This window comes from Streptomyces inusitatus (genome assembly GCF_014651115.1).
Taxonomy (GTDB): Bacteria; Actinomycetota; Actinomycetes; order Streptomycetales; family Streptomycetaceae; genus Streptomyces; species Streptomyces amakusaensis.
On sequence record NZ_BMWG01000001.1, the window covers coordinates 170,895 to 228,565 of the forward strand.

General features: G+C 71.2%; 47 protein-coding genes, 1 tRNA gene, 1 pseudogene and 1 riboswitch (2 of these 50 cut by a window edge). Of the genes and pseudogenes, 25 read left to right on the top strand and 24 right to left on the bottom strand.

Going from position 1 to position 57,671, the window contains the following annotated elements:
* Window positions 1–413, top strand: the 3' end of a protein-coding gene (locus IE247_RS00775) for an ATP-binding protein (protein WP_190120856.1). Its footprint begins 583 nt before the window's first position; 413 of the gene's 996 nt are visible here — the last part of the coding sequence; its start codon lies off the left edge, out of view; its stop codon occupies window positions 411–413.
* Here the strand turns inward: IE247_RS00775 and IE247_RS00780 are convergent.
* Window positions 391–1,761, bottom strand: a complete 1,371-nt coding sequence (locus tag IE247_RS00780) for a polysaccharide deacetylase family protein (RefSeq protein ID WP_229868376.1) — start codon at window positions 1,759–1,761, stop codon at window positions 391–393. The two genes, IE247_RS00775 and IE247_RS00780, sit on opposite strands and share 23 nt — an antisense overlap.
* A gap of 282 nt (window positions 1,762–2,043) precedes the next feature.
* On the opposite strand from IE247_RS00780, the gene IE247_RS00785 reads away from it, so the two are divergent.
* The 6 genes from IE247_RS00785 (at window position 2,044) to IE247_RS34060 (ending at window position 10,400) form a co-directional block, all read left to right on the top strand.
* Complete coding sequence (locus IE247_RS00785) at window positions 2,044–4,383, top strand: bifunctional SulP family inorganic anion transporter/carbonic anhydrase (RefSeq protein WP_190120857.1); 2,340 nt, start codon at window positions 2,044–2,046, stop codon at window positions 4,381–4,383.
* Window positions 4,384–4,799: 416 nt separating this feature from the next.
* A complete protein-coding gene (gene acs / locus IE247_RS00790; RefSeq protein ID WP_190120858.1) occupies window positions 4,800–6,755 on the top strand; it encodes an acetate--CoA ligase in 1,956 nt (651 codons plus the stop codon).
* Window positions 6,756–7,103: 348 nt separating this feature from the next.
* Complete coding sequence (gene nhaA / locus IE247_RS00795) at window positions 7,104–8,498, top strand: Na+/H+ antiporter NhaA (protein ID WP_190120859.1); 1,395 nt, start codon at window positions 7,104–7,106, stop codon at window positions 8,496–8,498.
* An 80-nt stretch (window positions 8,499–8,578) separates the two neighbouring features.
* A complete protein-coding gene (locus tag IE247_RS00800; protein ID WP_190120860.1) occupies window positions 8,579–9,034 on the top strand; it encodes a phage holin family protein in 456 nt (151 codons plus the stop codon).
* Window positions 9,035–9,157: 123 nt separating this feature from the next.
* Window positions 9,158–10,090, top strand: a complete 933-nt coding sequence (locus IE247_RS00805) for an alpha/beta fold hydrolase (RefSeq protein ID WP_190120861.1) — start codon at window positions 9,158–9,160, stop codon at window positions 10,088–10,090.
* 121 nt (window positions 10,091–10,211) lie between these two features.
* Window positions 10,212–10,400 (top strand): hypothetical protein, encoded by a 189-nt coding sequence (locus IE247_RS34060; protein ID WP_229868378.1) that lies wholly within the window; start codon window positions 10,212–10,214, stop codon window positions 10,398–10,400.
* A gap of 48 nt (window positions 10,401–10,448) precedes the next feature.
* On the opposite strand, the gene IE247_RS00810 is transcribed toward IE247_RS34060, so the two are convergent.
* From IE247_RS00810 to nth, 3 genes are all read right to left on the bottom strand, one after another.
* Window positions 10,449–11,648: a MarP family serine protease gene (locus IE247_RS00810; protein WP_190121368.1), complete on the bottom strand. Its 1,200-nt coding sequence runs from the start codon at window positions 11,646–11,648 to the stop codon at window positions 10,449–10,451.
* A 122-nt stretch (window positions 11,649–11,770) separates the two neighbouring features.
* Entirely contained in the window at window positions 11,771–12,577 is an 807-nt protein-coding gene (locus IE247_RS00815; protein WP_190120862.1) for an NUDIX hydrolase, read from the bottom strand.
* 46 nt (window positions 12,578–12,623) lie between these two features.
* Complete coding sequence (gene nth / locus IE247_RS00820) at window positions 12,624–13,559, bottom strand: endonuclease III (protein WP_373305482.1); 936 nt, start codon at window positions 13,557–13,559, stop codon at window positions 12,624–12,626.
* 246 nt (window positions 13,560–13,805) lie between these two features.
* On the opposite strand from nth, the gene IE247_RS00825 reads away from it, so the two are divergent.
* Window positions 13,806–14,480: a Crp/Fnr family transcriptional regulator gene (locus tag IE247_RS00825; RefSeq protein WP_190120864.1), complete on the top strand. Its 675-nt coding sequence runs from the start codon at window positions 13,806–13,808 to the stop codon at window positions 14,478–14,480.
* 103 nt (window positions 14,481–14,583) lie between these two features.
* On the opposite strand, the gene IE247_RS00830 is transcribed toward IE247_RS00825, so the two are convergent.
* The 5 genes from IE247_RS00830 to sp36 all read right to left on the bottom strand — a co-directional run bounded on the left by IE247_RS00830 (window position 14,584) and on the right by sp36 (window position 18,240).
* Entirely contained in the window at window positions 14,584–15,468 is an 885-nt protein-coding gene (locus tag IE247_RS00830) for an SPFH domain-containing protein (RefSeq protein WP_190120865.1), read from the bottom strand.
* A 165-nt stretch (window positions 15,469–15,633) separates the two neighbouring features.
* Window positions 15,634–16,464, bottom strand: a complete 831-nt coding sequence (locus IE247_RS00835; protein WP_190120866.1) for an MBL fold metallo-hydrolase — start codon at window positions 16,462–16,464, stop codon at window positions 15,634–15,636.
* A complete protein-coding gene (locus IE247_RS00840; RefSeq protein WP_190120867.1) occupies window positions 16,461–17,324 on the bottom strand; it encodes an NUDIX hydrolase in 864 nt (287 codons plus the stop codon). Before IE247_RS00840 ends, IE247_RS00835 begins: the two co-directional genes overlap by 4 nt.
* Before the next feature lie 266 nt (window positions 17,325–17,590).
* Complete coding sequence (locus IE247_RS00845) at window positions 17,591–18,079, bottom strand: RidA family protein (protein WP_190120868.1); 489 nt, start codon at window positions 18,077–18,079, stop codon at window positions 17,591–17,593.
* Window positions 18,076–18,240 (bottom strand): Sp36 family protein, encoded by a 165-nt coding sequence (gene sp36, locus IE247_RS00850; RefSeq protein WP_190120869.1) that lies wholly within the window; start codon window positions 18,238–18,240, stop codon window positions 18,076–18,078. The genes IE247_RS00845 and sp36 overlap by 4 nt, the downstream gene beginning before the upstream one ends.
* Window positions 18,241–18,425: 185 nt before the next feature.
* Here sp36 and bagA point away from each other — a divergent pair, with 185 nt between their 5' ends.
* Window positions 18,426–19,388, top strand: a complete 963-nt coding sequence (gene bagA / locus IE247_RS00855; protein WP_190120870.1) for an ATPase BagA — start codon at window positions 18,426–18,428, stop codon at window positions 19,386–19,388.
* The gene (bagB, locus tag IE247_RS00860; RefSeq protein WP_190120871.1) at window positions 19,385–20,857 is read left to right on the top strand and encodes an ATPase BagB; all 1,473 of its coding nucleotides are present in this window, start codon (window positions 19,385–19,387) and stop codon (window positions 20,855–20,857) included. Before bagA ends, bagB begins: the two co-directional genes overlap by 4 nt.
* 93 nt (window positions 20,858–20,950) lie before the next feature.
* On the opposite strand, the gene IE247_RS00865 is transcribed toward bagB, so the two are convergent.
* On the bottom strand, window positions 20,951–21,295 hold the full coding sequence (locus IE247_RS00865) for a WhiB family transcriptional regulator (protein ID WP_177149633.1): 345 nt from the start codon (window positions 21,293–21,295) through the stop codon (window positions 20,951–20,953).
* A 493-nt stretch (window positions 21,296–21,788) separates the two neighbouring features.
* Between IE247_RS00865 and IE247_RS00870 the strand changes: the two genes are divergently transcribed.
* Complete coding sequence (locus IE247_RS00870; protein ID WP_190120872.1) at window positions 21,789–24,164, top strand: transglycosylase domain-containing protein; 2,376 nt, start codon at window positions 21,789–21,791, stop codon at window positions 24,162–24,164.
* A gap of 132 nt (window positions 24,165–24,296) precedes the next feature.
* Here IE247_RS00870 and IE247_RS00875 read toward each other — a convergent pair whose 3' ends face one another.
* A complete protein-coding gene (locus tag IE247_RS00875; RefSeq protein ID WP_190120873.1) occupies window positions 24,297–24,761 on the bottom strand; it encodes a GatB/YqeY domain-containing protein in 465 nt (154 codons plus the stop codon).
* A 142-nt stretch (window positions 24,762–24,903) separates the two neighbouring features.
* On the opposite strand from IE247_RS00875, the gene IE247_RS00880 reads away from it, so the two are divergent.
* The 8 genes and pseudogenes from IE247_RS00880 to IE247_RS00910 all read left to right on the top strand — a co-directional run bounded on the left by IE247_RS00880 (window position 24,904) and on the right by IE247_RS00910 (window position 32,291).
* Complete coding sequence (locus tag IE247_RS00880) at window positions 24,904–25,830, top strand: metallophosphoesterase (protein WP_190120874.1); 927 nt, start codon at window positions 24,904–24,906, stop codon at window positions 25,828–25,830.
* Between the two features lie 109 nt (window positions 25,831–25,939).
* A tRNA-Pro gene (locus IE247_RS00885) sits at window positions 25,940–26,013 on the top strand.
* Between the two features lie 640 nt (window positions 26,014–26,653).
* Window positions 26,654–27,937, top strand: coding sequence for a DNA sulfur modification protein DndB (locus tag IE247_RS00890; RefSeq protein WP_190120875.1), 1,284 nt, complete (start codon window positions 26,654–26,656; stop codon window positions 27,935–27,937).
* A gap of 207 nt (window positions 27,938–28,144) precedes the next feature.
* Window positions 28,145–28,375: pseudogene (locus IE247_RS00895) on the top strand (transcriptional regulator); the annotation flags it as partial.
* 61 nt (window positions 28,376–28,436) lie between these two features.
* Window positions 28,437–29,609, top strand: a complete 1,173-nt coding sequence (locus IE247_RS00900; RefSeq protein ID WP_190120876.1) for a serine hydrolase domain-containing protein — start codon at window positions 28,437–28,439, stop codon at window positions 29,607–29,609.
* An 87-nt stretch (window positions 29,610–29,696) separates the two neighbouring features.
* Entirely contained in the window at window positions 29,697–29,819 is a 123-nt protein-coding gene (locus IE247_RS34700) for a hypothetical protein (protein WP_268247163.1), read from the top strand.
* Window positions 29,820–29,977: 158 nt separating this feature from the next.
* A complete protein-coding gene (locus tag IE247_RS00905) occupies window positions 29,978–30,526 on the top strand; it encodes a hypothetical protein (protein ID WP_190120877.1) in 549 nt (182 codons plus the stop codon).
* 502 nt (window positions 30,527–31,028) lie between these two features.
* Window positions 31,029–32,291: a cell envelope integrity TolA family protein gene (locus IE247_RS00910; RefSeq protein WP_229868382.1), complete on the top strand. Its 1,263-nt coding sequence runs from the start codon at window positions 31,029–31,031 to the stop codon at window positions 32,289–32,291.
* A 301-nt stretch (window positions 32,292–32,592) separates the two neighbouring features.
* On the opposite strand, the gene IE247_RS00915 is transcribed toward IE247_RS00910, so the two are convergent.
* From IE247_RS00915 to IE247_RS00950, 8 genes are all read right to left on the bottom strand, one after another.
* Window positions 32,593–33,435 (bottom strand): PE-PGRS family protein, encoded by an 843-nt coding sequence (locus IE247_RS00915; protein ID WP_190120878.1) that lies wholly within the window; start codon window positions 33,433–33,435, stop codon window positions 32,593–32,595.
* A gap of 105 nt (window positions 33,436–33,540) precedes the next feature.
* On the bottom strand, window positions 33,541–34,761 hold the full coding sequence (locus IE247_RS00920; RefSeq protein ID WP_190120879.1) for a damage-control phosphatase ARMT1 family protein: 1,221 nt from the start codon (window positions 34,759–34,761) through the stop codon (window positions 33,541–33,543).
* A 55-nt stretch (window positions 34,762–34,816) separates the two neighbouring features.
* Window positions 34,817–35,539, bottom strand: coding sequence for a type I-E CRISPR-associated protein Cas6/Cse3/CasE (locus IE247_RS00925; protein ID WP_229868384.1), 723 nt, complete (start codon window positions 35,537–35,539; stop codon window positions 34,817–34,819).
* On the bottom strand, window positions 35,536–36,399 hold the full coding sequence (gene cas5e, locus IE247_RS00930) for a type I-E CRISPR-associated protein Cas5/CasD (protein WP_190120881.1): 864 nt from the start codon (window positions 36,397–36,399) through the stop codon (window positions 35,536–35,538). The genes IE247_RS00925 and cas5e overlap by 4 nt, the downstream gene beginning before the upstream one ends.
* Window positions 36,396–37,748: a type I-E CRISPR-associated protein Cas7/Cse4/CasC gene (locus IE247_RS00935; RefSeq protein WP_190120882.1), complete on the bottom strand. Its 1,353-nt coding sequence runs from the start codon at window positions 37,746–37,748 to the stop codon at window positions 36,396–36,398. Before IE247_RS00935 ends, cas5e begins: the two co-directional genes overlap by 4 nt.
* The gene (casB, locus tag IE247_RS00940) at window positions 37,745–38,359 is read right to left on the bottom strand and encodes a type I-E CRISPR-associated protein Cse2/CasB (protein ID WP_190120883.1); all 615 of its coding nucleotides are present in this window, start codon (window positions 38,357–38,359) and stop codon (window positions 37,745–37,747) included. The genes IE247_RS00935 and casB overlap by 4 nt, the downstream gene beginning before the upstream one ends.
* Window positions 38,352–39,953: a type I-E CRISPR-associated protein Cse1/CasA gene (locus tag IE247_RS00945; protein ID WP_229868389.1), complete on the bottom strand. Its 1,602-nt coding sequence runs from the start codon at window positions 39,951–39,953 to the stop codon at window positions 38,352–38,354. The genes casB and IE247_RS00945 overlap by 8 nt, the downstream gene beginning before the upstream one ends.
* 116 nt (window positions 39,954–40,069) lie before the next feature.
* Complete coding sequence (locus IE247_RS00950) at window positions 40,070–40,264, bottom strand: hypothetical protein (RefSeq protein WP_190120885.1); 195 nt, start codon at window positions 40,262–40,264, stop codon at window positions 40,070–40,072.
* 157 nt (window positions 40,265–40,421) lie between these two features.
* Between IE247_RS00950 and IE247_RS00955 the strand changes: the two genes are divergently transcribed.
* The gene (locus tag IE247_RS00955; protein WP_190120886.1) at window positions 40,422–44,333 is read left to right on the top strand and encodes a hypothetical protein; all 3,912 of its coding nucleotides are present in this window, start codon (window positions 40,422–40,424) and stop codon (window positions 44,331–44,333) included.
* Here IE247_RS00955 and IE247_RS00960 read toward each other — a convergent pair.
* Both IE247_RS00960 and cobN read right to left on the bottom strand, forming a co-directional pair.
* On the bottom strand, window positions 44,297–45,292 hold the full coding sequence (locus tag IE247_RS00960; protein ID WP_190120887.1) for a hypothetical protein: 996 nt from the start codon (window positions 45,290–45,292) through the stop codon (window positions 44,297–44,299). The genes IE247_RS00955 and IE247_RS00960 overlap by 37 nt on opposite strands.
* Window positions 45,293–45,359: 67 nt before the next feature.
* On the bottom strand, window positions 45,360–48,998 hold the full coding sequence (cobN, locus tag IE247_RS00965) for a cobaltochelatase subunit CobN (protein ID WP_190120888.1): 3,639 nt from the start codon (window positions 48,996–48,998) through the stop codon (window positions 45,360–45,362).
* Between the two features lie 54 nt (window positions 48,999–49,052).
* A riboswitch (cobalamin riboswitch) is annotated at window positions 49,053–49,149 on the bottom strand.
* Window positions 49,150–49,242: 93 nt separating this feature from the next.
* Here cobN and cobG point away from each other — a divergent pair.
* The 3 genes from cobG to IE247_RS00980 all read left to right on the top strand — a co-directional run bounded on the left by cobG (window position 49,243) and on the right by IE247_RS00980 (window position 53,104).
* A complete protein-coding gene (cobG, locus tag IE247_RS00970; protein ID WP_229868391.1) occupies window positions 49,243–50,715 on the top strand; it encodes a precorrin-3B synthase in 1,473 nt (490 codons plus the stop codon).
* A 266-nt stretch (window positions 50,716–50,981) separates the two neighbouring features.
* Window positions 50,982–51,608, top strand: coding sequence for a precorrin-8X methylmutase (locus IE247_RS00975; protein WP_190121370.1), 627 nt, complete (start codon window positions 50,982–50,984; stop codon window positions 51,606–51,608).
* Window positions 51,605–53,104: a precorrin-2 C(20)-methyltransferase gene (locus IE247_RS00980; RefSeq protein ID WP_190120889.1), complete on the top strand. Its 1,500-nt coding sequence runs from the start codon at window positions 51,605–51,607 to the stop codon at window positions 53,102–53,104. The genes IE247_RS00975 and IE247_RS00980 overlap by 4 nt, the downstream gene beginning before the upstream one ends.
* Window positions 53,105–53,269: 165 nt before the next feature.
* Here IE247_RS00980 and IE247_RS00985 read toward each other — a convergent pair whose 3' ends face one another.
* Window positions 53,270–54,028 (bottom strand): cobalt-precorrin-6A reductase, encoded by a 759-nt coding sequence (locus tag IE247_RS00985; protein WP_190121371.1) that lies wholly within the window; start codon window positions 54,026–54,028, stop codon window positions 53,270–53,272.
* A gap of 23 nt (window positions 54,029–54,051) precedes the next feature.
* Between IE247_RS00985 and IE247_RS00990 the strand changes: the two genes are divergently transcribed.
* Window positions 54,052–55,176, top strand: a complete 1,125-nt coding sequence (locus IE247_RS00990; protein WP_190120890.1) for a cobalt-precorrin-5B (C(1))-methyltransferase — start codon at window positions 54,052–54,054, stop codon at window positions 55,174–55,176.
* Window positions 55,177–55,210: 34 nt separating this feature from the next.
* Here the strand turns inward: IE247_RS00990 and cobM are convergent, their stop codons facing one another.
* The gene (gene cobM / locus IE247_RS00995; protein ID WP_190120891.1) at window positions 55,211–55,960 is read right to left on the bottom strand and encodes a precorrin-4 C(11)-methyltransferase; all 750 of its coding nucleotides are present in this window, start codon (window positions 55,958–55,960) and stop codon (window positions 55,211–55,213) included.
* Between the two features lie 61 nt (window positions 55,961–56,021).
* Window positions 56,022–57,257, bottom strand: a complete 1,236-nt coding sequence (gene cbiE, locus IE247_RS01000) for a precorrin-6y C5,15-methyltransferase (decarboxylating) subunit CbiE (RefSeq protein ID WP_190120892.1) — start codon at window positions 57,255–57,257, stop codon at window positions 56,022–56,024.
* Window positions 57,258–57,487: 230 nt separating this feature from the next.
* On the opposite strand from cbiE, the gene IE247_RS01005 reads away from it, so the two are divergent.
* Window positions 57,488–57,671, top strand: partial view of a TerD family protein gene (locus IE247_RS01005; RefSeq protein WP_190120893.1) — the 5' portion only. 392 nt of this gene lie beyond the right edge of the window; 184 of the gene's 576 nt are visible here — the first part of the coding sequence; the start codon lies at window positions 57,488–57,490; its stop codon lies beyond the right edge, outside the window.

Here is a 57,671-nt window from a genome sequence, read left to right on the forward strand (position 1 = left end):
ACCGCCAGTACAAGGAGTACGCACGGGATTTCGGCGTCGCGCTGAAGGTCGTCGGGAACAAGGTGCAGGGCCAGGACGACATGGACTTCCTCCGCGACGAGGTGGGCGACGATCTGCTTGTCACCGTCGGGCACTCCGACTGGGTGCGGGCGATGGAGAAGGGCCGGCCGCAGCGATTCGAACTGCTGGAGGCCGAGAATCGGATGACGCTCCAGACCTTGCAGAACACTGCGGAGGACTCCTACGCCCTGCGCGACTGGGAGCGGTACACCCGCCAGATGGTCCATTTCCATCTGAAGAACGCCGAGAGCTGGGGAAACGCGAAGACAGGGGCAGATCTGGCGGCCCAGATCGACCCCGCCTTCATCCTTGGGGAGCAGTCGGCGGGCGTCAGCGCCCCGCAGCCGGCCTGACCAGAACCGGCCCGGCCTGGCGCAGGGCGGCCGTGCGCCGGTTCCCGGGGTCGGCCGCCGCACCCGGGCTCGCGGGCTCGGCGGCCGAGACCCGCTTCTCGGGTTTGGCGGGCTGACCCGCCGGGGCCACGGGCTGGGCGGCGAGGAAAGCCGTCCAGCCGCCCTTCGGGGCCTCGCCGACCTCCAGGGTGCGCAGTTTCTGAAGGACCTTCGGGTCCTGGGCGTCGAGCCAGTCGGCGAGCTGCTTGAAGGACACGCACCGCACGTCCTTCTTCACGCACACCGTGGCGATCGACTCCTCGATGGCGCGCATATAGGTGCCGCCGTTCCAGGATTCGAAGTGGTTGCCGATGATCAGCGGGGCCCGGTTGCCCTGATACGCACGGTCGAACGCCTGGACGAGACCATCGCGCATCTGGTCGCCCCAGTACTCGTGCGACGCCGGATCGCCCTTGACGGTCCCCGACTGATTGATCATGAAGTTGTAGTCCATCGACAGGGTCTCGAAGCCGCGCCCCGGGAACGGAACAAGCTGGAGCGAGAGATCCCAGAGGCCTCGGTCCTTCTCGGGCCAGATCTGGTCGTTGACACCGCTGGTGTCGTAGCGGAAGCCCAGCTCGCCCGCCGCGCGGACAAAGTTGTCCCGGCCCTCCAGACAGGGGGTACGGGCCCCGACCAGTTCCTTGTCGTAGTCGAAGGGCAGAGGCTGTTCACCGGTCAGGCCGGAATTGGTCTTCCAGTTCTTCACAAAGGACTTGGCCTGGGTGATCTCGCTCTTCCACTCGTCGACCGACCAGGTGCCCACCCCGCCCTCCGCCCCGCAGAAGTGACCGTTGAAGTGGGTGCCCACCTCATTGCCCTCCTGCCAGGCCGCGCGCAGCTCGCGCACGGTGGCCCTGATGCCCTCGGTGTCGTTGAAACCGATGTCGGAGCGTCCGGCGGAATGCTGCGGCGGCAGATAGAGGTCCGCCTTCTCCTCGGGCAGGAGATACACCCCGCTGAGGAAGTAGGTCATGGTGGCGTCGTACTTCTTGCCCACCTCGCGGAAGTGGGAGAAGAGCTTCTGGCTGTCCTCCCCCGCGCCGTCCCAGGAGTACACGACGAACTGCGGGGGCGTCTGACCCGGCTTCAGCCTCTGGGGCCGGAGCTGGCGGGGCTGGACCCCGGTGAAGGCGGTGGAGCCGTCACCGATCATGCGCGGCGCGGCCTTGGGGGCGGCGGCGGCCTTCCTGGCTCCGGGCGTGCCCTCCTTGTCGGCGTCCGAACCGGATCCGCCGCAGCCCGCTAGTCCCGCGATCACAGCCGTGGCGGCCACGCCCACGGCGACCCTCTTTGTGGCGGCCTTCATCCGCCCACCCTCTTTCATATGACTTTGTGCTTTTCGGACTGGCGTCGCCGCCAGCAAAAGTCACACCGGAGGGGTCCAAGAGGGTGCGCGACGAGCCGCATTAAGCGCACTAATCACTGAATCGAGTGAAACACTGCCCCATTTGCCCAGAAAATAAAGCCTGGGTCTTTACTCTGCATTACGATCAATTTACTGAAAGTTGAGGATCCCGCCGCTGCATGCCGTGCCCCACGGCCGCGCCCCCCATTCCGCGACCGCGCCGCTCCGGAGGAGACGGGAAACATGTCCACCTGCGTCCCCACCCGCACCGAAGACCCCTCGCACAAGCCCCGGAAAGCCGGCCGGGGCGGCCCCCACAGCCCCTCGCCACCGGGCGGAGGCCCCCGCCGCTTCCGCATCCGGGGCTCCGACTTCTCCGCCTCCATCGCCGTCTTCCTGATCGCGCTGCCGCTCTCACTGGGCATCGCGCTCGCCACCGGCGCGCCGCTCCAGGCCGGGCTGGTGGCCGCCGCCGTCGGCGGAATCGTCGTCGGCCGGTTCGGCGGGGCACCGCTTCAGGTCAGCGGGCCCGCCGCCGGCCTGACCGTCGTCACCGCCGATCTGATCCAGCAGTACGGCTGGCGTGTCACCTGCGCCATCACCGTCCTCGCGGGCTTCGCCCAACTGGGCCTCGCCGCACTGCGGGTGGCCAGATCGGCCCTCGCCGTCAGCCCGGCGATCGTCCACGGCATGCTCGCCGGCATCGGCGTCACCATCGCCCTCGCCCAACTCCACATCGTGCTCGGCGGCACCCCGCAGAGCTCCGCCGTCGAGAACGTCCGGGCGCTCCCGGCCCAGTTGGCCGCCCTGCACCCCGCCGCGATCTCGGTCAGCGCCCTGACCGTCGCCGTACTGCTGATCTGGCCCCGGATCCCGGGGCGCACCGGCCGGATCGTACGGAAGATCCCGGCCGCGCTCGCGGCGGTGGCGGGAGCGACCACCGCCGCCGCGCTGGCCTCACTGCACCTGCCACGCGTCGACCTCCCCTCGTGGAGCAGCCACGCCCTGCCCGGAATGCCCCAGGGGCCCGTGCTCGGGCTGGTGGCGGCCGTCCTGACCATCACCCTCGTGGGCAGTGTGGAATCGCTGTTGTCGGCGGTGGCCGTCGACAAGCTGGCGGCCGCCCGCAAGGTGCCCGACGTCCGCGTCCCGCGCGCCGATCTCGACCGGGAGCTGGCCGGTCAGGGCGCGGCCAATGTGGTCTCCGGAGCGCTGGGCGGACTGCCCATCACCGGTGTGGCCGTGCGGAGTTCGGCGAATGTCTCGGCCGGGGCCGTGAGCCGCCACTCCACCATGCTCCACGGGCTGTGGGTGGTGCTCGCCGCGCTGCTGCTGGTGCCCGTCCTCGATCTGATCCCCCTCGCCGCGCTCGCCGCGCTGGTGATGGTCGTGGGCGTCCAAATGGTCAACATCACCCACCTGCGCAGCGTGCGGCGGAACCGCGAAATGCTGGTGTACGCGGTGACGCTGGCCTCCGTCGTCGCCACCGGGGTGCTGGAGGGGGTGGTGATCGGGATCGCCGTGGCGGTCGCGGTCGCGCTGCACCGGCTGACCCGCACCCGGATCGCCGAGGACGAGCAGGACGGGATCCACCGGGTGCGGGTGCGGGGCCAGTTGACCTTCCTCGCCGTGCCCCGGCTGAGCAGGGCGCTGAGCCATGTGCCGGCCGGGTCCGAGTGCGTGGTCGAGCTGGACGGGTCCTTCATGGACCATGCCGCGTTCGAGGCGCTGCACGACTGGCAGACCTCCCATGTGGCGCAGGGCGGTTCGGTCGAGTTCACCGGCCGGTCCGGGTCCAGGATCAGCGAGCCCGCCTCGGAGACCCATGGCTGCTGCCGGCCCTGGACCCCCTGGCGGAACCACCACTGCGACGGCCGTCCCGAGCGCGCCACCGCCCACCCTCTGGCGGACGGCGTCAGCTCCTTCCAGAGGGACACCGCCCCGCTCGTGCGGGACGAGCTGGCCCGGCTGGAGCGCGAGGGCCAGCGCCCCTCGCAGCTCTTCCTCACCTGTGCCGACTCCCGTGTGGTCACCAGCATGATCACGGCCAGTGGGCCCGGAGATCTGTTCACCGTGCGCAACATGGGCAATCTGGTTCCGCTGCCCGGCGTCGAGGGCGGCGACGACTCGGTGGCGGCGGCGATCGAGTACGCGGTGGATGTGCTCCAGGTGGACTCGATCACCGTCTGCGGACACTCCGGCTGCGGTGCGATGCAGGCCCTGCTCTCCGCTCCCCCGGTGGGTGCTCACACCCCGCTGCGGCGCTGGCTGCGGCACGGGCTGCCGAGTCTGGAGACGATGAGAAGCCGGCACCGCTCCTGGGCGCGGATCTCCGGGCGGCTGCCCGCCGACGCGGTCGAGCAGCTCTGTCTGACCAATGTGGTGCAGCAGCTGGAGCATCTGCGGGCCCATGACTCGGTCGCCCGGCGGCTCGCCGAGGGCACTCTGCGGCTGCACGGGATGTACTTCCATGTGGGCGAGGCCCAGGCCTATCTGCTCGCGAGCAGCGACGAGCATGTCTATGACGCGGTCTTCGACCGGGTCGCCCCCGCTTCCTCGTCCCTGGCGAAGGCCCGCGTCTGAAGCGCCCGAACCGCCCCGGTCCGGGCCGTTACACCGACCGCTCACACCGCCTGCCCGCACCGACTGCCCGGGCCGGCTCGGGAAGGACCGTTCGGAATCAGCCATCCGGGATCGGCTGTCCGGGGGAAGATCCGGAAGAAAATCCGGACCGGATCTGAACCGAACCCCCGGGCCGTCCGTGAGTACGGGTGGCCCCTCCTTCCCGCCGCCCGGGAAGGAGGGGCCACCTCTCGCCCCGTCAGTACCACCCGTCGGCACCGCCCGTCACCGACGCCTCTCCGAGGGCTCGGCCGCCATCCTGAAACCCAATAGGTCTAAACCAATTATCGGAAGGCTCTTGTCACCCGGCCCTCCGGCTGGTGAGCTATGGCGTCGGACACATACGCACAGAGGACGCCCTGGGAAAGGGAGATGTCGTGAGCAACGAAAGCCTGGCCAACCTGCTGAAGGAAGAGCGGCGATTCGCGCCGCCGACCGAGCTGGCCGCCAACGCCAATGTGACAGCGGAGGCGTACGAGCAGGCAAAGGCGGACAGGCTTGGCTTCTGGGCCGAGCAGGCGCGGAGGCTCACGTGGGCCACCGAGCCGACCGAGACCCTCGACTGGAGCAACCCGCCCTTCGCGAAGTGGTTCGCGGACGGCGAGCTGAACGTCGCGTACAACTGCGTGGACCGCCATGTCGAGGCCGGAAACGGCGACCGGGTCGCGATCCACTTCGAGGGTGAGCCCGGAGACAGCCGGGCCGTCACCTACGCCGAACTCAAGGACGAGGTCTCCCGCGCCGCGAACGCCCTGACCGAGCTGGGCGTCCGCAAGGGCGACCGGGTGGCGGTCTATCTGCCGATGATCCCCGAGGCCGCCGTCGCGATGCTGGCCTGCGCCCGCATCGGCGCCGCCCACTCGGTGGTCTTCGGCGGCTTCTCCGCCGACGCCGTCGCTTCCCGCATCCAGGACGCCGACGCCAAGCTGGTCATCACCGCCGACGGCGGCTACCGCCGGGGCAAGCCGAGCGCGCTCAAGCCCGCGATCGACGAGGCCGTCGCCAAGTGTCCGCAGGTCGAGCACGTACTGGTGGTCCGGCGTACGGGCGAGGACACCGCCTTCACCGAGGGCCGTGACGTCTGGTGGCACGACATCGTGACCCGGCAGTCCGCCGAGCACACCCCCGAGGCCTTCGACGCGGAGAACCCGCTCTTCATCCTCTACACCTCCGGCACCACGGGTAAGCCCAAGGGCATCCTGCACACCTCCGGCGGCTATCTGACCCAGGCCGCCTACACCCACCACGCCGTCTTCGACCTCAAGCCGGAGTCGGACGTCTACTGGTGCACCGCCGACATCGGCTGGGTGACGGGCCACTCGTACATCGTGTACGGCCCGCTGGCCAACGGCGCGACCCAGGTGATGTACGAGGGCACCCCCGACACCCCGCACCAGGGCCGGTTCTGGGAGATCGTGCAGAAGTACGGCGTCACGATCCTCTACACGGCGCCCACCGCGATCCGGACGTTCATGAAGTGGGGAGACGACATCCCCGCCAAGTTCGACCTGTCCAGCCTGCGGGTGCTCGGCTCGGTCGGTGAGCCGATCAACCCCGAGGCCTGGATCTGGTACCGGGAGCACATCGGCGCGGGCACCGCCCCCATCGTGGACACCTGGTGGCAGACCGAGACCGGCGCGATGATGATCTCGCCGCTGCCGGGTGTCACCGAGACCAAGCCCGGCTCCGCCCAGCGGGCGCTGCCCGGCATCGCGGCGACGGTCGTGGACGACGAGGCCAACGAGGTGCCGAACGGCGGTGGCGGCTATCTGGTCCTCACCGAGCCGTGGCCGTCGATGCTGCGCACCATCTGGGGCGACGACCAGCGGTTCATCGACACCTACTGGTCGCGTTTCGAGGGCAAGTACTTCGCCGGCGACGGCGCGAAGAAGGACGACGACGGAGACATCTGGCTGCTCGGCCGGGTCGACGACGTGATGCTCGTCTCCGGCCACAACATCTCGACCACCGAGGTCGAGTCCGCGCTGGTCTCGCACCCCAAGGTCGCCGAGGCGGCGGTCGTGGGCGCGGTCGACGAGACCACCGGACAGGCGATCGTGGCGTTCGTCATCCTGCGCGGCACGGCCTCGGAGGACGAGGGCCTGGTCGCGGAGTTGCGCAACCACGTGGGCACCACCCTCGGCCCGATCGCCAAGCCCAAGCGGATCCTCCCGGTGGCGGAGCTGCCCAAGACCCGCTCGGGCAAGATCATGCGCCGTCTGCTGCGCGATGTCGCGGAGAACAGGCAGCTGGGCGATGTCACCACGCTCACCGACTCCTCCGTGATGGACCTGATCCAGACCCGGCTGCCGGGCGCTTCCTCGGAGGACTGACCCGGCGCTCCGCGTCACACCGCGAACACCCCGCACGGGCACCCGGCGTCACAGCGCGCCGGGTGCCCGTGCGCGTTCTCCGCCGACCGCGCCCCTCGCCCCCCGGCGGACGCCCGGCGGACAAGTCCGCACCCCCAAACGCGCCAATAGCCCGCTTTGCCCCTAAAGTAAAAGCAAGCGAAGAAGATCACCGGATACGCCCCCGCGCCCCGCGATCGCCGCCCCTGAGGGCTTGCGCCCTTGGGTAAGGTAATGACCGCGTCAATAAAGCGACAAGAAAACTAGGTGCGCCGGGAAGTCTGGTCGGCATGTGCTTTGCCCTGCCCGACCGACCGGAGGTTCCCCCGTATGACCGCCGCACCCAGCCCCCGTAAATTCCTCGGCCGTCTCTCGCTGCCCGAGCGCACCTTCGTGACCGATGCGCTGCGCACCGAGACCGTGGGCGGCGTTCTTCTCCTCATCGCCGCCATCGCCGCGCTGATCTGGGCGAACACCCCCCTCAGCGGCAGCTACGACACCTTGCGCGACTTCCACATAGGCCCGGCGGCCCTGGGCCTGGATCTGTCCATCCAGCACTGGGCCGCCGACGGACTCCTCGCGATCTTCTTCTTCGTCGCGGGCATCGAACTCAAGCGGGAACTGGTCGCCGGTGAGCTGAGCGACCCCAAGGCCGCCGCGCTCCCCGTCATCGCCGCGATCTGCGGCATGGCCGTCCCGGCGCTCGTCTACACCCTGGTCAACACCGTCGGCGGCGGCTCCACCGACGGCTGGGCCGTCCCCACCGCCACCGACATCGCCTTCGCCCTCGCCGTTCTCGCGGTCCTCGGCGCCTCGCTGCCGTCCGCGCTCCGGGCGTTCCTGCTGACGCTCGCCGTCGTAGACGACCTCTTCGCCATACTGATCATCGCCGTCTTCTTCACCAGCGAGCTGAACTTCGCGGCCCTCGGCGGCGCGGTCATCGGCCTCGCCGTCTTCTGGGTGCTGCTCCGCAAGGGCGTACGGGGCTGGTACATCTACATCCCGCTGGCCCTGGTCATCTGGGGGCTGATGTACAACAGCGGCGTCCACGCCACCATCGCGGGCGTCGCCATGGGCCTGATGCTGCGCTGCACCCGCCGCGAGGGCGAGGAGCACTCCCCCGGTGAGCACATCGAGCATCTGGTGCGCCCCCTCTCGGCGGGCCTGGCCGTACCGCTGTTCGCACTGTTCTCCGCCGGCGTCGCCGTCTCCGGCAGCGCCCTCGGCGATGTCTTCACCCAGCCGGAGACCCTGGGTGTCGTCCTCGGCCTGGTGGTCGGCAAGGCCGTCGGCATCTTCGGCGGCACCTGGCTCGCGGCGCGCTTCACCCGGGCGGAGCTGAACGAGGAGCTGGCCTGGCCGGATGTCTTCGCCGTCGCCACCCTCGCCGGAATCGGCTTCACGGTCTCCCTGCTCATCGGCGAACTCGCCTTCGCCGGGGACTCCGCGCTCACCGATGAGATCAAGGCGTCGGTGCTGGTCGGATCGCTGATCGCCGCCGTGCTCGCGGGCATTCTGCTCAAGCTCCGGGTCCGCACCTACCGGGCTCTCGTCGACGCCGAGGAGCGCGACGAGGACCAGGACGGCATCCCCGACGTCTATGAGCAGGACAATCCGCAGTACCACGTGCGGATGGCGGAGATCTACGAGAAGAAGGCCGCCGAACACCGTCGGCTCGCGGAAGTCGCGGGGGCGTCGCGCGGCGACGACGGCGGTCCGGCATGATCTGATGTCGGACCCGGGAAGTTTTCCGGGACGTGATGAGGAACAGAAGAGTCTCGGACCCCAGGAGAGAGGGAGCAGCGATGAGCGACCCCGGCAGCAGTGCCGAGCGCAGTATCGGGCAGCTGGTCGCCTCGGCGACCGCCGAGATGTCCGCCCTTGTGCACGATGAGATCGCACTGGCCAAGGCGGAGCTGAGACAGGACGTCAAACGCGGCGCGATCGGCTCGCTGGCCATAGTCGTCGCGGGGGTGCTCGCACTCTTCTCGCTGCCGGTGTTCAGCTTCGCGGCGGCGTACGGCATCCATAATCTGGGACTCGGTCTCGCCTGGTCGTTCCTGATCGTGGGCGGGGCGTTCGTGGTGCTGGCGGTGGTGCTGGCGCTGCTGTCGATCTCCAAGTTCAAGAAGGTCAAGCCGCCGGAGCGGTCCATCGCCTCGGCGAAGGAGACGGCGGCCGTCCTCCAGAACGCCAAGCCGCACCCCCGGGGCACGACGCTCCGTCCGGAGCCCCTCCCGCAGGAGCGGATCCCGGCCTGACCCACGGTCTGACCCCCGGCTCGGTCCCCAGCGCGATCCCCGTGCCGCGCCGCGAGACGGCCCCGTCCCCCGCCCGGGCGGACGGGAGAACACGAAATGCTCGGGTATGGCACGCTCGTCAGCATGACGGCCCCTGAAACCGGTAATGGCAGCCCCGTGCGCATCGATGGGCCCTGGACCCACCGCGACGTGGCGGCCAATGGCGCGCGCTTCCACATCGCCGAGATGGGCGACGGGCCGCTGGTGCTCCTCCTCCACGGTTTCCCGCAGTTCTGGTGGACCTGGCGGCATCAGTTGCCCGCGCTCGCCGACGCCGGTTACCGGGCGGTGGCGATGGATCTTCGCGGAGTGGGCGGCAGCGACCGTACGCCGAGGGGGTACGACCCCGCCAACCTCGCGCTCGACATCACCGGTGTGGTGCGCTCGCTCGGCGAGCCGGACGCGGCGCTGGTCGGCCATGATCTGGGCGGCTATCTGGCGTGGACGGCTGCGGTGATGCGGCCGAAGCTGGTGCGCAGACTGGCGGTGTCCTCGATGCCGCATCCGCGCCGCTGGCGCTCGGCGATGATCTCGGACTTCTCGCAGAGCCGGGCCGGATCGTACATCTGGGGCTTCCAGCGGCCGTGGCTGCCGGAGCGGCAGCTGGTCGCCGACGACGGCGCGCTGGTGGGAGAGCTGATCCAGGAGTGGTCGGGCCCCACACCGCCGGAGGAGTCCGCGCTGGAGGCCTACCGGCGGGCCATGTGCATTCCGTCGACAGCCCACTGCTCGATCGAGCCGTACCGGTGGATGGTGCGGTCGATGGCCAGGCCGGACGGGATTCAGTTCAACCGCCGGATGAAGCGCCCGGTACGGGTGCCGACACTGCATCTGCACGGCTCGCTGGATCCGGCGATGCGCACCCGCAGCGCGGCGGGCTCGGGCGAGTATGTGGAAGCGCCGTACCGCTGGCGGCTCTTCGACGGTCTCGGGCACTTCCCGCACGAGGAGGATCCGGTGGCGTTCTCCTCGGAGCTGATCAACTGGCTCAAGGACCCGGAGCCCGACCGCCGCTAGCGGCGATGGCGGCCACCGGCGACGAACGCTTGTCCTACGAACAGCCAATTGCCCGGCGCATAGGCCAATTGGGCACTCCTGGCACGATTACCGACCTTGGGGCACGGGCACACGTCCCGGTATGGGCTTGACGTACGACTACGGTGACGCGGCACGCAACCGTCGCTCGGCCAATGGGTCGAGCACTCATGACAGCGATGGCCCGCGAGGCCAGAGCCATGATGACGCCGGGCAGGGGATAGGGATTCCCCGCATTCTCAGGCGTCGCGCCCGCTGGGTGTCCGCACGTCTGCGGCACACCCTCCACTGACGGCCCCGGGCTCCGCTGACGGCCCCGGGGCCCTCGGGCCCCGGGCGGCTACAGCGCGCAGCCCTGGCTGTCCACCTCTTGATTGGCCGACAGGCCCGCCGAGATGTCTTCGGCGATCTCGTTCACCGTCAGGGCGTAGCCGGTGTCCGGGTCGTCGAGCGACCGGGCGAAGATGACTCCGTAGACCTTGCCCTCCGGGGTGAGCAGCGGTCCGCCGGAGTTGCCCTGGCGGACGGTGGTGAACAGGGAGTAGACGTCGCGGCCGACGGTGCCCCGGTGGTAGATGTCGGGGCCGTCGGCATTGATCCGGCCGCGTACCCGGGCGGAGCGGACGTCGTACGCGCCGTTCTCCGGGAAGCCGGCGACGATGGCGCCGTCGCCGCTGCGGGCGTCGGCGTTCGCGAACTCCAGCGGCTTGGCCTTGAGGTCGGGGACGTCGAGTACGGCGATGTCGCGCTGCCAGTCGTAGAGGACGACCTTGGCGTCGTACAGCCGTCCCTCTCCGCCGATCTGCACGGTCGGCTCGTCGACCCCGCCCACGACATGGGCGTTGGTCATGACCCGGCGCTCGCCGAAGACGAACCCGGTGCCTTCGAGGACCTTGTTGCAGCTCTGCGCCGTGCCGACGACCTTGACGATGGACTTCTGGGCGCGGGCGGCGACGGGGCTGCCGACGAGCGCCGGGTCCGGGGGCTTGACCTCGGTGATCGGCTCGTTGGCGAAGCGGCTGAAGACCTGCGGCAGGCCGTTCTGCGCGAGAACGGAGGAGAAGTCGGTGAACCAGGTGGATGCCTGATCCGGCATCACCCGGGAGACGCCCAGCAGCACCTTGGAGCTGCGGACCTCCTTGCCGAGCGTGGGCAGCGTCGTCCCGGCGAGCGCGGAGCCGATCAGCCAGGCGACCAGCAGCATGGCGACCACATTGACCAGCGCGCCGCCGGTGGCGTCCAGGACGCGCCCCGGTGACCAGGTGATGTACCGGCGCAGTTTGTTGCCGAGGTGGGTGGTGAAGGCCTGGCCCACCGAGGCGCAGACGATCACGACGACGACGGCTATCACGGCGGCGGTCGTGGACACCTCGGAGTCGTTCGTCAGTTTGTCCCAGATCACGGGCAGCAGATAGACCGCGATCAGCCCGCCGCCGAGGAATCCGATCACCGACAGAATGCCGACGACGAAGCCCTGGCGATAGCCGACGATCGCGAACCACACGGCGGCGACCAGCAACAGGATGTCCAGCACGTTCACCGTCATTTGCCTCGCAGATTCTTCGCCTTCGTCACCGGACGGTGGGTCCGGTGCGCCCCCGGGGGTCCGTTCCCGAACCGGGGGCGGTGCCGGCACCGCCCCCGGTTCGGGAGATCAGCCTGTCATGCGTGCCAGTCCAGCGGGAGCTCCCGATCCCGGTCCCAGGGGCGCTCCCAGCCGGCGTGGTGCAGAATCCGGTCGATCAGACCGGCCGTGAAACCCCAGACCAGGGCCCCTTCGACGGTGAAGGCCGGGCCGAGGTGGCCTCGGGGGTGCACGGCGTTGGCGCGGTTCGCCGGATCCGTGAGATCCGCCACGGGGACGGTGAAGACCCGCGCCGTCTCGGCGAGGTCGACCGCTCCCACCGGGCTGGGGGTGTGCCACCAGCCCAGCACGGGGGTGACGATGAACTGGCTCACCGGGATGTAGAGCCTGGGGAGCACTCCGAAGAGCTGGACCCCGGACGGGTCGAGCCCGGTCTCCTCCTCCGCCTCGCGCAGCGCGGCCCGCAGCGGCCCGGTGGTGGCCGGGTCGCCGTCCTCAGGGTCGAGCGAGCCGCCGGGGAAGGCGGGCTGGCCCGCGTGCGAGCGCAGGGTGCCCGAGCGCTCCATCAGCAGCAGCTCGGGGCCGGAGGCGCCCTCGCCGAAGAGGATCAGCACGGCGGACTGCCGGCCCCGGCCGCTCTCGGGCGGCAGGAAGCTGCTGAGCTGCTGGGGCTCAAGGGTGTCGGCGGCGCGGGCGACGGGGCTCAGCCACGGGGGCAGACCCTCGGCGGTGACGGTGGGCTCCGCGTCGGACCGGGTCCGGTACGCGGAGGGCCCGGGCACGGCCGCGCCCTCCGGCCCGGGGCCGTGGGCGGACGGACCGCCGCCGCCGTGCGGGCCGGACCCGCCGGCCGGGCCGTTGTACGTCTCTTCCCCTGTACGCATGGGCACCCCTTCGTTCACAACGCCCCGGGGCGCTCGGATCGTTCCGTCACCCGGTCTCCCCCGGGGCGGCTGCCGGCCGCGCCGGTGCGCCCGGGTAGTCCGGGGGCGGGCTCAGCCGCTGGCCCGGCTGGCCGCCCATCTCGTACTTCAGAAGCTTCTGGGCCTTCTCGGGGTCCGTCTCGCCCTCGCCGTACGAGGGGCAGAGATGGGCGATCGGGCAGGCTCCGCAGGCGGGCTTGCGGGAGTGGCAGATCCGGCGGCCGTGGAAGATCACCCGATGGGAGAGCATCGTCCACTCGGATTTCGGGAAGATCTCCGCGATCTCCGCCTCGACCTTCACCGGGTCCTCCTGCGTGGTCCACTTCCAGCGGCGCACCAGCCGGCCGAAGTGGGTGTCCACGGTGATCCCGGGGACCCCGAAGGCATTGCCGAGGACCACGAAGGCCGTCTTCCGGCCGACACCGGGCAGGGTGACCAGATCCTCCAGCCGGCCGGGGACCGTGCCCCCGTAGGAATCCCGCAGGGCTGCGGAGAGGCCCAGCAGCGACTTGGCCTTGGCCCGGAAGAAACCGGTGGGACGGATGATCCCCTCCAGCTCCTCGGGGTCGGCCGCGGCCAGATCCTCGGGCGTGGGGTACTTCGCGAAGAGCGCCGGCGTCGTCTGGTTCACCCTCAGGTCGGTGGTCTGGGCGGAGAGGACCGTGGCGACGAGCAGCTCGAAGGGGTTGCGGAAGTCCAGCTCCGGATGGGCGTACGGATAGACCTCGGCGAGTTCGCGGTTGATCCGGCGCGCTCGGCGGACCATGGCCAGCCGGGACTCGGGCTTGGACCCGGACCCCCGTGACACCGAGCGTGCTGGCGTTTTAGACTGATGTGCGGCTTTTTGGGCGCTGGTCGATCCCTGTTCGCCCACAGCGGAATCATCTGGGGCGGAGACTCCTCCAGCCCCCTTGGCCTGCGCTCTCACCGGTGAGTTGGACACCCGGCAAGCCTACGGTCCACCACTGACATCCGCCCCGGTCACCGGTAATCCGGACCCAATCGGGCCCCTGCCGCACGAACAGACTCTCCCGTGCGTCAGACTTGTTGTGATTGATCGCACGAATATTTACTTTGCCAGGGGCCCGCAGTGGACAGACTGTCCTACGCGGTGTCCCCCTGACCGGCACTGTACGGTCCGGCATCATGGGGGCCACGGTCCCTGAGCAGGTCGACAAGGAGAGAACTCGTGGACGACGTTCTGCGGCGCGCCCCGCTCTTCGCGGCGCTCGATGACGAGCAGGCATCGGAGCTCCGCGGCTCGATGAGTGAGGTGACGCTCGCCCGTGGCGACGCGCTCTTCCACGAGGGCGACCCCGGTGACCGCCTCTATGTGGTCACCGAGGGCAAGGTGAAGCTCCACCGCACGTCCCCCGACGGCCGCGAGAACATGCTCGCCGTCCTCGGCCCGGGCGAGCTGATCGGCGAGCTGTCCCTCTTCGACCCGGGTCCGCGTACGGCCACCGCCACCGCGCTGACCGAGGTCAAGCTGCTCGGTCTGGGCCACGGTGACCTCCAGCCCTGGCTGAACGCCCGGCCCGAGGTGGCCACCGCGCTGCTGCGCGCGGTCGCCCGCCGGCTGCGCAAGACCAACGACCAGATGTCCGACCTGGTCTTCTCCGATGTGCCGGGCCGGGTCGCCCGCGCCCTCCTGGATCTGTCGCGCCGCTTCGGCGTGCAGTCGGAGGAGGGCATCCACGTCGTGCACGACCTGACCCAGGAAGAGCTGGCCCAGCTCGTCGGCGCCTCCCGCGAGACCGTGAACAAGGCGCTCGCCGACTTCGCGCAGCGCGGCTGGCTGCGACTGGAGGCCCGCGCGGTGATCCTGCTGGACGTGGAGCGCCTCGCCAAGCGTTCCCGCTGACCAGGAGCGCGTACACACGCCATACGGCGAAGGGCCGCCCGGAAACCTCCGGGCGGCCCTTCGCCGTATCGTCTCCGGGGCCGTGAGCGCCCCGCAGGGCGGCTCAGCCGCGCTTGCCGTCCACGATCACCGGGGTGTCGCCGCCGTCGCCGCAGGGCACCGCGTAGACCGGGTTCTTGGCCGCCGCCTCCTTGAAGGCGTCGATGCACTGGTTCATCAGGACCTTGTCGCTGAGCGAGTCGTTGAGGATCTTGTTCGCCCGGGCGATGCCCTCGGCCTCGATCCGCCGGCGCTCCGCCTCGGCCTCCGCCGTGCGCGCCGCCTCGGTCGCCCGCTCGGTCGACTGCTGCTGCTGGATCTTGCGGTCGATCTGACCCTGGAGCTGGTCGGACGGCTTCACATTGCGGAGATTGACCGTGGTCACATCGATGCCGCGCGGGGCCAGCCGCTCCTTGATCAGATCGCCGATCTCGGTGTTGATCTTCTCTCGGGCCGAGGAATAGCCCTGCTCGCTGGTGTGGCGGGCGAAGACATTACGGATGATCTCCCGGCTGTCCGGGAAGACCAGCCGCTGCTGGATGGCCCCTTCGCTGCCCGCGAGCTTGTACAGCTCGACCGCCTTGGCGGGCGTCACCGCCCACTTCACGGTGACCTCCACGTACATCACACCGCCCTGCTTGGAGCGGACCTCGACCACGTCCTTGTCGGAGAGGTTGAGGTCGACAGGGCGGGTGGAGAAGGTGGTGACGTTGGTGAACGGCGAGGTGATGTTCATGCCCGAGGTCATGGGCGAGCCGACCTTGCCGAAGGTGACCGGCACGCCGACCTCGTAGGCGCTGATCACATGCACACAGCTGGCGACACCGGAGAAGAGGCCGGCTATCAGCGCGCCCAGAGCGCCGAACTTGAGCGCCTTGCGCTCAAGGCTGCGGCCGACGAAGAACAGCGTCACCGCCGCGATGGTGAGCAGGACGAACAAGACGAACACGGAGAACCCCCCAAAGAATGCCAAAGGTAAGCGGAGCGTAAAGCACTCGTCAGAGCTTCCGACGCCCGGGGGGCCACACCGGTTCTCCGCCCGCCGCGCCCGGGGCCGCGGACCGGAACCCGGGGCCCGGCCCCGAGCCGGCCGGAGGGAGCACGGCGGACGGGCTCAGATCAGCCCGCGCTCCCGCAGATACGCCAGCTGCGCCAGTACCGACAGCTCCGCCGCGGGCCACAGGGACCGGTCCACGTCCGCGTACACCCGCGCCACGACCTCCGGGGCCGTACGGAGGCCCTCCTCGGCCGCCGTCTCCACCTGGGCGAGCCGGTGCGCACGGTGGGCGAGATAGAACTCCACCGCGCCCTGGGCGTCGTCCAGGACCGGCCCGTGGCCCGGCAGGACCGTACTCACCCCGTCGTCCACCGTCAGCGAGCGCAGCCGCCGCAGCGAGTCGAGGTAGTCGCCGAGCCGGCCGTCCGGATGGGCGACCATCGTCGTCCCGCGGCCCAGGACGGTGTCCCCGGTGAGCACGGCCCGGTCGGCCGGCAGATGGAAGGAGAGGGAGTCCGAGGTGTGCCCCGGAGTGGGCACGACCCGCAGCTCCAGGCCCCCGACCTCGATCGCCTGCCCCGCCGTGAGCCCCTCGTCGCCGAGCCGGAGCGCCGGGTCCAGGGCACGGACGCCGGTGCGCGTCAGCTCCGCGAACCGCCCCGCGCCCTCGGCGTGGTCGGGGTGGCCGTGGGTGAGCAGCGTCAGGGCGATCCGTTTGCCCGCCCGCTCGGCGGTGGCGATGACACGGCGGAGGTGTACGTCGTCCAGCGGGCCCGGGTCGACGACCACGGCGAGATCGGAGTCCGGCTCGGAGAGGATCCAGGTGTTGGTGCCGTCGAGGGTCATCGCCGACGGGTTGGGGGCGAGAACATTGACCGCCCGCGCGGTGGCGGGCCCGGAGAGCACACCGCCGCGCGGCTGCCCCGGCAGAGACGCGGCGTCGGTCACCGTGAGCCCCCTGCCGGAATGTGCTTGGTGAACTCCTCGTGGCCCGGCCAGCTGAGCACGACTTCCCCGTGCTCGACTCTGGCCCTCGCCAGAACGGGCGTCAGATCCTGCTCGGCCGCCGCAGCCAGCGCCTCGGCGGCGGTGCCGTACGGGAGAAGGGATCTGAGCGTGGCCACCGTCGGCGGCATCATCAGCAGCTCACCCCGGTCGTACCCGGCGATCGCCTCCTCGGGGCGGATCCACACCGTACGGTCCGCCTCCGTCGAGGCGTTCCGGGTGCGCTGTCCCTCGGGCAGGACGGCGACGAAGAACCAGGTGTCATAGCGGCGCGGCTCGAACTCCGGGGTGATCCAGCGCGCCCAGGCTCCGAGCAGATCCGAGCGCAGCACCAGCCCCCGGCGGTCCAGGAAGTCGGCGAAGGCCAGCTCCCGGTCGACCAGCGCCCGCCGGTCGGCCTCCCACTCCTCCCCCGTGGTGTCGCCGATCACCGTGTCCGGAGTGCGGCCCGCCAGCAGCACCCCCGCCTCCTCATAGGTCTCTCTGACGGCGGCGCACACAATGGCCTGGGCCGATGCCTCGTCCACCCCGAGCCGGGCGGCCCAGACCGTGAGGGAGGGCCCGGCCCAGCGGACCGGGCGCGCGTCGCGGGTGTCCACACCGCCGCCCGGATAGGCGTACGCGCCTCCCGCGAAGGCCATGGAGGCGCGTCGGCGCAGCATGTGCACGGCGGGGCGGTCCGGTGCGCCGCGCAGCAGCAGCACGGTCGCGGCCCGTCTGGGCGGAGCGGGGGTGAGTTCGCCGTCGGCGAGTGCGCGAATCCGGTCCGGCCACTCCGGTGGGTACCACTGACCATTGGGCATGGCCGGATGCTAAACGCTCGCACCGGGATGTTCGAGGGGTCACCCTCGCGTCCCCGTCGGCGGCGGACGGGCACGGATGTTTCACGTGGAACACGCGCGGCCCGGGCGGGAAACCGGGCGTCCGCCGACCGTCCGGTGTCCCGTCCGGTCTCCGTCAGCCGTCGTCGCGTCCTCCGTCACGTCCTCCGTCGCGCCCGCCGGGAATCGGCGGGCGCGTGGACGCCATCGCACCGGAGCGTGCCGCCTGACGGCGGCGTTCCGGCCCGTCAGTCCTGAAGAAGTTCCACCTGGAGCTCGACCTCGACCGGAGCGTCCAGCGGAAGCACCGCGACCCCCACCGCGCTGCGCGCGTGGACGCCCTTGTCGCCGAGCACCTCGCCCAGCAGTTCACTCGCGCCGTTGAGGACGGCGGGCTGGCCGGTGAAGTCCGATGCGGACGCCACGAAGCCGACGACCTTCACCACACGCGCGATCCGGTCCAGATCCCCGGCGACCGACTTCACGGCGGCCAGGGCGTTGAGCGCGCAGATCCGGGCGAGCTTCTTGGCCTCCTCGGCGGTGACCTCGGCCCCCACCTTCCCGGTGACCGGGAGCTGACCGTCCACCATCGGGAGCTGGCCCGCCGTGTAGACGTACGGCCCCGAGACGACGGCCGGCTGGTACGCGGCCAGCGGCGGCACCACGTCCGGCAGGGTCAGGCCCAGCTCCGCGAGCCTCGCCTCGACCGCGCCGGAGGCGCCGGGCGCACCGGTCACGAGGACTTCTCCCGCTTCAGGTAGGCGACGAGCTGCTCGGGGTTGTTCGGTCCGGGAACGACCTGGACCAGCTCCCAGCCGTCCTCGCCCCAGGTGTCCAGGATCTGCTTGGTCGCGTGCACGAGGAGGGGCACGGTGGCGTACTCGAATTTCGTGGTCATGAGGCCAGACTGTAGCCGCACGGATGAGCGCCTCCGCGCCCAGCCAGGGGACGCCGCCCGGAGCCCTCCCCGTACTGCCCGCCGCGCGCCGCCCGCCCGCCGGGACGGGCTCGCCCCTCCCGGCGTGACGCAGCACGCACACGACTCGTGCGTAGCGCGGGGCCCGACTGGTTAGGCTCGAATGTGTGAGCAGGCTCCAGGTCGTCAGCGGCAAAGGCGGCACCGGTAAGACGACGGTCGCCGCCGCCCTCGCGCTCGCCCTCGCGACCGAGGGAAAGCGGACTCTCCTCGTCGAGGTCGAGGGGAGACAAGGCATCGCCCAGCTCTTCGAGACGGAGGCCCTTCCGTACGAGGAGCGGAAGATCGCCGTCTCCTCCGGCGGGGGCGAGGTCTTCGCGCTGGCCATAGACGCTGAGCGGGCGCTTCTGGACTACCTCCAGATGTTCTACAAGCTCGGCGGCGCGGGCCGCGCGCTCAAGAAGCTCGGCGCGATCGACTTCGCGACGACCATCGCCCCCGGGGTTCGCGATGTACTGCTGACCGGCAAGGCGTGCGAGGCGGTGCGCCGGCGTACCAAACAGGGCTCCTACGCTTATGACTACGTCATCATGGACGCGCCGCCCACCGGGCGCATCACCCGGTTCCTCAATGTGAACGACGAGGTGGCGGGCCTGGCGAAGTTCGGCCCGATACACAACCAGGCCCAGGCGGTGATGCGGGTGCTGAAGTCGCCGCAGACCGCGGTCCATCTGGTGACCCTGCTGGAGGAGATGCCGGTCCAGGAGACCGCGGACGGAGTCGCCGAGCTGCGGGCGGCCGATCTCCCGGTCGGCAAGGTGATCGTGAACATGGTGCGCCCGCACATCCTGGACGAGGAAGCGGTGCGCAGCGCGGCGGGCGACCGGCGCGGGGAGATCGCCGAGGCGCTCGCGGCGGCCGGGGTGAGCGGCGCCTCCGAGCTGGTCACGCCCCTTCTCGAACAGGCGGCGGACCACGCCCAGCGGGTGGAGCTGGAGCGGGAGCAGCGGGCCGCGCTGAATCAGCTGGATCTGCCGTCGTACGAACTCCCGCTGCTGAGCGAGGGGGTCGATCTCGCCGGGCTCTACCAACTGGCGAGGGAACTGCGGAAGCAAGGGACCGGTTCATGACCCTGGACGCGTCGGTGACACCTCTCGAAGTCGACTCGCTCATCGACGACCCGGCCACCCGCATCATCGTGTGCTGCGGTTCGGGCGGCGTCGGGAAGACGACGACCGCCGCCGCCCTGGGTGTGCGCGCCGCCGAGCGTGGCCGCCGGGTGGTCGTGCTGACCATCGACCCTGCCCGGCGGCTGGCCCAGTCGCTGGGGATCGACTCGCTCGACAACACCCCGCGCCGGGTCAAGGGCATAGCGCCGAGCGGCGGCGCGGCCTCCGGTGCTGCGGCCTCCGGCGGCGACCGCCCCGAGGGCGAGCTGCACGCCATGATGCTCGACATGAAGCGGACCTTCGACGAGATCGTGGAGACGCACGCCGATCCCGAGCGGGCGCGGGCGATCCTGGAGAACCCCTTCTACCAGTCCCTGTCGGCCGGTTTCGCCGGTACGCAGGAGTACATGGCGATGGAGAAGCTGGGCCAGCTCCGGGCCAGGGACGAGTGGGACCTGATCGTGGTCGACACTCCGCCCTCGCGCAGCGCGCTGGACTTCCTTGACGCGCCCAAGCGGCTCGGGTCGTTCCTGGACGGGAAACTGATCAAGCTGCTGGCGGCCCCGGCCCGGATGGGCGGCCGGGCGGGGATGAAGTTCCTCAATGTCGGCATGTCGATGATGACCGGGACGCTCGGCAAGCTGCTGGGCAGTCAGCTGCTGCGGGATGTGCAGACCTTCGTGGCGGCGATGGACACGATGTTCGGCGGCTTCCGGACCCGGGCGGATGCCACCTACCGGCTGCTCCAGGCTCCCGGCACGGCTTTTCTGGTGGTCGCGGCACCGGAGCGGGACGCGCTGCGGGAGGCCGCGTACTTCGTGGAGCGGCTGGCGGCCGAGGAGATGCCGCTGGCCGGGCTGGTGCTCAACCGGGTTCACGGCAGTGGCGCGGACCGGCTCTCGGCGGAGCGGGCCCTTACCGCGGCGGAGATCCTCGCGTCGGAACTCGCCCAGGAATCGGGGTCGGAGGACGCTTCCGAGCCCGCTGGATCCGCTCCGGAAAATGAGTCAAAAAATCTTGACGACGGTGGCATTGTCGATCAGGGGGGAGGGAAGACTGATGTTCGTGAGGCCACGGACGCCTCTCCCGAAGCCCCGACCGTGGATCACACCCCCGCGCATCCCCCTGCGCACACCCCCGAGCCCGACCACCGCCCCGTCGACTCCGGCACGCCCGCCACGGCGCGCCCTGGCACAGCAGACGACCACAGCACCGAGCAGCTGACGGCCGGCCTGTTGCGCCTGCACGCCGAAAGGATGCAGGTACTCGCACGCGAACAGCGCACACGCGACCGCTTCACCGCGCTCCATCCCGAGGTGGCCGTGGCGCAAGTGGCCGCGCTCCCCGGTGATGTACACGATCTGGCAGGCCTGCGGGCCATCGGCGACCAGCTGGCAACCGGCACCACACCGCCGGTCGAGGCCGTATAGGCCGTATCGGCGGCACCGGGTTCTGTAAAAGACCAACACTCCGCGGGATCGTCCGCGTCGATTCGGTCCGGACGGCGTTCCGGGCCCTCGCTTCTACCCGACCGCCGCGTACGTCTCGTATGTCTCGTCGTCATCCAGCCCGACAGGCAGAATGCCCGCGCTGCGCTCGTACTCCGTACGCGCGGTCTCCAGGAGCCTGCGCCAGGAGGTGACCGTGGGACGCCTGCGCAACAGAGCGCGCCGCTCCCTCTCGGTCATTCCGCCCCACACGCCGAACTCCACTCGGTTGTCGAGGGCATCGGCCAGGCATTCGGTCCGTACCGGGCATCCGGTACACACCGCCTTGGCCCTGTTCTGCGCTGCTCCTTGTACGAACAGTTCATCCGGATCGGTAGTGCGGCAGGCTGCCTGCGCACTCCAGTCGGTAACCCAGCCCATCCCGGCGCCGTCCTCTCCCGAATCGAGGCTCCCCCACGGCGGCAGCGGCATATTCACCGCTGCCAGTTGAGGACGTTACGGAAGGCGGACACAGCGCAACACCCCCTTCGGGCCCAATCTTGAATGGCCCGAACGGACTATGCGTATGCGGCAGATCACCCAGGGGAGTGAGCTGAAGGCATACCGGATCAATCCCTCGAACCGGGGCATATTGACCCAGCCGGGATCGTCATCGGTCGACACATAATGCGGATTCAGCTTGAATTCGGACATGGAGTGCCGGATTCCGCTTCCACGGTCGTCACTGCCATAGTGACTACGGGCGTTGCGGGCGAGGCACAGAAGCGTTGCTACGAAATTGCTACAAACGCGTCGCGACCTGCCGTGGATTCCAGGAATACCTTGATGCGGAACCACACTGCTGTGACAGTTGAGAGCAGCTTAGGCCAAGGCCTATACGTGTGTCCGGCGAATGAGAACGTAGGCTGACTTCATGCCAAAGAAGCGCTCGGGCGGCGGTCTGACCGGGACCCAACAAGCCGCCAAGTTCCTCGGTGTCAGCGTGCTCGCCGGAGCGGTGCTCGCGGGCATCGCTCTGCCTGCCGCCGGGGTGCTGGGGCTCGCGGCCAAGGGGACGGTGAAGGGGTTCGACGAGATCCCCGCCAACCTCAAGCGGCCCCCGCTCAGCCAGCGCACCACCATCCTGGATTCCCAGGGCGGCCAGATCGCCACGGTCTACTCCCGTGACCGCACGGTCGTCCCGCTCAAGGACATCTCGCCGTACATGCAGAAGGCGATCATCGCGATCGAGGACTCGCGCTTCTACGAGCACGGCGCGATCGACCTCAAGGGCGTCCTGCGCGCGCTCAACAAGAACGCGACGAGCGGCGGGGTGGCCGAAGGCGCGTCCACGCTGACCCAGCAGTATGTGAAGAACGTCTTCGTGGAGGAGGCCGGCGACGACCCGGACAAGGTCGCCGCGGCCACCCAGCAGACCCTCGGCCGCAAGATCCAGGAGCTGAAGTACGCGATCCAGGTCGAGGAGGAGCTGGGCAAGAAGAAGATCCTTGAGAACTATCTCAACATCACCTTCTTCGGCCAGCAGGCCTACGGCGTCGAGGCCGCCTCCCAGCGCTACTTCTCCAAGGCGGCCAAGGATCTGAAGCTGGAGGAGGCGGCGATGCTCGCCGGCCTCGTCCAGTCCCCCAGCCGCTACGACCCGGTCAATGACTCGGAAGAGGCCGCCAAGCGCCGCAATGTGGTGCTTCAGCGAATGGCCACCGTCGGCGACATCTCGCAGGCGGACGCCGACCGGGCCAAGGCGAGCGACATCAAGCTCAAGGTCAGCAAGCCGAAGAACGGCTGCATCACCGCGGTCAACGGCGCGGGCTTCTTCTGTGACTATGTGCGCGAGGTCTTCCTCTCCGACCCGGTCTTCGGCAAGACCAAGGAGGACCGGGCCAAGGTCTGGAACCGCGGCGGGCTCACGGTCAAGACCACGCTCGACCCGCAGGCGCAGAAGTCCGCGCAGGAGTCGATAAAGGATCACGTCAACCAGTCGGACCGGGTCGCCACCGCCGTGACCATGGTCCAGCCCGGTACGGGCAAGGTGCTGGCGATGGGCCAGTCCCGGCCGTACGGCTTCGGCAAGAACGAGACCACGATCAACTACTCGGTCGACAAGAAGGACGGCGGCTCGAACTACGGCTTCCCCGTCGGATCGACCTTCAAGCCGTTCGTGGCCGCGGCGGCCATAGAGGAGGGCAGGCCCGCCAACCAGGTGTACTCCTCGCCGTACCAGATGCCCTATCCGGCGTCGATCACGACATGCAGCGGCAAGCCGTGGGTCAACACCATGGGCGCCAAGCTGGAGAACGAGAACTCGGCCGAGGTCGGACCGTATCCGCTCCGTGAGGCCATGGAGATGTCGGTCAACACCTACTTCGTCCAGATGATCCAGGACATAGGGCTCTGCCCGGTCGTGGAGATGGTCGACAAGCTCGGAGTGGTGCAGGGCGACGGGACCAAGCTGCCGGTGGCCCCCGCGCCGCTGACGCTCGGCTCGACGGGCATCTCCCCGCTGGTGATGGCCGGCGCGTACGCGACCTTCGCCAACCGCGGCACGTACTGCACCCCCACCGCCATCGAGTCGATCCGCACGGCGGACGGCAAGAGCCTCGCGGTGCCGAAGAGCACCTGCGAAAGGGCGATGGACGAGCAGACCGCTGACACGATCAACACGCTCCTGAGCGGTGTGGTCGACTCCGGAACCGGCCAGAAGGCCGGCCTCCAGAGCCGCCCCAACGCGGGCAAGACGGGTACGACGGACGGCCGGAAGAACGCCTGGTTCGTCGGCTACACCCCGAACCTCTCCGGAGCGGTGTGGGTGGGCAGCCCCAGCCAGCAGGTGGAGATGATGAACATCACCATCGGCGGCCGTTGGCACTCCAAGGTCTTCGGCGGTGAGGTCCCCGGACCGATCTGGCGGGACGCGATGACCGGCGCGCTGGAGGGCAAGGAAGGCACCCCGTTCAACACGGTGCCGATCCCGGACGCCCCGAAGGCCGACAAGCCGGACGAGGACTCCGGCGACGGCGACGGCGACTCGGACGGCGGCGATCGCGACCGGGGCGGCAACGGCAACGGTTCGCAGGACGGCAAGCCCGGCGACGGAGGCAACGGCGGCTTCCCCATTCCGGGGATCTCCCTGCCCACGAACGCCATCGGCGGCGGCGAGATCCAGGGCGCCACCGGCAACGCGGCCAACCAGGGACCGACGGGCGGGGCCGCCAATCAGGGGCCGACCGGCGGTGGCGACGGCGACGGCGAGGGCCAGGACCGCTCCGGCACCAGCGCCGGCTGGGACTGATCTGCCGGCCGGCTGACCCGCTGAGCGACAGCCGTACGGCATGAACACGGAAGGGCCCGGATCTCGCAGGAGATCCGGGCCCTTCCCCGTGGCCGGAGCGAATCCGCCCGTAAGCGGTCCAGCCGGAAGCGGTCAGCCGGCCAGGAGGCGCTTCACCGTGGCGGCGACCCGGCCGCCCTCGGCCCGCCCGGCCACCTGCGGGTTCACAATCTTCATGACCGTACCCATGGCCCGGGGGCCCTCGGCCCCGGCCGCCTTCGCCTCCTCGACCGCCCGCGACACGATCTGCTCAAGCTCCTCGTCAGCCAGCTGCTGCGGCAGATACGCGTCGAGGATGACCCCCTCCGCCTTCTCCCGCTCGGCCTGCTCGACCCGGCCCCCCTGCGCGAAGGCGTCCGCGGCCTCGCGGCGCTTCTTCGCCTCCCTGGCGATCACCTTCTGCACCTCGTCGTCGGAGAGCTCACGGGCGGTCTTGCCCGAAACCTCCTCCTTCGCGACGGCGGTCAGGGTCAGCCGGATGGTGGAGGAGCGCAGCTCGTCGCGCGCCTTGATCGCTTGGGTGAGGTCTTCCCGAAGCCTGGACTTGAGCGTGGTCATACGAATGAGTGTGTCAGGTGAGGGCCGGGGGTGCCGCGCCATTTCGCGGCCGCGCCCGGTGTCGCGCCCCTCCCGATCAGCCGAAGATCACTAAAGCCGCCCGGGCCGTCGCCCGGGTGAGGTGGTCTGCGACGATGGACGTATGCGCGCACGCTATGGAGTCCCCCTGGCCATCACGGCAGTCGGCGCGGCCGGCATCGCCTACGCGGCCGGCTTTGAAGTCCGCTCGTTCCGCCTGCGGCGGGTGACCGTCCCGGTGCTGCCGAAGGACATGCGTCCGCTCAGGGTCCTTCAGGTCTCCGACATCCACATGGTCAGCGGCCAGCGCAAGAAGCGCGCCTGGCTCCAGTCGCTCGCCGGCCTGCGCCCCGACTTCGTGGTCAACACCGGCGACAACCTCTCCGATCCGGAGGGCGTCCCGGAGCTGCTGGACGCGCTCGGCCCGCTGATGGAGTTCCCGGGGGTGTACGTCTTCGGCTCGAACGACTACTACGGCCCCACGCTCCGCAACCCGGCCCGCTACCTCTTCGAGAAGGTCCAGGGCCGCCACGGCCTCAACGGCAACGCCCCGGCCGTCGGTGTGGTCCACAACCCCTGGGAAGAGCTGCGCGACTCCTTCGACACCGCGGGCTGGGTGGGCCTGAACAACACCCGCGGCCGGCTGAAGCTGGACGGCCTGGAGCTGGCCTTCACCGGCCTCGACGACCCCCACATCAAGCGCGACCGGTACGACGAGGTCGCGGGCGGCCCCGAGCAGGACGCGGACCTCTCCCTCGCCGTCGTCCACGCCCCCTACCTCCGCGCCCTCGACGCCTTCACCGCCGACGGCTACCCCCTGATCCTGGCCGGCCACACCCACGGCGGCCAGCTCTGCATCCCCTTCTACGGCGCCCTGGTCACCAACTGCGACCTGGACACCGACCGCGTCAAGGGCCTCTCCACCCACCAGTCCGCGGGCAACCTCTCCCACCTCCACGTCTCCGCCGGCTGCGGCACCAGCCGCTACACCCCCGTCCGCTTCGCCTGCCCCCCCGAGGCCACCCTCCTCACCCTGGTCCCCCGCACCTGACCCGGCCCCACCGCGCGCCCCCGGGCCGCGCGGGCGCGCCTGGAACCGGATTTCGCCTGGGAGCGCCGGTGGGCTAAAGTAATCGATGTCGCCACGAGAGTGATGACATCGGGGTGTAGCGCAGCTTGGCAGCGCGCTTCGTTCGGGACGAAGAGGTCGTGGGTTCAAATCCCGCCACCCCGACAGCTGAAACACCAGGTCAGGGGCCTGATCCGCGAGAGCGGGTCGGGCCCCTGAGTGGTTTCCCGGACTTCTTGGGAGCCATTTGGCTGACCAGCCCCAAAGCCCGGCCCTCCCCCGCACAGGCAGTGCCCGGCAGACTACGAGGAAACGGTCGAGCGCACGCACGGGCGGTCTGCGCCACAGCACGAGGTGGATGCCTAGACGGACGGCCATACACGTGCCCGATCCTCCGATCCACCAAAGGCAGCCAGGCGGGATCTCCATAAGTCGCCCTTGACTGCGACCCTTCTGGGCTACTGCGCACGGCCTCATTGAGCGCCATGGCGCCACTTCATGGCTGGATCTACAAGATCGAGTGCAGATCGATGCCCGTGCGCCCCATCACGGCCAGGACCACCCAAGGCCGCCCCCATGGGAACGAACATCCACCCACCATGCCATCGGATCACCTCCATCAGCTGGGCGTGAAGGCCCTGGGGAGCGTGGACCCTCGCATGCATACGCGACCTCAGGAACGGCGTCCGGCATACCACACCAACCCTGCACACAGTAAGCAAAATTGACGAATAGCAGGATGCTTGAATATCTTCACCCAACCCAGACTGCACAGTAACTTACATGCCTGACAAGGAAGTTACCCGTGAGTATTACCGTTGACTCCTCGCGCCTCTCCCTGGTGCGCGAGGAGTCCACCTACTTGGCGATCCGGACCAGCCAGGGCGGCCGGACCGTCTACACAACACGCATCCCACTCGCTGACCTCTCTGTCATCCTCACCATCCCTGATCCGGCCAAGCCGGACCCAGACAACCGCAAGGTGGACATCAATCACGCCAAGGGCTTCGGCCAGTACCTCGCTGACAATCCCGGCTGGGTAGCTCCGGCCCTCCTTATCCGCGATACCGGCGGCTGTCGATTCGAGCCGATCAGCGAAGATGGCTCGGTCGGTTACCTCACCGTCCCGTGGTCTATCGGTGGCATCGGCCGTCTGATCACTATCGATGGCCAACACCGCATTCTCGGAGTCCACCTGGAAAAGAAGCGCATTACGGACGAGGTTTCCCGCATCGACCGAGAGATCCACCGCGCCAACGAGGCCAAGAAGGTGAAGCTGGAGCAGGACCGCGAGGCCCTGATCGGCCGAATGCAGCGGCTCAAGGACGAGTTCGTCGGCATTGACATCTACGTGGAGCGTGATGGCGTCAAGGGCCAGCAGATGTTCGTCGACGTCGCGGACAACGCCAAGGGCATCTCCGGTGCCGTCCGGGCACGCTTCGACACCTCTCGCATCGCCAACCGCACGCTCAGCGACATCGTCACCCACCCCCTTTTTCTGGGCAAGGTCGACATCGAGCGGGACCGGATGACCCTGACCAACCGCAACCTGATGGGCGCGAAGCACGTCGCCGACATCACACGGGCCGTCATCGCCGGTCCGGGCGGTCGCGTCAGCAAGAAGGTCGAGTCGCTGACCGACAACGAGGTCATCGAGAGTGTCCGCAGCTTCCTCGATGTCATCTCCATCGCTTTCAGTGCGCTCGCGGAGATCACCGAGGAGGATGTGGACCACTACGACCCCTCGCTCTCCGAAAAAAAGAAGAACGAGCCGCCGGCTCCTCCCACCAAGGCCATGAGGCTGCGTGAGTCCTCGCTTCTGGGCTCAGTGGGTATGCTCCGCGTCCTGGGTGGTGTCTACCGCAACCTGCGCGAGGACGGAGCCGAAGACGGTGACATTCAGGAGTTCTTCAAGCGGCTCGATCGGCATATGACCGCACCGGTGGCCGAGGACAGCATCTGGCGTACTACAGCTGCGGATGAGGATTTCGAGCGAAACGCCTCCGCCCCGATCATGCGTCAGCAGAACGTCGTTCACCTGACCAAGGTCATTACGGACTGGTACAAAAAGACCCCGGCTGCTATCTGATCCGCCGGCAACACAGGAGCCTCCTCCACATCTCACACGGAGGGGGCTCCTTGCTTCCCAACGTACCCGCCGGAAAATCGAGTGCACGTGTCCAACGATCCTGAGGGTCTCATACCAGGTGGCGCCCCCGTTGGAGTTCGAAACAGCATCGGTCCCGATCGGCACCATCTCGTGAGGCGTCGAACGGCTATTACGCTCCGGATGCCAGAACAGGCCGTCCGTTCCAGTCGACTGGCAGAGGCCCGGCTGGCGGGTGGCGATCTGGACGGGGCACTGGACGCCGCGAACTACGGTGCGGCGCTTCTGGAGGACAAAGTCAGCTCGGTGCGGGCATTGGACCGGTTGAAGGAGTTCTCCTTGCAGCTCGAACCCCATCGGGCCGTCCCGTCCGTACGGGAATTCCGCGAGCGCCTCCAGGCGGTACCCGTGGCGGCCTGATCTTCCCTGCTCAGGAACTTGCCCCTCGGAGTGAGCGTCCGTGAGTGCCAGGATGGGCGGTATGACGGTGATCAACGGTGAGGTCGCGGCAGGGTTCGAACCGGTACTGGAGGCGTTCGCGGCGAACTTCGCCCGGCGCGAGGAGATCGGCGCGGCGGTCTGCGTCTACCAGGACGGCCGCCCCGTGGTGGACCTGTGGGCCGGGGTCGCCGATCCGGACACCGGCCGCCCGTGGAAACGGGACACCCTTCAACTCGTCTACTCGGCGACCAAGGGCGCGACCGCCACGGCAGCACATCTGCTCGCCCAGCGCGGCGAGCTGGACCTGGACGCCCCGGTGGCCGAGTACTGGCCGGAGTTCGCCGCGAACGGCAAGGCGGAGATCCCGGTGCGCTGGCTGCTGTCCCACCAGGCCGGCCTGGTCGCCCTCGACCAGCCGGTACCGCTGGACGAGGCACTGGCCTGGCACCCTATGACGGCGGCCCTGGCCGCCCAGAGCCCACAGTGGGCTCCGGGAACGGCGCACGGGTACCACGGCCGGACCTGGGGCTGGCTGGTCGGCGAGGTGATCCGCCGGGTGTCCGGCCGTACGCCGGGCAGCTTCTTCGCCGAGGAGATCGCCGCGCCGCTGGGGCTGGATTTCTTCATCGGGCTGCCGCCCGGTGAACGCGACCGGGTCAGCCGCATGGTGTACCGGAAGCCGGACGTCGACCTCACCACCGTGCCCGAGGAGTCGGTCCCCGAAGACCTCCGTGACCTCGTCGCCGCCTGGCGCGACCCGAACTCGCTCAGCAACAGGGCTTTCGCGGTCACCGAACCGGCGAACATCGACTTCGACTCCCCCGAGGTCCAGGCCGCGGAACTCCCCTCGTCCAACGGCATCGGCACCGCGCACGCACTGGCACGCATGTACGCCGCGCTAATCTGCGAGGTGGACGGAGTGCGTCTGCTCAATCCGGGGAGGCTGGCTTCGGCGACCGAGGAGCAGGCCGACGGGCGGGACGAGGTCATGATGGTACCGAGCCGTTTCAGCTCCGGATTCATGCTGCCCACCAACGACGTTCCCATGACCGGGCCGAGTGCCTTCGGCCACACAGGCCGCGGGGGTTCACTCGGCTTCGCCGACCCTGAGCACGGCATCGCGTTCGGCTACGTCATGAACCACATCGTCAGCGGCTCGGACGACATGCGAGCGACCGCGACGGTCGAGGCAGTTCGCGAGTTGCTGGCATAAAGTCCAGCTCACATCCTGAGACTTCGCCGAAGTCGAGCTGCTAGGCCGGGCAAAGCGGACTCACCGCTCAATCTTCGCCAAGGTTCGATGTCAGAGGGCCACTGGCTCCACACCGCTACGGGAGTGCTGCGGGCCGTGCGCCTCAGCGAGGCCCACCTCTCTGTCCTGACCAGCTACATACCGCTGAGGCCCTGGCAGACCGCCGGGTGACGAAGCCCGTGAAGCAACCCCAAGATCATGACGGGACCGAATCTCTGGAGAGCGGTGCAGTCCACCCACCGCGCGCTTCAAGCTGCGCCCATCACCCATTCAGGTGATATCGCGCCGCAGAATTCACATGGTCATAGGGGAGTTGCTAAGAAAGCCCCATGTCCGCACTCTTCCCTGAGCCCACTGATCATGACCGTCTTGGAGACCTGGATGCTGCAGGCCGCATCGAGGTGGGCGACACGCTGCTGAGCCAGTTTCCCACAGAAGCTACTTGGCGTTCGGAGGCTTTCAAGCATGCCGCCAACCGCCATGGGCTGCAACCGTCTAAGGCTAGGGAGTACGTAGTACTTGCCCGGTGGTTCAGCTCGGACATGCGAACGCGCATCTTCTCCAATGTCCAAGTCTCCTACACCGTCTTGAGGGATGCGGCCCGCGACTACTCCAGATCTAACATGCCTGATCATCAGCGCTGGGACGCTCTTCGATCAATGATCGAAACTGCGACCATCAAAGGTCGGAAGCGTGTGACAGCAGCTGAGTACCGGACCGCAATCGGCTCCAGACCCGTACCGAACCAAGCCAGCACCATGCCAGCCGAGGCAGTAGTTCGCCAGCTCGAACGCCCTGATGTCTGGCAAGCCGTGATCGATTACATCGCGGCAGACCCCGCCAGTCGCAGAGAGGTCCTTCGGCAACTCCTGGATTAGTGGATAAACCTTCGACCGACGGATCAGCCAGCAGCTGTTGCCTTCCACGGCAAACGTCAGGAGCTGAGTCAGGCCGTGCAAGCAAGAGTGGTGAGCAGCGGCCACCACAGGAAACGCCTCGGCCATCCCATGCAAGCGGCCAGGCAACGTTCTCCGCTGCGCCCCGCAGGCATGTCCCTCCTGGAGCCGTCTGGAAGCCAACCTGTTCCCCAAGCCCCCGCGATACTGCCCGAGCCCACTGCAGACCAACGCTGTGACCAGGTGAAACGGCACCCCCAGCAGATGGTAATCGCGACCGAACCCCATTCGGGATAAAGCGACTGTGGGGCTCAAATCCCACCATCCCGACAGCTGAAATACCAGGCCAGGTGCCCACGGGCCTGTCTTATAGGACATCTGGGAGCCCGATCTCGGCATCGGGCTCCCAAGGGACCGGGCCGAGCGTCCGGAAAGCTCACCGTGTGGCTTGTGCCGCTGTGAGGGTTGGCGGTACGACGATCACATGCACCGTTGGTCACCTCTCAACAACCGCCAGCTCGCCCTTCTGACCCGGATCGGGGAAGGCGTTGAACCGGTTACTTCGGACAGCCCCGAACTCGCCCTCACTGCGAGAGCGCTGAAGGAGCGGGGGCACATCGCCATGCCCAAGGAGGGTGGGAGATGGCGGGCGGAGATCACCGAGGTTGGGCGTTTCTATCTCCAGCACGGCCATCACCCCGACCGGCCTGACCCGGCACTGCGGAAGAACCGCCCGGCGACGGCGCCCGGACGCAAGAAGCGGGAATCCGACCGCGCCACCGAACAGAAGGTCACTGAGCGGAAGCTCCCGGTACAGCGTGTCGCGAGGGCTTCTCGGCCTTCTCCGGGCGAGATCGGGCGGGCTCTGATCACCGAAGTGCAGGAGGCCGGTCGCTTCCTGCGGGTTCCCGACCCGGACGAGGCGGAGCGAGCCCGCTATCGGAGGGCGTTCGACGCGGCTCGCCGGTGTGCGCCGGCCGGGTATCACTTGAAGTACAGCGGGCGGACCAAGGGGGACTTCTTCTTGGGGCTGCTCCGGGTGACCGGGGAGGACGACACGGAGTGGAATCGGATCCGGCTGGCACGCAGTCGGGTGATCACAGACGTGGACGACGTCCTCGCTGCCGTCACCGCGGACCACAGCGCCTTCGAGATCTCCGGCGGAGTGCTTCCTCGCGTGTTATCCCTGCTCCGCCTCATCTCTGAGCAGGTCCTTCCTCTCCACGGGGAAATCGCGGTGTCCAAGAAGCGCAGGCAGCCGAGGCCTCTGCTCACGGTCCATGGCCGGACGTACGAGATCACCTTCAAGGAACGGCAGAAGCAGGTCCGGTACGTGCCCGAGCCGGCGGGCCGCCGTGCGTACGACTGGCAGCGGGTCGTCCCGGCGCAGCGGTTTGAGCCGTCCGGGGAGCTGGAGATGACTGTGGCCCAGCAGCAGGGCTACAACTACGGCTGGAAGAAGGAGTGGGCCGACAGCGAGAAGAAGCCGCTGGAGGACCAGATTGGGTCGGTGCTCCGGACGCTCAGGACTCGGGCCGATGAGCAGGAACGGGCCCGGGTGGAGCGGGAGGCCGAACAGCGGCGGCAGCAGGACGAGCGGGAGCGGCAGGCGGCCGAGAATCGCCGGCTGGAGGCCGAGCGGCAGGAGCGCGCGCAGCGAGAGTGGGAGGCCGCGGTCGGCGTGGCTTCGGTGAAGGCGGTGGACGCGGCTCGGGCCGGGCATTTCGGCACCGCGCTGGAGCAGTGACGTACCGCGGAGGAGATCCGGATCTTCTGCGACGCGCTGGACGAGGCCGCTGCCCGGACGGAGGACACCTTCGAGGCCGAGCGGCTACGGGAGTGGTCGGCGTGGGGCAGGGCCGAAGCCGACCGTCTGGACCCCACGTTGAGCGGGAAGGGCCTCGGTGTCCAGGACTTCTACGCAGAGCCGACGGAGGGCGAGTTGCGGCCGTTCCTCGACGGCTGGCACCCGCACCGGCCGGAGAAGGTGAAGCCGCCGGTGGAGCCCGCACCGCCCAAGCCGGAGCCCGAGCGGTGGCGTGACGGTTTCAACGACGCACGTCGGGACCAAGGCTGGAGATATGGACCCCAAGGCCGCGCTCAATGGTGGAGGCGATGACGCCGTGCCCGCGGTCCCGTAGCGCCTTCACTGACTGCTCGACCAGCTCGCCGAGCCGCAGTACCTCGGCACGCAGGGCGACGAGTTCGTCGTGGCGCTCGGTCTTCTCCTCCCCGCACCACTCCCGAACCGTGCGCAGTGCATCCGCCTCCGCGTCCAGCTTGCGTTCGTCCCTGCGGTGGTACGAGTGCCAGGAGGGCCGGTCGCGCTCCTCGTCGATGGCCTGCTGCCGACGGTCCACCTCCGGCAGGACTTCCTCGGCCAAACGCTGTGCCACCTGCCTCGCGATCTTCTCGGCCACCGGCCAGCCGGCCAGGCAGGAGCCGTCGCGGTCCTCGTGGACCATGGCGTCTCCCCGAAGATCGGCAGGCTTCATGCCAACCAGCGGTGCCGTCTCGTCGAGGTGACCGAGCTCCAGTACGCCCGCGTCGGCAACCGCCTTGCGCAGACGCAGCCGTCCTTTGGGGCGGACGAAACCCAGAATCATCCGCGCCGCCTCGAACTCGGCACTCCCCCGCACCTCCCTCGACACCTCGGCCAGGGCGAGCTCCGCCGTGTCATCCGCACGGAAGGCGTCGGCATCGGCCCAGAGGGCGACCAGACAGCCCGCGCTGACCCACTCCTGGAGTCCGGCCTCATCACCGTCCAGAAACCGCACGTGGATCCTTCCGGACCGGCCGGGGTCTCCCACCCGGACGATCTCCACCTGGCGCAGAGCGCCGCCCAGTTCCTTCGGCTTGGCCCGGTAGGCCCAGCGGTCTCCGATCTCCATGCCTCCATTGAGCCAGGTCCACGGTGCTTCCGGGCCCCATCGGCAAGATCTCGACGGGGGCCGAATTCGGAATCGGCCCGAAAGGAGTCGTACGGGAGGCCGGATCTACCGCCGGACTTGGATCAGGGCATGAGTGCCGCTTGTACGCCAGGCGCTGCCGGAGCGCTCCAGGGTGTCCAGGGTCTTCTGGTCCAGGCCTGTGATGACGTCGGATTTGAGGGTGCGGAGGGCTGCGACGGGGGTGGGGAAGTGGGCGGTGAGGTCCGCGAAGGGGGTTGTGGGGTCCCACAGGTGGTCGCCGACGAGGCGGCGGTAGTTGAGGTCGCCCTTCAGGATGGTCAGGGTGGCGGTGGAGAGCTGGTCGCGGAGGTCGTCGGGCATGTTGGCGTAGGGCAGTGGTGCGCAGAAGAAGGGGTGGGTGCGGATTTCGAGGCGGTCTGTGGCCATGGCTGCTTGGAGGCGGTGGCCGATGGCGCCGGCCTCGCCGGGGGCTTGGGTGAGGAGGCGGAGGGAGTCGATGGTGTCGGTGGGTGTGGCGTCGGAGACGTAGTACGGGTGGGGCTTGAGGTGGAGGATGGCTCGGGCGGCGTGGCGGTGGGTGAGGAGGTGGTCGATGAGGATGAGGTCGGGGATGAGTTCGCGGCCGGCGTTGTCGGCGATTACCGCGATGGTGGAGTCGGCGGTGGCGGGGAGGAGTCGCCAGAGTGCGGATTCGTCGTTGGCGACCAGGGCGTTGGTGGCGGCGGCGGGGGTGGGGTTCGCCTGTGTGACGCGGAAGCCGAGGTCGGCGCGGTTGCCCCAGAGGGAGGCGTGGAGCAGGGCGGTGGCGCGTTGGTCGGCCGGGGTGGATGCGAGGGCGTCCAGGGCTTGGAGTTCCTGGTGCACCGCTGGGGTGAGCAGTTCGGCCTGTTTGAAGGGGGCGAAGGGGTCGACGCCCTGCCAGGGGCCTGTGCCGAAGTATTCGACGGCTTCGAGGAGCCTGCGGTAGAAGTAGCTCTCGGCCCAGAGGAACGGGGCGTCGAACCATGGGCGGCCGAAGTGCTCCCGGCCCCATTCCGCCCACTGCTCGTGGTCGTGCGCCGAGGGGACCGAAGGGTCCGAGGGGGCCGAGGGGGCGAGTGGTTCGACGACGCCGTTGGTGATCTCGTCCAGCAGGGTGTCGAGGGCCTTGTGCTGGCGGCGGCTGTACGGGAAGGCGTCTCGGACGCGCTGGATGAGGGCCGGGTGGCGTTTGGCGAGGACTTCATGGGCGAAGGAGCCGGGCTCGTCGCTCAGGATGACCGGTGCTTGGTGGGGGGTGGGGGTGGGGGAAGGGTTGTCCGTCATGGTGCTCAAGCCTTTCGCCGGCCGCTCGGGGGTCCTTGATCTCCAGGGTCCCTGATCAGCGGACCAGGATCAGGCCGCAGCTGTAGGCGCGGGCGTGGCCGATGCCTCGGGTGAGGGCGGTGACGAAGATCTGGGGGTCGGTGATGGTGAGGGTGCCTTTGATTTCGGCGCGGGCGAGGCGGAGGCCTTTGTGGGGGGCTTGGCTGGAGGCTTTGGGGAGCATGCGGAGGGCGAGGTGGTCGGGGTCGGCGTCGGCGCCGATGCGGGTGACGCCGTCGGGGGCGACGGGGGGTTCGCCGAGGGGTTGGAGGCGGCGGGTGAACCAGGACTTGACGTGTTCGGGGCGGGTGTGGGGGATGCGGGTGCCGCGGGTCTTCTCGGGGGAGCCCGGGGCGGGCGGGCGGTTGTGGACGGGGTTGACGACGGTGCGGAAGTCGACTTTGTCGCCGGTGTGGAAGGTGCGGTCGACGGTGAGGGAGTGAGGTTTCTCGGCGAGCGCGGCGCGGGGGAGGCGGTGCCAGTCGCCGGGGACGGCGGACTGGACCACCAGGGAGAGCTGGGCCTGTCGGAGGTCGACGGTCCAGGTCGAAAGGATGCCCATCTGGGAGCGGGCGTCGCGGCTGCCGTCGTCCACCCAGCCCGCGAAGCCGCTCATGACGGTCCGGTGCATGTCCTGGGCGTCGATCAGGGACTTGGCGGCGAAGGGGTGCCGGGCGTCCAGGGCGAGCAGGGTGTGGGTGGTGACGAACCTGGCTGCCCTGTCGGGTGTGGTGTTCACGGGATGATGTCCCATTCGCTGGCGTGCTGGTCGATGGTGATGCGGTGGCGCGTCTCCCACCGGAGGCCGTGGACGGGGCCATCGGCGTCGAACCGGACGGGCTGGTCGGAGATGGGGCCGACGCCCGGGAGGGGGTGCGGGCTCTCGATCCAGGCCCAGGGGCGGGCGCGCGTCGCCGGGGCGGCGGCCGGGACACCGGCGGCGGGGAGGAGGGGCTTCGCCCTGAAGGCTTCCTCCAGGGTGCCCGGCACGATGCCCAGGGCCAGTTCGCCGGAGGGCGGGCAGGACTTGCGGCCGAGCCAGAGCAGACGCTTGGGGTGTTCCAGGGCGTGGGCGATCCGTTCCAGGAGTGCGGGATCGGAGTGCTGGAGGCCGGCGAGGAAGGCGGCGTCGGCGAGGTACCAGCGCTCGGTGAGCATCGCGTTGCGGCGGACCTCGCCGGAGACGAGGGCGCCCGAGACCGGATCGGCGGCGATCTTCTTCGGCGCGCCGTACCAGGAGTCGAGGGTGTGGCGGCCGAACGTGCCGGTGCCGGTGGCGATGGCTGTGTCCGGGTACGCGGCCGTCGCCCGGCGGTGGTCGGTCGCGAGGTCGCGGGGGCTAAGCGGATAGGTCCCCCCGCCGACGGTGTGGTAGTCGCGGAGCGGGGTGCCGGGGTGGTCGGCGCGTACGCCGAAGAGGGTCTCGGCCAGCTCTCCGAGGGGCTCGTCGCGGTGGAGCCCGAGGGCCGCGGCGCACAGTCCGATCACGCCGGACTTGGTGGGCCGGGGGTGGGTGTCGCGGAGGGCGAACCGGCCGGAGACGCCCCAGGACTGCAAGGGGCCCGCCAGCCGGATGAGCAGGACGTACGGCTGGGTCATGGGGTGAGGTCCTCGGTCCTCTCGACCACGGTCGCCGAAGCGGACAGTTCCGGTTCGTGGAGGAGGGCGTCGATCCGGGGGTCGTACGTGAGGACCCGCGAGGTACGGAGATCGTCGCGGCGGCGGCTGACGAAGGCGTGGTGGCGCAGCAGCCTGCGGACCGCCGCGGGGCCGGCCGGGCCTTCGCCCCCGGCGCTCTCGGGGGACTCGTCGACGGGGAGCTGGAAGGCCGCGGCGTAGTTGTAGGGGCGCTCGCCCTCGAACGCGAGGACCAGGGCGGGGAGGGAGCCGGTGGAGGCGGTGGAGTTCTTCTTGGCCTCGGGGAACGCCTCCACGAAGCCGTTGACGAACTCCTTCTCGGCGTCGGCGGCGGCCTCCTCCGCCTCGTCCTCCGTCATTCCGGCGATCCGCAGATTGACGCGGAGCTGGGTACGGTCGAGAACGGCGTGCCGGTAGAAGGTCCCGGAGATCAGGGACTGGTATCCCGTCATGCCCGCACCGGCGTCGTCCGCCGCGTCGAGAAAGCTGAGGGCGTTCCGCTTGCGGTCGAGTTTCGCGTCGTCGGCCGCCGCGTAGAAGTCGTCGATCTGTTCCGCTTCGTGCACGGTGAAGGCGTGGCCGCTCTGTACTGCCCCGTCGACGTTGGGCGAGTCCGCGATCTCGGCGAGGAAACGTCCGTAGAGGGCGATGTCCACGGCGTCGCGGGGCGCGATGGCGAGGAGGACGGCGTCGCGCGTGGCCTTGGGGAGGGGCGGGGGCCTGGTGGCGGCGGGTTCCGCGGTGGTGGCGCTCTCCTCCTCCGGGGGAGGTCCGGCGTCGGACTTCTTCCTGGCCGTCCGGCGGGACTTTCTCAGCGCCTCCGTCTGGACCAGGAGGTATCCGTCGCGCCACGCCCTGAGTTCCTCGGCGTTCCCGGCGATGTGGCCCGCGATGCGCGAGCCGGCGTCGGCGGGCGCGAAGATGAGGACCTTCGTCAGATTGGCGACCGTCTTCTTGCTCGGGTCGCCGAACTTCAGACCGCTCGCCTCGATGACGGCGCGCGCCGTGGCGACGGCCTCCTCCCGCTCCCAGCCGTGGGCGGACTCCAGTTCCCTGGCCGCCAGCAGCGCCCACTCCCGCGTACGGATGCCCATGCTCCGGCCGCCGAGGGGGCCGAGGCCCGCGTTGGCGCGGTTGCGGGCGTAGACGCGCTCGGCGCGACGGCGGGCCTGGCTGGTGATCATGTGCCGTTCGGCCCCGCCGTAGACGAGGCTTTTGGGCTGCCCGTTCTCGTCCCGCACCGGGAGGACCGCGACGAGGGTCTCCAGGAGGTGCAGGGAGAGGAACTGGCTTCGAGGGGCCTCGGTCACGTGGTCGCGTCCTTCCGCGTGGTCGTCTGTGTCGTCGTCTGCTTGCTCTGCGTGGCGGTCCGGCTCCGAGCCGCCGCCGGGGTGTGGAACTCGACCGACCACTCGTAGGCGATACGCGCCCTGCGGTCGTGCCAGCGGATCAGGTCCTCGGTGAGCTGCGTCCAGGAGGGCGGGGCCTGGTCGCAGGAGCGGAGTCGGGTGATCGTGTGCTGGAGATGGCGCCAGGGGATGCGGCGGCTGGCGACGACACGGTCCAGCAGGCGCTGCGCGCCCGGGTTGTCCGGGCCGCGCCCGGTGCCGTCGCCGATCCGGCGGGCGGCGGCGCCGAGGCGGCCGTGGCCGTACGAGGGCGTCGGGCGGCCCTGGTGGTAGATCGCGAAGAGGAAGGCCATCCGCTCGAACAGCTCGCGGTGGTCGTCCCCGCCGTACCAACCGGCCCTGATGTGGGCGTTGGTGGGGTTTCTGGCGCGGCGGAGGTCGGCGAGCGTGCCGTACTCGCGGTTGCGTACGAGGGTGGTGAGCCAGTTGGTGAGGCCCGCGCTGTCGTGCGGGAGGGCACTCCGGACGGCGAAGTCGCCGAAGGGGTCACCGGGTTCGCTGTCCTCAGTCATGCGCGGTCTCCCCTCGGAGTTCGGCGGGTGCTCTGGCGCTGCCCATGTCCTCGTCGAAGCGCCGCTCGGCGCGGGCGCGGGCGCGGTGCCCCTTGCTGTTGGGCGGGAGCGGGTCGAGGCGGTGGGTGAGCTGGGTACGGGCCGAGGTCATCAGGGTCCGGGCGTAGTCGACGAGAGGGGCCGAGACCGGATCGTCGTCGTCCACCAGTCCTTCTTCGATGACCTCGTCGAGAAGCTGGTAGAAGGGTTCGGCGGCCGAGGGCCAGAACTCCCACCGGGCGTCGAAGCGCGCCACTTGCGCCCCGTCGGCGGCGTACGCGGACGGGTGGGCGATCTCCGAGGCCACGACGGCCGCGCGCTTCAGGCTCCACGCCACGTACTCGGCGACGATCGAGCCCCGGTGGGACGCCCGGTGCAGATGCCGCTCCATACCGGGGGCGTACGGGTAGCTGCCCTGCGTCCAGGCGACCGGCAGGGCCTGCTTGGTGAGCAGGCCCACGGCCCACATCTGGTACGGGGCGCCCGGCCCCCTCTTCTCGTACGGCAGGGAGCGGAGCCTGGCGTAAAGACCGGTCTCGCTGTCCTTCACCGCGCCGTACAGCGCGTGCGCGTCCCGCCACTGCGCCCTGGTGGGGGACGGCCACAGCGGCTTCTCCTCCCCGCCCAGGGTCGTGCCGAGGACGGCGTCCTGAAGGTGGCGTTTCAGGTCGAGTTCGAGGACTTCGCCCGCGCCGATCAGTACGCGGTCGACGACGACCTGGCCGTCCGCGCCTCGGTTCGGGCGCAGGAGTACGGAGCGGCCGAGGGCGCTGTGGAGGTCGGCGGAGCCCCTCGGGGCCCTGGGCGTGGCCTTCTCCGCGAACCCCCGGCGAGAGGTGGTGCCGTCGCTCCACGAGGTGTTGAGGGGGGTGCCGGGGCCCTCGGGCGGATGGAGGTTGAGCCGCAGCGTCTCGCCGAGCGTACGGCCGAGCGCCACGATCCGGATCCGTCCTTGGAGCCGGCCGGCGGCCAAGTTGGTTATCCTCGGGCCGAGTTGTCTGCCGGACATCCGGGCGCGGCCGTACGGGGCGTACACATGCTGGGTGAGCATCGCGCGGAACGCCTCGGCCACCGGGAGCGGGTCGTCGTGCTCAAGGTGGTGGTGGTCGAAGTGCTGGCTGTAGTCACCGGCGTACTCGATGACCAACTGCGCGGGGCCCGTGCCCTGTTCGTCGATGAGCGGGGCGAGCGCGGAGTTCTGGCCGAGCGGGACCTCGGGGTGGAAGAGGTCCCACGCGCCGGCGGGCTGGGCGGCCAGCCACTCGGACGCTCCGCCGAGTCCGTGTTCCTCGGCGATCCAGGTGCGCCACTCCTCGGGCGAGGAGGGGCAGGTGCCCGAGGCGAAGCAGATGGCCAGCAGATATTCGATGACGGCGACCGTCTCGCCCGGGGTGGTGCCGTCGACGGTGCTCAGCCGGTCGGCCTCGGCGAGCAGGGCGCACAGGGAGTGGTGGGCGGGAGCCCCGTCGAGGGTGACGGTGGGGATACAGGGTCGGTATCGGGGGTCCCAGCGGGGACGGGGTTCGGCAGGGTCGGAGGTTTGCGCTTCGGACAATGCCTGACTACCGCTTTCTGGACATGGTCGACGGACCAATGCGGTGACGTTCCGGAACGACAGGAACGACAGGAACGCTAACAGTTGGTGATCGGAGGGGTGATTGATTCGGCGAATCATCCCGACCGCCGTCGCCGCCGGAGCAGGATCGTGAGCGTGGCGCGGGCGTCGCGGCGGCGTTCCGGGGTGGGGGCGAGGACCGAGATGAGGGCGACGGCGGACAGGACGCCTCCGTACAGCAGGCCGCCGGTGGCGGTGGCGGTCGCGGTGACGGCGGCGGTGTCGTGGAGGAGTTCGGGGAGCGGGGGCATGGGGAGCCTTTCGTTCGAGGGCCGGGAGAGGCCGGGCGAAGCGGTGGCTCACAGAGTCGGGCGGGGGCGCGGTGTGCGGATAGATTCCGTCCCTCGCGGGGAGTGATTTACGCAGGTCAGAGGCGGGTTCTTTGACGGGGCAGGGGGAGGGACGGCGATGGATGGGAGTGGGGAATCGCCGCGTGAGCGGCTCGGGGCGGCGCTCAAGGGGCTGTTGGCGGAGTCGGGGCTGAGCCTGCGTGAGGCCGTGAAGATCGGCGGCGGGTTCGGCCTGGGGGTGACCACCCTGCGGGAGTGGTGTGACGGGAAGTCGGCTCCGGCGGCGGGGAAGGAGGCTGTCTTCCGGGAGCTGGTACGGAAGTTGGAGGCGGCGGCCGGTCGTACCGCTCTCAGCGCGGCCGAGTGGGAGGACGTCCTCCGGGCGGCCCGGGCGGAGGCGATCCGGAGGAAGCGGGCGGGGCACTCCCTCCGGGGGCGGGACGTCAAGGACAAGCCCTTCGTACGGCCCCATCTCCCGGAGCTGCGGGCCCGGGAGGGGCTGGTCGGGCGGGGGAACGAGCGGAAGGTGATGCGTGACTTCGTCAGGGCGTCGGGGCCGGGGGCGGAGCCGTATCTGTGCTGGCAGGCGGAGTCGGCGGTGGGGAAGACCGCGCTGCTCGCCGACTGGGTGGAGAGACCTCCGCAGGGGGTCGATCTGCTGAATTTCTTTGTCTCGAAGGCGCGGGGCACCGATACCTGTGCCGCGTTCGTCGCGGAGATGGGGGAGCAGCTCCGGGCTTTCCCGGAGCTGGACGAGGGCTCCGTTCCGGACTCCCCCGACCCTCGGAAGTGGGCCGCCTTCTTCAACAGCGTCGCCGCAGTCGCCGCGAAGAGCGGGCGGAAGCTCCTGCTCGTGGTCGACGGCCTCGACGAGGACGCGGCGTGGGGCGGCCCCGGGCGGAGCATCGCGGCGCTGCTTCCCGTACGGCCGGTCGCCGATCTGCGGATCATCGTGTCGGCCCGGCGGAGTACGCCCGTCCCCGGCGATCTGCCGGCCGGGCACCCGCTGCGGTCGCGGCGGCACTACCGCGTACTGGGCCCGTCCGCGCGGGCGGCGGAGATCGGGCGGGCGAACCGGGTGCGGGAGGTGGCGCGGCTGGGGGCGAGTGGCCCGGGGAGGAGGGTGCTGGGGCTGCTGGCGGCGGCGGGCGAAGGGCTGCGGGCGGTGGATCTGGCGGAGCTGGCCGGGGTGCCCGCCGAAGAGATCGAGCGGGTTCTTCGGGACGCGGACGGGCATCGGGTCCTGCTGGAGGATCCGGTGGCCGGTACGTACGCCCTGGGCCACGCCGATGTTCTCCGGTCGGTACGGGAGGAGCTGGGGCCGGTGGAGGCGGCGCGCCACACCGGGCCGCTGCACGCGTGGGCCGAGGTCTGGCGTACGGCGGGCTGGCCCGAGGGGACGCCGCCGTATCTGCTGACGGGGTACGCGCGGCTGTTGGACGACCCCGTTCGCCGTGGGGAGTACGTCCTGGACGCCCGTCGGCAGACGCGGCTCGCGGCCGTGGCCGGGCATGAGGCGGTCCTCGCGCAGGTGGAGGGGGTCGGAGAGGGGTTCGGCGAGGAGGCCACGGGCCCGGAGGAGCTGGGGCGGGCGGCACGGCGCGCCGTCTCGGTCGCTCTCCTGCGCGGCGGGGCGCGCCGGGTGGCGGCCCTGGCCCCGGTTCTGCTGGTGCGGCTCGGTGAGGTGGACCGGGCGCGGGCGCTGGCCCGGTGCGCCCCGGGTCCGGTGGCCGGGGCGGCGCGGCTGGCGCGGGTCGCGGCGGAGGTGGGGCGTACGGGACGGCCGGGGGCGGCGGCGATCGCGGAGGAGGCGGCTCGGTGGGCGGGCCGCGCCGACCGGGACCTGTCCCGCCCGCCCGGGGACGCCGACGCGTACGCGGAGCTGGCCGAGTCCGCGCAGGCGCTCCTGGCGGTGGACGAGACGGGTGCGGCGCGGGCCCTGCTCCGGGCGGTGGTGCTCGGCGGGGAGGCCGACGTCGAGACGCTGGTGGCGGCGGCAGGCGTGCTCTCCGACGGCGACGACCGCGACTGGGTGGCGGCGGTGGACGAGCACGCGCACCGCTTGAGCGCGGGCGGTCCCCGGGAGCGGGCCGCCGCGGTGGAGATCTGGGCGACGATCGCCCGCGGGCCGCGCTCCCACCGCGTCCACGCCAGATCGCGCGTCGTGGCGCTCTGCGAGGAGCTGGACCCGGCGGACGGGCTGGCGGCGGTGGACGTCCGGGCGCTCGCCGCGTGCGCGCTCGCCAGGGGTACGAAGAAGGCACCCGGGCTGATGAGGGCCGCGCTGGATCAGCTGTCGGCCGCGCTGGCGGACCCGGCGGCCCTCTCCCCCGCCGATCGGGCCCATCTGCGGCGGGACGTCTCCACCACGCTGGAGCGCCTCGGCCGGGCCGTGCACGACACCGGTGTCGGCCGGGACTCCCTGGCCCGGCTCAGGGAGCTGGTGGCGGAACACCGCGAGGAGCTGCGTACGGGCGCGCTCGGCGACGATCTCGCGGAGCGCGCCGAGGCGAACATCGCGGCGGCCGAGGAGCGCGGGGCGGCGGAGGACGCCGCGTACTGGGAGAGGGAGAAGGAGCGCCGCAGGGAGGAGCGGAGAGAGAAGGACGCGGGCAGGGAGGCGATGCGGCTGCTGCGGGAGGGGAAGTCCACCGTCGAGCCGAAGCCGGAGCCGAGGCCGAAGCCGGAGCCGAGGGCGATCCGGTCCCGACCGTCGCCGCGAGAGCGGCCTCGGGCCCACCCCGTACCGGACGATGACGGCCATGAGCCGGAGCATCTCGTTCTCCTCCGGCGGTCCGAGGAGTCCGTACGGGACGGTGACCTCGCGCGCGGCCGTGAGCTGCTGGAGGCGGCCCTCCGTGCCGCGCCGCCCGTGCGGGGACCGGCCGCCGGTGACGGCTGGACCCCGGCTCTCCTCCAGGGGCTCGGCTCGATCGGGGAGTTCGGCGAGGCGGAGAGGCTGGTGCGGTTCGTCACGGAGCCGGGGAGCCGGGCGCGGCATCTGGCGGCGCTGTCGCTGGGATGTTCCCAGGGCGGGAGGGGCGAGGCGGCCGAGTGGTACGCCCGGGAGGCGGCGTGGCTCGTCGGGGACGACGGGCTCGATCCCGTGTCGCGGAGAGCGGTCGCCCAGGCGCTGGCCCACGCCGGGGAGGAGGCCGGTGCCGAGGAGATGGCGCTGCGGACCGTGCCCGGGGAGAAGCGGGGGCCGGAGATCCGCCGGTCGCTCACCCTCGTCGCCGCCGGACTCGCCCGGCGGGCCCCGGGGACGGCCGCCCGGCTCGTCGAGCCCGTGGTGGAGGCCCTGGAGCGGAGGACCGGGACGGGGAGCCCGGTCGGCCCGCTCCCCCGGCTCGCGGAACTCCTGCTCGCGCTCCCCGATGTCCGGCGTCCCGGCCCGGGGCTGCGCGCCGCGCTCGAAGCGGCCTCCGCCTTCGTGGAGAGACCTCGTCAGCAGTGGGACCCGAGGACGGCGGTGCTCCTCGTCCTGCTGGTGCGGCTCGGGTGCTGTCCGGGCCCGACCGACCTGACCGACCGGGCCGAGACGGTGGGCGAGTGGCTGCGGACACTGCCGGGGCTGCCGGGACTGCCGGGACTGCCGGGACTGCCGTCGGACCGGATTCCGTACGCCGAACTGGCCGTGCTCAGGGCCGTGGAGGGCGATACGGCCGAGGCCCGGCGGCTGGCCGGGGCGGCACCGGCGCGGGACGGGCGGCGGGCGGCGGCGCTGGCCGCCCTCGCCACTCTGCTGGCGGGCGTGCCCGTCGTACTCCCCGCCGACCGCGCGCCGGAGGGGGACGGCACGGTCCGGCTCTGTCTGGCGCTCGCCCACGCGGCGGGGGACGACGGGACGGCCTCCGACGAGGCCGCGGCCCGGGCGCTCGTGCGGGAGGTGCTGGCGGGCGAGGGGTGGGCGTACGCGATCCCGCCGCTCTCCCGGCTCGCGCCTCGGGCGCTGGTGCCGATCGGCGAGCTGGTGCGGGCGTATGCCATCGGTCAGTCGGGCCCGCCGGGGCTGTCGTCACTGTCGTAGCTGTCGTAGCTGTCGTAGCTGTCGTAACTGTCGAACCAGTGCGGGCCCGAGTAGCCGGGGGCCGAGAGCAGATGGTCGTGGACGCATTCGGCGAGGGAGCCGTCGAAGCGTTCCCATGCGTCGCCGAAGTCGCCGCTGTGGGTGAGGATGGGCCAGCGGTCGGGGTCGGGGTGGTCGAGGCGCCAGTAGAAGGTGAAGCGCTGTTCGGTGTGGGCCCATTGGAGGAGGCCGCCGGGGGCGGGGTGGAGCCCGTGAGGGGCCCACAGTTCGTCGCCGCTCCGTTCGGCGAAGTGCAGGGAGGAGTTGTGCCAGTCGACGAGGTCGAAGGCGATGTCGGCCGCGCCCGGCACCAGCACGGTGAGGTATCCGTCGAAGCCGCCCGGGCCGAAGCGTTCGGCGAGCTGTTTGTACTCGGTGGGGAGCGGTGTGCCCAGAAGGGCTTCGACGGCGGGCCAGTCCACCGGGTGGACGGCTTCCCGCGTCCATTCGGTGGCGTCGGCGAGCAGATCCAGCCAGGAGACGCCGGAGGGCGCGCGCGGGGGCGGGGGCGGGCGTTCGGCGAGGAGGAGCACAAGAGCCGGTCCGTCGGGTCCGCCGTCCGCACGGAGGGTGCCGCAGCCGATCCACTGGTCGCCGTTGGCCCAGGCGCGCATCTCGGTCACCCGGTCGCCGAAGGGGGTCAGCAGCGGCAGACCGGTCCGTTCGGTGACGGTCGGATCGGTGAAGCCGCCCATGGCGAGGTTGCGCGGACCGCCGTAACGGCCGGTGAGCAGCTCGACGAGGGCACGGAAGTCCAGGTCGGGGGCAGGGCCGGGGCCGAGGGTGAGGCAGCGATGACCGGCGGGGTGCCCGGGCCGGGGGCAGACGAGCGGTGTCGGCGGCTCGCCCCGGCGGCGGTCGTCGGCCGAAGGCAGCGCCTCCAGGCTCCGCAGAAACTCCTGTTCGGCTGTTCCGTCCATGACCGATGAGTCAAACACAAACGCCCCGGGGACCGAACGGCCCCCGGGGCATGCGTGGTTGAGCAGGTCAGTCGTCGGACTCCAGGTCGCCCTCGGACTCCAGATAGACCTGGCGCAGGGCTTCGAGCACGGCCGGGTCGGGCTTGGCCCACATGCCGCGCGACTCGGCCTCCAGGAGGCGTTCGGCGATGCCGTGCAGGGCCCAGGGGTTGGCCTGCTGGAGGAAGGCGCGGTTCTCCGGGTCCAGGACATAGGCCTGGGTGAGCTTGTCGTACATCCAGTCGGCGACCACACCGGTGGTGGCGTCGTAGCCGAAGAGGTAGTCGACGGTGGCCGCGAGCTCGAAGGCCCCCTTGTAACCGTGGCGGCGCATCGCCTCGATCCACTTGGGGTTCACCACCCGGGCGCGGAAGACCCGGGAGGTCTCCTCGACCAGGGTGCGGGTGCGGACGGTCTCGGGGCGGGTGGAGTCCCCGATGTACGCCTCGGGGGCGGTGCCGCGCAGCGCGCGGACGGTCGCGACCATGCCGCCGTGGTACTGGAAGTAGTCGTCCGAGTCGGCGATGTCGTGCTCACGGGTGTCCGTGTTCTTGGCGGCCACCGCGATGCGCTTGTACGCCGTCTCCATCTCGGCGCGCGCCGGGCGGCCGTCCAGCTCACGGCCGTAGGCGTAGCCGCCCCAGACCGTGTAGACCTCCGCGAGGTCGGCGTCGGTGCGCCAGTCGCGGGAGTCGATCAGCTGGAGGAGTCCCGCGCCGTAGGTGCCGGGGCGGGAGCCGAAGATCCGGGTGGTGGCGCGGCGTTCGTCGCCGTGCTCGGCGAGGTCGGCCTGGGTGTGGGCGCGTACGAAGTTGTCCTCGGCGGGCTCCTCCAGCGAGGCGGCGAGCCGTACCGCGTCGTCCAGCAGACCGATGGTGTGCGGGAAGGCGTCGCGGAAGAAGCCGGAGATACGGAGCGTCACATCGACGCGGGGGCGGCCGAGTTCGGCGAGCGGGATCGCCTCCAGGCCGGTGACGCGGCGGGAGGCGTCGTCCCAGACGGGTCGTACGCCCAGCAGCGCGAGGGCCTCGGCGACGTCGTCGCCGGCGGTGCGCATCGCGCTCGTACCCCACAGGGACAGGCCCACGGAGGTGGGCCAGTCGCCGTTGTCGGTGCGGTAGCGCTCCAGGAGGGAGTCGGCGAGCGCCTGGCCGGTCTCCCAGGCGAGCCGGGAGGGGACGGCCTTGGGGTCGACCGAGTAGAAGTTGCGGCCGGTGGGGAGGACGTTGACCAGTCCGCGCAGGGGCGAGCCGGAGGGTCCGGCCGGGACGAAGCCGCCGTTGAGGGCATGTACGGCGTGGTCGAGTTCGGCGGTCGTCGCGGCGAGCCTCGGGACCACTTCGCGGGCCGCGAAGCCGAGGATGGCGCGTACCTCCTCGCTCTCCCCGGCGGGCAGGGCCGCCGGGTCCCAGTCCGCGTCGTCCATCGCCTGGACCAGGGCGCGGGCGCGCTCCTCGGCCTCGTCGGCGGTGGTGCGGGTGGCGGCGGACTCGTCGAGTCCGAGGGCCTCGCGGAGGCCGGGGAGGGCGGTGGTGCCGCCCCAGATCTGGCGGGCGCGCAGGATGGCGAGGACGAGATTGACCCGGTCGGCTCCGGCCGGCGGGCTGCCGAGCACATGGAGGCCGTCGCGGATCTGCATGTCCTTGATCTCGCAGAGCCAGCCGTCGACGTGGAGGAGGAAGTCGTCGAAGCCGTCGTCCTCGGGCCGGTCCTTGAGGCCCAGGTCGTGGTCGAGCTTCGCGGCCTGGATCAGGGTCCAGATCTGGGCGCGGATCGCGGGCAGCTTCGCCGGGTCCATGGAGGAGATCTGCGCGTACTCGTCCAGCAGCTGTTCGAGCCGGGCGATGTCGCCGTAGGAGTCGGCGCGCGCCATCGGCGGCACCAGGTGGTCGATGAGGGTGGCGTGCGTGCGGCGCTTGGCCTGGGTGCCCTCGCCCGGGTCGTTGACCAGGAAGGGGTAGATCAGCGGGAGGTCGCCGAGGGCGGCGTCGGGGCCGCAGGCGGCGGAGAGGCCCGCGTTCTTGCCGGGCAGCCACTCCAGGTTGCCGTGCTTGCCGAGGTGGACCATCGCGTCCGCGCCGAAGCCGCCGTCGGCCTGGCTCGCGGCTATCCAGCGGTAGGCGGCGAGGTAGTGGTGCGAGGGCGGGAGGTCGGGATCGTGGTAGATCGCGATCGGGTTCTCGCCGAAGCCGCGCGGCGGCTGGATGAGGATGAGGAGATTGCCCCGGCGCAGGGCGGCGAGGACGATGTCGCCCTCGGGGTTGGCGCTGCGGTCGACGAACATCTCGCCGGGCGGCGGGCCCCAGTGCTCCTCGACCTGCTCGCGGAGCGCGGCGGGGAGGGTGGCGTACCAGCGCCGGTAGTCGGCGGCGGGGATGCGGACCGGGTTGCGGGCGAGCTGCTCCTCGGTCAGCCAGTCCTGGTCGTGGCCGCCCGCCTCGATCAGGGCCCGGATCAGCTCGTCGCCGTCGCCCGAGATCAGGCCGGGGATCTCTTCCGCCGGGCCGAAGTCGTACCCCTCGGCGCGCAGCCTGCGCAGCAGCGCGACGGCGCTGGCGGGGGTGTCGAGACCCACCGCGTTGCCGATGCGGGAGTGCTTGGTGGGGTACGCGGAGAGGACCAGCGCCAGCCTCTTGCCGGCCGCCGGGATGTGGCGCAGCCGCGCGTGGCGGACGGCGATCCCGGCGACGCGGGCGGCGCGCTCGGGGTCGGCGACATAGGCGGGCAGTCCGTCCTCGTCGATCTCCTTGAAGGAGAACGGGACGGTGATCAGCCGGCCGTCGAACTCGGGGACGGCGATCTGGCTGGCCGCGTCCAGCGGGGAGACGCCCTCGTCGTTCTCCTCCCAGGCGGAGCGCGAGCCGGTGAGGCAGAGCGCCTGGAGGATGGGGACGTCCAGGCCGGTGAGCGCGCCCGCGTCCCAGGACTCGTCGTCGCCGCCCGCGGAGGCCTCGGCGGGCTTGGTGCCGCCCGCCGCGAGCACGGTGGTCACGATCGCGTCGGCGGGGCGCAGGGCCTCGATCAGCTCGGCCTCGGGGGCGCGCAGGGAGGCGACGTACAGGGGCAGGGCGCGGGCGCCCGCGTCCTCGATCGCCGAGCAGAGGGCGTCGACGAAGCCGGTGTTGCCGCTCATGTGGTGGGCGCGGTAGTAGAGGACCGCGATCGTCGGGGCGGCGTCGTCGGTGTCCGCCCTGGCGGTGCGCTCCAGGGGGCCCCAGGTGGGGGCGGGGGCCGGGGGCTCGAAGCCGTGGCCGGTGAGGAGCACGGTGTCGGAGAGGAAGCGCGCGAGCTGTTCGAGGTTGGCCGGGCCGCCGTGGGCGAGATAGGCGTGCGCCTCGGCCGCGAGGCCGACGGGGACCGTAGAGGCCTCCATCAGCTGGGCGTCGGGGGCCTGTTCGCCGGTGAGGACGACCACCGGGAGCCCGCTGGCGAGGAGCTGGTCCAGCCCCTCCTGCCAGGCGCGCACTCCGCCCAGCAGACGTACGACGACCAGGCCCGCGCCGTCGAGCAGCGCGGGGAGGTCCTCCAGCGGAAGCCGGGAGGGGTTGGCGAAACGGTACGCCACCGGGCCGGCGGCGGCCCGGGCACTGAGCAGATCGGTGTCGGAGGTCGACAGGAGCAGAATCTCGTGGGCGTACGGGGGGAGGTCCCCGGCGGACTGATGCATGCGGCGTCTGGCCTTCCTCGGGGTTTCCGCGCCCCGGGCGGTGTCGGACGGCGGGAGTTCCTGACTCGCCCGACCTGGCCGGCCGGGCTCACAGTGGCGGGACCGCGCCGGAATCTCACCGGGCTTCCTCCCCTGTCGCCGTCGCCGGCGATGACGGACCGGATGATCCGCTCCCCCGTATCGTAAGGGGCGCGCATTCCGTATGGGACCTACGATTTGAGTGATTATCGGTATGCTCGCGGCCATGCCCACCGCCCCCACCGGCCCACCGGCCGGGACCGTGCCCCCCGCGGACCGTTCCGCTTCCGGCCCCGGGGCCGGACCCGGGGCCAGCCCCGGGGAGCGTCCGGCCGACGGGGGCGATGCCTGTCCCGGCGCGCTGCGGCTCCACACGGCGGACGACGGCGCGCTCGCGCGGGTCCGCGTCCCCGGCGGAGTGCTGACGAGCCGGCAGGCGAAGGCGCTGGCCGGGGCCGCCGAGCGGCTCGGCGACGGAGTGCTGCATCTCACGTCGCGCGGGAACGTACAGCTGCGCGGCCTCGGCGCCGGCTGCGGCCAGGAGCTGGCCACGCTGCTCGACACGGCCGGACTGCTGCCCTCGCGCGGCCACGAACGCGTCCGCAATGTCGTCGCCTCCCCGCTCTCCGGCCTCGACGGCCGGGGCGCGGGGGACGTCGGCCCCTGGCTGCGGGCCCTGGACGGGCTGCTGTGCGCGAGCGAGGCGGCGCGCGGCCTCTCGGGCCGGTTCCTCTTCGCCCTGGACGACGGGCGCGGCGACGTCGCCGCGCTCGGCGCGGACGTGACGCTGACGGCGGTCCCCGGGGGCGGGGCGCTGCTGCGCCTGGGCACGGAAGCCGGTACGGAGGCAGGTACGGAAGCCGGTACGGGGGTCCTCGCCGTGCCGGGCGGGGCGGCGGCGCTCGCCGCGCTGACGGCGGCGGAGGTCTTCCTCGACGCGGCTGCCGCCGTGCCGGACGGGCGGGGACGGACCTGGCGGGTGGGCGATCTTCCCGGGGCGGCCGCCGGATCGCTCCTTCCCGAGCTGGTGTCACGGCTGGCGCGACGGGGCGTCGGGACTTCGCCGGGCACGGCGGACTCTGCGGACCTTTCGGGCACTTCGGGCGGTCCGCCGACCGGTGTCGTCGCCGGGCCCCGGCCGGGCGCGCCCGCCGCGCTCTCGGTCCTCGCCCCGCTGGGGCGTCTGACCGCCGCCCAGTGGCGGCTCCTGGCCGAGTGCGCCCGCACGGAGGGCCGCGACGAGCTGCGGCTGACCCCCTGGCGCGGCGTCGTCGTCCCCGGCGTCCCCGCCGCGCGGGCCGCCGGACGGCTCGCCGCCCTCGCCGCGACCGGCCTGGTCACCGGGGACGCCTCCCCCTGGCACGGCGTCGGCGCGTGCATCGGCCGCCCGGGCTGCGCCAAGTCCCTCGCGGACGTCCGGGCGGACGCGGCGGACGCGCTCGGCCACGGCGGCACGGGCGACAGCGGTACGGGCGGCTCGCCCGCGCCGCTGCCCGTTTACTGGTCCGGCTGCGAGCGGCGCTGCGGGCGCCCGCCCGGGGACCGGGTCGACGTGGTCGCCGCGCCGGAGGGATACCGGGTGTCCGTGGTCCGCGCCGGGCGGCCGGGCACGGCCGTGCCCCCGCCGCCGGGAAGTGTCCCCGGTCTCGCCGCCGCCGTGGCGTCGGCCCGCTCGCGCACCGCGCCGAAGGCCCCGTGACCGGACCGCCCTCCCACCCGGCCGGCCTCGCGGGCTACGGTCGGGGCGGGCGGACAGCGGGGGCACGGCCGGTCAGCGCCGTACGCGTACACCCGTACACGTACACCCGTACACGTACACCCGTACTCGTACGCGTACACGCGATCCGGCACCCCTCCGCGCCCCCGTCCGCACCGCACCGCCACCATTGCGGTGGCACCTCCACACCGGCCGGGTCCGCGACCCGGCCGTCCGACGTCCCCATGAATGAGAGCGGCGAGAGCACAGTGTTCGACTACGAGAAGGACGGCGCGGCCATCTACCGCCAGTCCTTTGCCACCATCCGGGCGGAAGCGGACCTCACGGGTCTGCCCGCCGACGTCAGCCAGGTCGCGGTCCGGATGATCCACGCCTGCGGGATGGTCGATCTCGTGCGCGACCTCTCCTACAGCCCCGAGGTCGTCTCCCGGGCCCGGGCCGCGCTGCGCGCGGGCGCGCCGATCCTCTGCGATGTGGCCATGGTCGCGAGCGGGGTGACCCGCAAGCGGCTCCCGGCCGACAACGAGGTCGTGTGCACGCTCTCCGACCCGTCCGTGCCCGCCCTCGCGGCCGAACTCGGCACCACGCGCAGCGCCGCCGCGCTGGAGCTGTGGCGCGACCGCCTCGACGGCGCGGTCGTGGCCGTCGGCAACGCCCCCACCGCCCTCTTCCGGCTCCTGGAGATGATCGCGGACGGCGCACCTCGCCCGGCCGCCGTCATCGGCGTCCCCGTAGGCTTCATCGGCGCCGCGGAGTCCAAGGACGCCCTCGCCGAGCACCCGCTCGGCCTCGACCACCTGGTCGTCCGGGGGCGGCGCGGCGGCAGCGCCATGGCGGCGGCCGCTCTCAACGCGATCGCGAGCGAGGAAGAATGAGCGGCACCACCACCGGCCGGCTGTACGGAGTCGGACTCGGCCCCGGCGACCCGTCGCTGATGACCGTACGCGCCGTGGAGATCATCGCCGAGGCGGATGTGATCGCGTACCACAGCGCCCGGCACGGGCGGTCCATCGCCCGCTCCATCGCGGCGAAGCACATCCGCGCGGACCACATCGAAGAGGCGCTGGTCTACCCGGTCACCACCGAGACCACCGAGCACCCGGGCGGCTACCGGGGCGCGATGGAGGAGTTCTACGCCGAGGCCGCCGCCCGGCTCGCCGTCCACCTCGACGCCGGGCGCACGGTGGCGGTGCTGGCGGAGGGCGACCCGCTCTTCTACGGCTCGTACATGCACATGCACAAGCGGCTCGCGGACCGCTACGACACCGAGGTCGTCCCCGGCGTCACCTCCGTGAGCGCGGCGGCCGCCCGCCTCGGCGCACCGCTCGCCGAGGGCGAGGAGGTGCTGACGATCCTGCCCGGCACCCTGCCCGAGGAGGAGCTGACCGCCCGGCTGGCCGCCACCGACGTCGCGGTGGTGATGAAGCTGGGGCGTACGTTCCCCAAGGTGCGCCGCGCCCTGGAGCGCGCCGGGCGGCTGGACGAGGCCCGCTATGTCGAGCGCGCCACCATGGCCGGCGAGCGCACCGCCGAACTCGCCGGGGTGGATCCGGACTCGGTCCCGTACTTCGCGGTGGCCGTGCTGCCGAGCCGCGTCGACGCCGCCCCCGCCGTGCGGGAGCGCGGCGAGGTCGTGGTCGTCGGCACCGGTCCCGCCGGGCCGCTGTGGCTGACGCCGGAGAGCCGGGGCGCGCTGGCCTCCGCCGACGACCTCGTCGGCTATACGACCTATCTCGACCGGGTGCCCGAGCGGAGCGGCCAGCGGCGGCACGGCTCGGACAACAAGGTCGAGTCTGAGCGCGCCGAGTTCGCCCTCGACCTGGCCCGGCGCGGCCGCCGCGTCGCGGTGGTCTCCGGGGGCGACCCCGGGGTGTTCGCGATGGCCACCGCCGTCCTGGAGGCCGCCGCACAGCCGGAGTACGCGGACGTCCCCGTACGGGTCCTCCCCGGCGTGACGGCCGCGAACGCCGCCGCCGCCGCGGCGGGCGCGCCGCTCGGCCACGACTACGCCACCATCTCCCTCTCCGACCGGCTCAAGCCCTGGGAGGTCATCGCCGAGCGCCTGCGCGCCGCCGCCTCGGCCGATCTGGTCCTCGCCCTCTACAACCCGGGCTCCCGCAGCCGCACCTGGCAGGTGGCCAAGGCCCGCGATCTGCTCCTCGAATACCGCTCCCCGGAGACCCCCGTCGTCGTCGGCCGCGACATCGGCGGCCCGGAGCAGAGCGTCCGCACCGTCCCCCTCGGCGAGCTGAACCCCGACGAGGTCGACATGCGCACCATCCTCCTCATCGGCTCCTCCCAAACCCGCACCACCCCCCGCCCCCCCGGCCCCCACATAACCTGGACCCCCCGCCGCTACCCGGAGAACTGACCCGAAGCCACTCCCGCCCGGGCGGGCAAGTTTTTTCAGCCCGTCCGGCGATTGAGGACGGACCCGAGGCTCGGGAACCCGCACCCAACGGACACGTCAATCCAGCCCGTCCGGGGGGTCCCCCCGGGCGGAGCCCAGGGGGAGATTGGGTGCGGACCCCGAGGCTCAGGGCCCGCACCCGACAAGCCGAGCCACCCACTCCACCGCCCCCTCCGGGTCCCCCACCACCCGCACCCCCTCCGGCCCCCCCGGCCTCCTCACCACCACCACCGGCACCCCCGCCTCCCGCGCCGCCACCAGCTTCGGCGCGGTCGCCGCACCCCCGCTGTCCTTCGTCACCAGCACATCCACCCGGTGCCGCGCGAGCAGCTCCCGCTCCCCCTCCAGGGTGAACGGCCCCCGGTCGAGCAGCACCTCCATCCGCGCCGGGCGCGGCCCCTGTGGCGGGTCGACGGACCGCATCAGGAACCAGACCCCGTCGCAGCCCGCGAAGGCCGCCAGCCCCATCCGTCCGGTGGTGAGGAAGGCCCGTCGCCCCAGCTCCGGCAGGATCGCGGCCGCCTCCTCCAGCGAGCCCGCCGGGTGCCAGTCGTCGCCGGCGGCGGGCCCCGCGTCGACCCACCCGGGCCGCCGGAGCGCGAGCAGGGGAACATGGGCGGTGGCGGCGGCCTCGGCCGCGTTGAAACTGATCGTGCTCGCGAAGGGATGGGTGGCGTCGATGAGCAGCCCCACCCCGTGCTCGCGCAGCCACCGGGCGAGCCCCTCGGCCCCGCCGAACCCGCCGACGCGGACCTCCCCCGGCGGCAGCCTGGGCGTGGCGACCCGTCCGGCGAGCGAGCTGGTGACCCGGAGCCCGGGGAGGCCGTGGAGCAGCTCGGCGGTCCGGCGGGCCTCGGTCGTCCCCCCGAGGATCAAGACATGCACAGGCACGGAGTACGGACCCCTTAATGAGCAGTGAGGCGAAAGGCGGGCGCGGCGCCCAACTCAAGCACACCGGGCTGCGCCCCGGCTGGACGACCGGGGCCTGTGCGACCGCGGCCGCGACCGCCGCGTACACAGCGCTGCTGACCAGGAGTTTCCCCGATCCGGTGACGATCACGCTGCCCAAGGGACAGACGCCGTCGTTCGCGCTGGCCAAGGAGGAGCTGACAGCGGACGGACGCGCCATGGCGGCGGTGGTCAAGGACGCGGGGGACGATCCGGACGTCACTCACGGAGCGCTGGTGCGCGCGACGGTACGGGTGCTCCCGGCCGGGTCGGGGGTGGTGTTCCGGGCGGGGCCCGGCGTGGGCACGGTCACGCTGCCGGGGCTGCCGCTGGAGGTCGGGGAGCCGGCGATCAACCCGGTGCCCCGGCAGATGATGCGGGACCACATGGCGCTGGTCGCGAAGGCCCACGGCGGGGGCGGCGATGTGGAGATCACGGTCTCCGTCGACCACGGCGAGGAGATCGCCCGTTCCACGTGGAACCCCCGGCTGGGGATCCTGGGCGGGCTGTCGATCCTGGGGACGACCGGGGTGGTCGTGCCGTACTCCTGCTCGGCGTGGATCGACTCGATCCGGCGCGGGGTGGATGTGGCGCTGGCGGCCGGGCACTCCCATCTGGCGGCGTGCACCGGTTCCACCTCGGAGAAGACGGTGGTGGCCCAGTACGGGCTGCCGGAGATCGCGCTGCTGGACATGGGGGACTTCGCGGGCGCGGTGCTGAAGTACGTACGCCGTCATCCGGTGGGGCGGCTCACGGTCTGCGGCGGGTTCGCGAAGCTGTCGAAGCTGGCCGCCGGGCATCTGGATCTGCACTCGGCCCGCTCCCAGGTGGACAAGGGCTTCCTCGCCGAGCTGGCCCGGCGCGGCGGCGCGGACCCGGCGCTGGCCGAGGAGATCGCCGTGGCCAACACCGGGCTCGCGGCGCTTCAGCTGTGCGCGGCGGCGGGGGTGCCGCTGGGCGATCTGGTGGCGGTGGCGGCGCGCGACGAGGCGCTGTCCGTGCTGCGCGGCGCGCCGGTGGCCGTCGATGTGATCTGCATCGACCGGGCCGGAACGGTGGTGGGGCGCGCCGCGCCCGCCCGCTGAGGACTCAGCGGGCGGGCTCAGCACCGGCGGCGGCTCAGCACTGGTGCCGGTCGCGCTCCGGAGAGTAGAGGTGGCTGTCCCGGAACCCCTCCGCGCCGAGGGTGCGGCCGACGATGATGACGGCGGTACGGATGATTCCGGCGGCCTTCACCTGGTCGGCGATGTCGGCGAGGGTGCCGCGCAGGATCAGCTCGTCGGGGCGGCTGGCGAGGGCGACCACGGCGGCGGGGCAGTCCGCGCCGTAGTGCGGCAGCAGCTCCTCGACGACCCGGTCCGCGTAGCGGGCGGCCAGATGCAGCACGATCAGCGCGCCGCTGCGGCCGAGGGTGGCCAGGTCCTCGCCCTCGGGCATCGCGGTGGCGCGGTGCGCGATCCGGGTGAGGATGACCGTCTGGCCGACGGTGGGCACGGTCAGCTCCCGCTTGAGGGCAGCGGCGGCGGCGGCGAAGGCGGGTACGCCGGGGATCACCTCGTACGGCACGCCGGCGGCGTCGAGGCGGCGCATCTGCTCGGCGACCGCGCTGAAGACGGAGGGGTCGCCGGAGTGCAGCCGGGCCACGTCGTGGCCCTCGCGGTGGGCGCGGACCAGCTCTTCGGTGATCTGGTCGAGGTCGAGGTGCGCGGTGTCCACGAGCCGGGCGTCCGGGGGGCACTCGGCGAGCAGTTCGCGCGGCACCAGGCTGCCCGCGTACAGACAGACCCGGCAGTCGGCGAGGGTCCGGGCGCCCCGCACGGTGATCAGGTCGGCGGCGCCGGGGCCGGCGCCGATGAAGTACACGGTCATCTGTCGTCTCCTGCTGAGTGGGCGCCGGGCTCCCGGAGCCCGTCCGGATGGTGCGGGTGCTTCATGGCCGGGGCTTCACGACGGCCCATTGGGTGACCGGCATCGCCTGCCGCCATCCGGTGAACGCGCCGACGGGCACGGCGTGCGCCACCGCGAGCCGGATCAGCTCGCCGCCGTAGTGCCGGTAGCGGTCGGCCAGCAGCGCCTCGGACTCCAGGGTCACGGTGTTGGCGACCAGCCGGCCGCCCGCCGGAAGCGCCTCCCAGCAGGCGTCGAGCAGCCCCGGGGCGGTGAGTCCGCCGCCGATGAACACCGCGTCGGGGACGGGCAGCCCGGCGAGCGCGGCGGGCGCGGGGCCGGTGACGACGCGCAGCCCGGGGACGCCGAGCCGGTCCGCGTTGGCGGCGACGCGCCCGGCGCGCACCGGGTCCCGCTCGACGGTGACCGCCCGGCAGGAGGGGTGCGTACGCATCCACTCGATCGCGATGGACCCCGATCCGCCGCCGATGTCCCAGAGCAGTTCGCCGGGCGCGGGCGCGAGCGCGCCGAGGGTGGCGGCGCGGACATGGCGCTTGGTGAGCTGGCCGTCGTGTTCGTACGCCGTGTCGGGCAGTCCGGGCACGGCCCCCAGCCGCAGGGCGTCCGGGGCGCGGCGGCACTCGACGGCGATGGTGTTGAGCGGGTCGCCGGGCGGGTGGGGCCAGTCGTCGGCGGTGCCTTCGACGGTGTGCTCGCGGGCCCCGCCGAGCTGTTCGAGCACCCGTATCCGGCTCGGTCCGAAGCCCCGCGCGCGCAGCAGGGCGGCGACCTCCGCCGGGGTGCCCGCCCCGGCGGACAGCACCAGCAGCCGCCGCCCCTCGTGGAGGGCGGCGGCGAGCCGGGCCGAGGGGCGGCCGACGAGGGTGACGACCTCCGTGTCCTCCAGCGGCCAGCCGAGGCGGGCGGCGGCCAGCGAGACGGACGAGGGGTGCGGCAGCACCCGTACGGCGGCGGGGCCCAGCTCTTCGACGAGGGCCCGGCCGATGCCGTAGTGCATGGGGTCGCCGCTGGCCAGGACGGCTACGCGGCGGCCGGCGTGGGCGGCGAGAAGGGCGGGTACGGCGGGGCGCAGCGGCGACGGCCAGGGCACGCGCACGCCGGTGCAGCGCTCCGGGAGCAGATCGAGCTGGCGCGCGCCCCCGATCAGCACCTCGGCGTCGGCGAGCGCCGTGCGCGAGCCGTCGGGGAGGCCGGACCATCCGTCGGCCCCGATACCGACCACGGTGACGGCCGGCGGGGTGGAAGGTGCGGAGGTCACTGCCTGGTACCTCGGGTGTTCGTGGGCGTTGCGGGGGACGGAGGCGCACTTTACTGGCCGTGCGCCCCTGCTCGCGCCCCCGGCCCGGGGGCCCGGGGCCCGGGATTACTCCGACCGCTTGGATAAGGGGGCGGTACGGGAACTGAGGGAGCAGGTCACTCGTTGGCTCGGTTGGGCACAGCAAACGTCAAGAAAGGCGCGGCCCGCGCCGGATTGCGCAGGGGATTTCCATGGGTGTCAGCCTGTCCAAGGGCGGCAATGTCTCGCTCAGCAAGGAGGCCCCGGGCCTGTCTGCGGTAATCGTGGGCCTGGGCTGGGACGTACGCAGCACCACCGGCACCGACTTCGACCTGGACGCCAGCGCCCTGCTGGTGGACGCGGCCGGCAAGGTGCTCTCCGACCAGCACTTCATCT

Excerpts from the sequence above, each read along its gene's own strand:
- IE247_RS00780 (WP_229868376.1), bottom strand. The coding sequence starts at position 1,761 with ATGAAGGCCGCCACAAAGAGGGTCGCCGTGGGCGTGGCCGCCACGGCT.
- IE247_RS00785 (WP_190120857.1), top strand. The coding sequence starts at position 2,044 with ATGTCCACCTGCGTCCCCACCCGCACCGAAGACCCCTCGCACAAGCCC.
- nhaA (WP_190120859.1), top strand. The coding sequence starts at position 7,104 with ATGACCGCCGCACCCAGCCCCCGTAAATTCCTCGGCCGTCTCTCGCTG.
- IE247_RS00800 (WP_190120860.1), top strand. The coding sequence starts at position 8,579 with ATGAGCGACCCCGGCAGCAGTGCCGAGCGCAGTATCGGGCAGCTGGTC.
- IE247_RS00805 (WP_190120861.1), top strand. The coding sequence starts at position 9,158 with ATGACGGCCCCTGAAACCGGTAATGGCAGCCCCGTGCGCATCGATGGG.
- IE247_RS34060 (WP_229868378.1), top strand. The coding sequence starts at position 10,212 with ATGGGCTTGACGTACGACTACGGTGACGCGGCACGCAACCGTCGCTCG.
- IE247_RS00815 (WP_190120862.1), bottom strand. The coding sequence starts at position 12,577 with ATGCGTACAGGGGAAGAGACGTACAACGGCCCGGCCGGCGGGTCCGGC.
- IE247_RS00840 (WP_190120867.1), bottom strand. The coding sequence starts at position 17,324 with ATGCCCAATGGTCAGTGGTACCCACCGGAGTGGCCGGACCGGATTCGC.
- sp36 (WP_190120869.1), bottom strand. The coding sequence starts at position 18,240 with ATGACCACGAAATTCGAGTACGCCACCGTGCCCCTCCTCGTGCACGCG.
- bagB (WP_190120871.1), top strand. The coding sequence starts at position 19,385 with ATGACCCTGGACGCGTCGGTGACACCTCTCGAAGTCGACTCGCTCATC.
- IE247_RS00865 (WP_177149633.1), bottom strand. The coding sequence starts at position 21,295 with ATGGGCTGGGTTACCGACTGGAGTGCGCAGGCAGCCTGCCGCACTACC.
- IE247_RS00870 (WP_190120872.1), top strand. The coding sequence starts at position 21,789 with ATGCCAAAGAAGCGCTCGGGCGGCGGTCTGACCGGGACCCAACAAGCC.
- IE247_RS00875 (WP_190120873.1), bottom strand. The coding sequence starts at position 24,761 with ATGACCACGCTCAAGTCCAGGCTTCGGGAAGACCTCACCCAAGCGATC.
- IE247_RS00880 (WP_190120874.1), top strand. The coding sequence starts at position 24,904 with ATGCGCGCACGCTATGGAGTCCCCCTGGCCATCACGGCAGTCGGCGCG.
- IE247_RS00900 (WP_190120876.1), top strand. The coding sequence starts at position 28,437 with ATGACGGTGATCAACGGTGAGGTCGCGGCAGGGTTCGAACCGGTACTG.
- IE247_RS34700 (WP_268247163.1), top strand. The coding sequence starts at position 29,697 with ATGTCAGAGGGCCACTGGCTCCACACCGCTACGGGAGTGCTGCGGGCC.
- IE247_RS00905 (WP_190120877.1), top strand. The coding sequence starts at position 29,978 with ATGTCCGCACTCTTCCCTGAGCCCACTGATCATGACCGTCTTGGAGAC.
- IE247_RS00910 (WP_229868382.1), top strand. The coding sequence starts at position 31,029 with ATGCACCGTTGGTCACCTCTCAACAACCGCCAGCTCGCCCTTCTGACC.
- IE247_RS00915 (WP_190120878.1), bottom strand. The coding sequence starts at position 33,435 with ATGGAGATCGGAGACCGCTGGGCCTACCGGGCCAAGCCGAAGGAACTG.
- IE247_RS00920 (WP_190120879.1), bottom strand. The coding sequence starts at position 34,761 with ATGACGGACAACCCTTCCCCCACCCCCACCCCCCACCAAGCACCGGTC.
- cas5e (WP_190120881.1), bottom strand. The coding sequence starts at position 36,399 with ATGACCCAGCCGTACGTCCTGCTCATCCGGCTGGCGGGCCCCTTGCAG.
- casB (WP_190120883.1), bottom strand. The coding sequence starts at position 38,359 with ATGACTGAGGACAGCGAACCCGGTGACCCCTTCGGCGACTTCGCCGTC.
- IE247_RS00950 (WP_190120885.1), bottom strand. The coding sequence starts at position 40,264 with ATGCCCCCGCTCCCCGAACTCCTCCACGACACCGCCGCCGTCACCGCG.
- IE247_RS00955 (WP_190120886.1), top strand. The coding sequence starts at position 40,422 with ATGGATGGGAGTGGGGAATCGCCGCGTGAGCGGCTCGGGGCGGCGCTC.
- IE247_RS00960 (WP_190120887.1), bottom strand. The coding sequence starts at position 45,292 with ATGGACGGAACAGCCGAACAGGAGTTTCTGCGGAGCCTGGAGGCGCTG.
- cobN (WP_190120888.1), bottom strand. The coding sequence starts at position 48,998 with ATGCATCAGTCCGCCGGGGACCTCCCCCCGTACGCCCACGAGATTCTG.
- cobG (WP_229868391.1), top strand. The coding sequence starts at position 49,243 with ATGCCCACCGCCCCCACCGGCCCACCGGCCGGGACCGTGCCCCCCGCG.
- IE247_RS00980 (WP_190120889.1), top strand. The coding sequence starts at position 51,605 with ATGAGCGGCACCACCACCGGCCGGCTGTACGGAGTCGGACTCGGCCCC.
- IE247_RS00990 (WP_190120890.1), top strand. The coding sequence starts at position 54,052 with ATGAGCAGTGAGGCGAAAGGCGGGCGCGGCGCCCAACTCAAGCACACC.
- cobM (WP_190120891.1), bottom strand. The coding sequence starts at position 55,960 with ATGACCGTGTACTTCATCGGCGCCGGCCCCGGCGCCGCCGACCTGATC.